Here is a 53139-nt window from a genome sequence, read left to right on the forward strand (position 1 = left end):
GGAACCTGTCGCCTGGGTGTCGTCGTGCCGCGGGAGCCCGCTAGACGGTGTCGCGTCGGGCCGGGCTGACTTTCCCCCCCTTATTTTCAGCCGTATCGACAGTGCCATGGGTGCGTGGGAGGGAGGCCGCATCCGCCGTTCCCCCGGTGCCCTGAATTCTCCAGTCGGCGGCATCGCCATCTTGCCGTAATGACGCAGTCATTACGATTCTGTTATACTCTAGCCTTCTCCAGTTTTTCAGGGAGGCCTCTATGCCTACCCCACACGCTGTCGCTCCAAAGCGCGAGGCGCTCAACATGCGAATCACGTCCGACGAGCGCAATCTGATCGACCGGGCCGCAGCTGCTCGGGGCCAGACGCGCACCGACTTCATTCTCGCGGCAGCGCGCGCCGCGGCTGAGGAAACGCTTGTCGAGACGGCGCTCGTCCGAGCGACACCCGAGGTCTTCGCCGAGTTCATGGCGCGCCTCGACGCTGCGCCTGCGCCGAACGAGCGCCTCAAACGCACCATGCGCACACCCGCACCCTGGGACGCTCCCAGCGGAGCGGCATGACGCTGCGCGCACCAGAGCCCCTCTATAGCCACCATGTGCTCAAAGCCTTCGAGTCGGGGGAACCGAGCCTCGATGAATGGCTGAGGCGTCGCGCGCTCAAGAACCAAGCGAGCGGCGCCACGCGTACCTTCGTCGTCTGCGACGATGCGGGAGTGATCGCCTACTACGCGCTCGCCTCGGGCGCTGTCGATGTCGACGCGGCGCCAGGCCGTTTCCGCCGCAACATGCCTGATCCTATCCCCGTGGTCGTGCTCGCACGGTTGGCCGTCGATCGGGCTTGGCAGGGTAAAGGCGTGGCTCGGGCACTGATGCGCGATGCCGGCGCGCGCATCGCGCAGGCAGCGGACGTAATAGGGATTCGCGGCGTCATCGCGCACGCGCTCAACCAGGACGCGCACCGCTTCTATCTCGCGCTGGGCTTCGAGGTCTCGCCGCTTGCACCGATGACCGTCACGATGACGCTGGCGGACCTGAAGGCCGCGCTCTGATCCAGCGCGACACAAGCCTCTTGGGGCTGTGGATGACCATTTGGCACCGTGATCCTTCAGAGGTCGCCCAGTTTGAGACGTTCGACGGTTGCAGCTAAGTCCTTGACAATTAAGCTAGAGCGAGTGTGGCGAGGAGAATCGGAAGCGCATCGCTACGGTAATCGTTACGAAACAGGTGCTCCAAAAATGAAAATATACGTGCTATCGATGCTGCTTTGTGTCGTAACCGCGACCTTCACGGTGACGGCAACAGCACAGGATTCGGCATCGGGTGAGGGTACAAGTTCTCCTTCGACCATGGTTAGTGGCGATTATGGCGACGGTATGCTTATCGGCGTGAACCCCGCCACCCAGGCTGTCACGGGCTATTATTCGGCAGATAACATCAATGGGCAGTTCAGCTGTATTTTCTATCTGACCGGCAAGCTGGGTAGATCTCCAATCCCTGTTTCGACCTATTTTCCAGAAACGCCTGAGGAGAAGATTAAAGGCAAGCTGTTCCTGGATGCACCCGATAAATTCAAGGTGCGCTTGTCAACCGAACACGGCGGCTGCTGGAACGTTATGCATTTTGCCGATGATGGTTATCCTGCCGAATTCACCTTGGTTGCGAGACACCATTGGTTGTCGATCGCAGTAGTCAAAAGCGATCGAGCCTACTTCTACGACACGCCCACGAGTCTGCAGCATCGTCGAGCTTACATTGTGCAGGGAGACGGTGTCGGTGTGCGTGCAGTGCAGCCGGGTTGGCTCCAAGTGGACTTCCTGCGAGATAACAAGATGACGTCGGGTTGGATCAGACAGTCTGAAGTATACCCAGTCGAATAATCAAGCCAACGCGACCGTTTAGGCACGAGGGGCGATCGGCGCACTCGACCGTGGGGCACGGTGCGTGCCAACAAGGGTCAGCCGACTGCCACTTGGATCGACATTGGAAGGTCCGCTCCATCCCGAGAAGCTGTCAATCAATCATCTCCCTTTCCGCCGAGCCGTCACGCAGGGTGGCTGATCGAAAGCCGGCGCGCTGCTATCGGGACCGGCAGGGCAAGCGCACGAATGAACTGGACAAGTTCAGCGGTCGCTTCGAGCGCAGCGTTGTGCCGGCGGAACTCGCTAATGCGGTCCCATCCGGTGAATCGTTTGGTATCCGCTGCAGTTCGGTTGCACCAGCGCAGTGGCTGTTATCGAGGCTCAGTTTCGAGCGTCGATGCGGACCAGTTGAACGCCGTCTTCATCTGGTCGACTTCTTCTGTCGGCGACCGACCGAATGCTCGCTTGAATTCCCGGCTGAATTGCGAAGGACTTTCGTAGCCGACCATCGCGGACGCGGCGGCTACCGTCAACCCGGTGCGGATCATCAACAAACGCGCCTGATGCAGTCGCGTTGCCTTTAGATATTGAATCGGCGTCGAGTGGGTCACAGCCTTGAAATGGCGGTGAAACGTCGGGACGCTCATGCCGCTTTCGTTGCTCAAGCTATCGACGTCGATATGCTTGTCGTAATCGCTGTGGATACGGCGTAGCGCTCGCGCAATCTGCGAGAAATGACCGGTCGTCGCGAGCGACGCACGCATTGCATCGCCTTGCTCGCCCGTCAGCACCAGGAAAAATATCTCTTGTACCGCGAGGGGCGCGACGATTCGCGCCTCCAACGGCGAGCCAAGCGCCTCCAGAAGACGAAGCAGGGTGTTCGAAAGTCGACCGTTTAATGGCGTGGAATAGATCCCTCGTGGCGTCACGGGTGCTTTCCGTCCGGGCGTATCCACGCTGAGCATCAGGTCTGCGATAAAGCTCGCATCAAGGCGAAGGGTGACGGCGAGAAATGGTTCCTTGGGTGTTGCTTCAGTTTCCGTAGAAAACGGCAATGGCACTGACAGCACAAGATAGTGATTCGTGTCGTAGAGAAAGACCTCATCTCCAAGGAACCCGCGCTTGCGGCCCTGGCAGACGAGAACGATGCTCGGCTCGTACAAAACAGGCGTGCGGCCGAGAGAACGATTTGCACGAACAAAGCTGACTCCATCCAGCATCGATGCCGTATATCCCTCGTTCGGCGCAAGCCGCTCGATCAGCCTGACGACTCGCCTCTGGCTCTCTGGCATCCTCCCCTCCCTCGCACGTTTGTCGCTGACGATCACCAATATATTAGATATGGGGCGCCGGTATGCTCGTTTGATACTAATAGGCAAGGGTTCGAGAACCGCAGCCATGGCTCGTCAGACATCTGGGATGTAAATTCACTTCCACGATTTCGAACCGATCTTCTGATGGCTCGGCAAATCGATTTTTGAGGAAACGAAAATGCAAGATATCAATGAGGTTGAAGGCAAAGTCGCGATCGTCACTGGCGCGGCTAGCGGCATTGGACGCGCAATCACTGACCTGCTCGTGGCACGTGGCGCACATGTGGTGGCGGAGGACATCGACCCCGCTGTCGAAGCGCTGGCAGGACCGAACGTCGTGCCGCTCGTCGCCGATATCTCCGTCGATGGCAGCGCGGAAAAAGCGGTGGCGCTAGCCATCGAACGGTTTTCGCGGCTGGATCTGCTCGTAAACAATGCGGGCATCATCATCAACAAGCTGGTGGTGGACATGTCGCGCGACGACTGGGAGCGCATTATGAATGTCAACGTGACAGGTGCCTTCCTGCATTCGCGCGAAGCCATAAAAGCGATGATCCCACAGCGTTCCGGTGCAATTATCAACGTGGCTTCTTATGCATCGTACTTTGCATTCCCTACGATTGCTGCTTATACCGCATCGAAAGGCGCACTTGCGCAGCTGACGCGAACGCTTTCCCTGGAGGCGATCGAATACGGCATCCGAGTCAATGCCGTTGGCTCTGGCGACGTACTCACCAACATCCTCAATAACGTGGCGCCTGACGGCAACGGCGTCGGGGCGTTAGCTACGCACGGAGAAGGCGCTCCGATCGGCCGAGCGGCCAACCCGGAAGAAATCGCGGAAGTTGTGCTATTTCTTGCCTCCGAGCGAGCCAGTTTCATGGTCGGATCAGTCGTGATGGCTGACGGCGGAATGAGCGTGAAGGTAGGCTCGTAGGTTTTGTCGCAGTAACGATTGCAGGACAATCAAGGTTAGATATGATAGGACTACTTATGTAACCAACGAGTAAAACTGCTCGGCTGGACCGGGCTCGCCGTTGTTTCTGATCGCCTTCTCAAAGTATCGGCGTGCCGCAACCTTATCCCGGTGGGCTCGCAGCAAAAAGTCGACGGTGTCGCCATTCTCTTCCACAGCACGGTACAGGTATCGCCACTGGCCGTTGATCTTGATGTAGGTTTCGTCCATCCTCCAGCTTCTTCCGACCGTGCGCTTGCGCTGTCGAAAGAGTTTCCCCAATATGGGCAACAATTTCAGCGCCCACCGGTGGACTGTTGAATGATCAACCAGCAGGCCCCGTTCAGACATCACTTCTTCGAGATTGCGCAAGCTCAGCGGGTACGCAACGTACCAGCGCACGCACAGCAGCATCACGTCCAACGGATAGTGCAGGCGCTTGAGGACCCGCCTGACAGCCGCATTTACCCCGTCCTTCATCGCTCCCATCGCCTCTGTATTCAAGTCCTCAGCTTAGCAGACCGCCTTATAGCGACAGAACCGTCCCGGATCGCATCGCGTGCAGTAGTGATGATCACGGGAGGCGCGTCCTCGCGCTGCCTCAGGCTGGCAAGCAGCGTCATGTCGTTCTGGTCCGGCAGACCAAGATCAAGCAGGACCAGTTCGTAGCGTATCGTGTTCGTGTCGTTCCGCTCATCATAGCGGAATGCCTCTGCAACAGATCCCGTTGAAGTACCGCCACCCGTGATCACGTCGCACAGCGTGGAGGAGACGCTGGCAACGATCCATTCATGGCCTCGCGACGTACTCATGTCCGCCCCAATCAGCAAGGGACCACGATGACGGGCGGCCAACGTTTCTGATATCCGCGTCGCCATTCACCTTCGCATTCTCTTTGTATGGGATGCGAAGCGATCGGTGAGAGGGGAAATTTTCGTGCTTTCGTCGTTGTTCGGCGACCCCGCCGGTGGGAACTGTCCGCCTAACTGCCGGCTTAGCGCCCGGGCACTTTCCCGGACAGGCGCTATCCATGAGCGTTGTATCCGCTGTAACGGAACGATCAGGGTAATTGCGCCCAGCAGGTCTTCAAGGGGGCCAAATACCGGTGCTGCGATGCCCGCGAGTTCGGGTGAGCGGTCCCCGGCGAGCAGAAGCACCTGTTCATTCCGGATCTGCTCTCCGAGCGCGGGGTCGCCAGTGTGCATATAGGCCTGCAATACCCGGCCTGCCGCGCCCCGGTCCAGCGGGAGCAGGTCTCCCGTTTCAATGCTGTCCCTGACCGCGTGCGGCGAGGCGATTCGATGAAGACATAGCCTGAATTCACCCTGGCGGACGTAAAACGCGGCGCTCTCCCCGGTCGCTCTGACCAGTTCGTGCAGCGCGGCGACGGTCCAGTGCGAAAGGGAAAACGACCGCATATAAGCTGCATGGAACCTTGCAACCGCAGGCCCCAGGACGTAACGCCCATCGGGTTGCTGCGCCACGGCGTGCGCGTGGATGAGAGAGGCGATCAGACGCAGTATCGTGCTCTTATGCAGGCCCGTGTTGTTAGCGATCTCTTTGAGCGACAGGCTGCCGTTACCGTTTGCCAGTGCGGAGAGTACGCATAGCGCACGATCGACAGCGGCGACGCCGGACGGTGGCGGATGGCTGATGGCTTGCATGGTGGTCGGGTTGCGTTCGGGCACGACGAGCGGACGGCTACGCCGTCACTGGGACCCGGATTGTGCGAGCAATCCCTCTACGACGCCGAACCCGAGTCGGTCGGCCGGATCGAGTACCCGGAGCTTCCCGACAAGTTGGCGAGCCTCCTCGCGCTCGTCGCGCCGCACACTGATGAACGCCAGCGCCTTGAGCGTAAAGAGCCAGAAGCGGGCCGGCCCAGGTATGGAGAAATCGGCGTCTGCGGGCTGAACCGCGTGCCAGTCACGATCGATTGACGCCTGCGCCGCAGCGACGGCGAGGCCCTTTCGGGCGACCTCGTTTGCTGGCCCCAGTTCGCCTCGGCTCGCGTGGAACTTGTAGAGCAGATAGTACGGAGGCAGGCAATTCGGAAACGTGAGCACCGCCGTCCATAGCGCGGCGCCCGCTCGCTCGGGTGCCATGCCGCGCGCCTCGTCAACGAGACGCTGCACGGCAGGCGGGACTTCGCCACCGAACAGTTCAGTGGACTCGACACCAGTGAACAGGTTCACCACACAGCCTCCGGTGCGATGAGACGTGCGACCGGCGTGCCGCCTTCGAGATGCGACGTGAAAATTTCTGCCACGTCGTCGGGTGTCACGCTGCGATAGAGCACCGCTTCGGGATAGACGACCACGTTGGCCCCCTGGTCGCAGGGGCCGAGGCAACCGGAATACGTGATCGCGACCGTTTCGTACGCGTTGCGCTTTTGCTGCTCGGCCCAGAAAGCCTGAATAAGGGCGACCGAGCCCTTGCCACCTCCACAAGAGCCGCGTGGATGCTGTGCAGGCCGGTTCTGGGTGCAAACGAAGACATGTCGTTGTGGTTTGCTCATTGCCGTTCCCTTAGCCAAATTTGAACAGGATGCCGTGCCCGCCGCGCGGGTATTCCCATTCGATGTTGTTGTGCTCCGCGCACAGGATGCGGCAACTGCCGCATTCGAGGCACCCATCCGTGATCAGCGTGACAGAGCCGTTGCCTTCAGCCTTGTAGCACGATGCCGGGCACACAAAGGTGCAGCTTTTCGCACCGCACTCGCTGGTACAGACATCCGCGTTCCTGATGCGGATATGCGGCCGCCCCGCGTCCACACGGTAGCGGTTCTGGAACAGTTTTTCCTCGACGTTGACAGCGACGGTGCTCATCGAAATGCCCTCCAGAGTTTGTATGCGTCGCCCATGAGGCCGGTGAGCGAGCGACCTTTGCGAAAGCTCGCGATGACCTCCTGCTTCTTGGTCGTTTTGTCGACGCCGTCGACGGTGATCATTGTCCGGGCGGCGTTCGCAACGAGGTCCGGGTAGGTCGTGAAGAACTGCGGATTGCGGTGCAGAATGCCCGGCATGTCGCGGTACTTGTGCAGATCCTTCATCACGAAGCTGTTATCCAGCGCGGCCTTGTACGGCGAAAGTGCGTTTGCACGGTAGCCTCGTCCGGCCGCTTTCGCGTCGATCACCGTTTCGGCGGCGAGTCGCCCGGTCGTCATCGCGAGATTGGAGCCCTCGCGATGTGCGGCGTTGACGAAGCCGCCCGAGTCGCCCACTATCATCCAGCCGTTGCCGTATACCTGCGGGATAGCATGGAAGCCGCCCTCGGGTATCAGATGCGCGCAATACTCTTTCATTTCCCCGCCGGCAATCAGCGGTGCGATGGAAGGGTGGCGTTTCATCTGTTCGAGCAGTACGTAGGGACTCGTCCGATTCGGATTCCTCTTGAAGTCGCTCAGCATGCAGCCGACGCCGATGGTCAGCGACTCCTTGTTCGTGTAGAGGAATCCCGTTCCCATCATCCCGTCGGTGATCCGGCCGACCATTTCGATCACGACGCCTTCTTCTTCGCCAATATTGAAACGCTGGCGGATCGTATCTTCGGGCATGAAGAGAATCTCCTTCACGGCCAGCGCGACGTTGTGGGCCTGGATTTCGCCGTGGAATCCGGCCTTGCGTGCAAGCGTGGAGTTCACGCCGTCTGCGAGGATCACCACGTCTGCGTAGACGTCGCCCTGCTCGCGATCGCATTGCACGCCGACCACCTGGTCGCCGTCCATGATCAGATGGTTGACCGTCGTCTCGCAGATCAGTAGCGCGCCGGCTTCCCGTACCTTGGCCGAGAACCACTTGTCGAACTGGGCACGGATGATCGTGTAGCGGTTGTACGGCGGCTTGTTGTAGTCATCGCTACGCATGTGTGTGCCCACGAACGACGTGTCATCGAGCATCCACATGCGCTGCTCGATGATGTGGCGCTCGAGCGGAGCATCGTCCCGAAAGTCGGGAATGATTTCTTCAAGCGCTTTCGCGTAAAGGATCGCACCTTGCACGTTCTTGCTGCCTGGATACTCGCCGCGTTCAACCTGGAGCACTTTCAGGCCAGCCCTGGCCATCACGTAAGCTGCGGCGTTACCGGACGGCCCGGCGCCGACGACGATTGCATCGAACTGCGAGGGTTTCTTCATCATGTTCTCCTCACGCGGCCTGTTTGCCGCGCAGCGCCAGGTGATCCGCGAACGCCTGCGTGAGCGCCGGCAGCACCTGTAGCGCATTGCCGACGATGCCGTAGTGCGCAAAATCGAAGATCGGCGCGTTCGCATCAGTGTTGATCGCGACGATCACGTCCGAGCTTTCCATGCCGACGCGGTGCTGGATTGCGCCGGATATGCCGGCCGCGATGTAGAGCTTCGGCCGAACGGTCTTGCCAGTCTGGCCGACCTGGCGCTCGGCATCGACCCAGCCCGCCTGCACGCATGGACGCGTAGCGCCAACTTCGCCGCCCAGCACGCGAGCTAGCTCGAACACCAGACGAAAGTTCTCCGGATTCTTCAAGCCCTTGCCGCCGCTGACGATTACATCGGCGTAGGGCAGGTTGATCCGGTTGCTGTTAGCGTCCGCGATGAAGTCGAGCAGCTTCGTGACGATATCCGTTTCGACCATGCCGAGTGTCTCCTGCACGATTTCGCCGCTGCGATCGGCCTGCGCGATCGGCATTGCCATCACACGTGGACGTACCGTGGCCATCTGCGGTCGATAGGCGAGCGTCATGATCGTGCACAGCAGCGAACCTCCGAAGGTCGGCCGCGTGGCTGCGAGCGCGCGGGACGCCGGGTCGATGTTCAGCTCTGTGCAGTCTGCAGTGAGGCCGGTGGCGAGCGTCGTGGCGACCGAGCCCGCGAGGTCGCGCCCCATCGAGGTCGCGCCGAGGAGCAGGATCTCGGGCTGATACCTGTTCACGAGATCGGTGAGCCCCTTCGTGAACGGCTCGTTGCGATAGCCGAACAGTGCCGGGTCGTGCATCACGTAGGCCTTGTCGGCACCGAAGCCGAACGCCTCGGCAGCGAAGCGTTCAAGCGGCTCGTCGGGGCCGCCCAGCACGGCGACCGCCACGTTGCCGCCAAGCTTGTCGGCGAGCTTGCGCGCCTCACCGAGCAGTTCCCACGATACGCTGTGCACGTGGCCGCGATCGTGCTCCAGGAAGACCCAGACACCTTTGTAGGATTTCAGGTGTTCGGGCAGTTCGAGGTTGCGGCCGCTGGCGCGCTTTGCGGGTGCACCCGGTTGTTTGTTGTTGGGGACGGCGGGCGAGTTCATGGGGTTTCCTTCATCAACAGATCTGCTTCCAGCGTCGGATGGCGGGTAAAGATCTTTTGCAGCAGATTCAGCGACACGTCGCGCAGGCTTGAGGTATCGAGTTCGAGCATTTCGGCTTTCTCGCTGCGAGGCGTCGGGCCGAATACCTTGCTGACCACGGTCGGCGAGCCTTTCAGCCCGATCTTGCTGATGTCCTCGATGCCGGCCTGTTCGCGGTTCCATTTGCGCACCGGAAAACCCGCCGCATGGATCATTGAGGGCAGTGATGCGAAACGCAGCTCGTTGGTGTTCTCGAGCATCGTTACAAGGCACGGCAGTGCGGTTTTCAGCACCTGCACACCGCCTTCAGCGCGGCGTTCGACGACGATCGTGCGCGCATCAAAATCAGGCTCGACGATCCGCGACACGTAGGTGAGCAGTTGCAGCCCCATGCGTTTCGCGATGCCGGGACCGACCTGCGCAGTGTCGCCGTCGATGGTCTGCTTGCCGGTGAACACGATGTCCACGGCCTGCTCCTTTGCGATCTGCCGGATCGCGGCGGCAAGCGCGTAGGAGGTCGCGAGTGTGTCGGCGCCGGCGAACGCGCGGTCGGTGACGAGCACCGCGTCGTCAGCGCCGTAACTGATGCACTTGCGCAGCGCATCTTCGGCCTGCGGCGGTCCCATGCAGAGCATCGTGACCTTGCCGCCGAAACAGTCCTTCAGCCGCAGCGCTTCCTCCAGCGAGAACAGGTCGTACGGGTTGACGATTGCCGGCACGCCCTGGCGCATGATGGTGTTGGTGACAGGATGAACGCGGATTTGCGCTGAATCCGGAACCTGCTTGATGCAGACGACGATGTGCATGGCGGCTCCAGATCAGGCGGCGTCGCGGGCCGGTAACGACGCGCGCAGGTTGTCGAGGGAGACGTGCTGCCTTCCGTTCACGTCCTGAAAGACCTTGAACACTTTTTCCTCGGCGGGCGTGGAGATGACGAAATCGTTGTACGCCTTTAACAGCAGCCCGTGATAGAGCGCAAACACCGCCGCCTCGTTGTCCTGCGGCAGCGCATCCTGTTGACGGATGTACTGGAAGAAGCGCTTGAGAATATGCAGGCGGCTCACGTTCACCACTTTCTGGTCGAAGCTAATGCGGAAAAACTGGAGAAAATCCTCGGCGGACGAGAGGCTCTCCAACTGCTTGATGAATCCTTGCATGTTGGCTACTCCCCAATGTACGAAGCGGACGATGACGGAAAGCGCGTGGTCTGCGCACAGGACTCGTCGCAGCATCCGCACTGGCTGGCTGCGGCGCCCGGGCCGGTATGCGCTGTCTGCTCAAGATGTGCCACGCGCTCGAGCAGGCAGGCGAGCGCCTTGCCGACCGGGTCGGGTATCAGATGGTGGTTCAGGTCGAAGCCATAGGGAGCAGGCCTCGCGGCTCGTGCGACGATGCGCCCTGGTATGCCGACCACGGTGACACCCTCGGGCACCGGGTCGATGACGACGGAGTTGGCTGCGATGCGGGCGTGGTGCCCGACCACAATGGGACCAAGTATCTTCGCTCCCGCGCCGACGACGACGTGGTCACCGAGCGTCGGATGCCGCTTGCCCGGATGCCAGCTCGTGCCGCCGAGCGTGACCCCGTGATAGAGCGTGACATCGTTGCCGATTTCTGCGGTTTCACCGATTACGACGCCCGCGCCGTGATCGATGAAGAAACGCTCGCCGATCATCGCACCCGGATGAATGTCGATGTGAGTGAACATGCGCGCGACATACGAAAGCCAGCGCGGCGCATAGCGCCAGCCGCGACGCCACAGCGCGTGGCCGATACGGTACGCCGTGATCGCGTGTATGCCCGGATAGATCGTCCACACTTCCAGTTGGCTTCGTGCAGCGGGATCACGTTCGTGCACGCAGCGAAGATCCCCCCGCAGCAGCGTCCACCACGAACGCTTCGATGCGTCCAGTGCATACTGCTGTGCGGACGACGCCGCGTCAGGCATGGCGCTTCGAAGGTCGCTCATGACACTTTCTCCAGCGCGCCGTTTGCTTCGGCCAGGAATCGGTACAGATCGCTCTCGCTCGGCGCCTGCTTGTACTGGATCGCGAAATGGCGGATGCGGTTGAGCAGCATCGGGACGAGCCGCTCGGCGACGCGCAGGCCGAGCGCATCGTAGGCCTGGCGCACACTCTGGGAGCCGGAGTGCTTGCCGAGGACTACTGAGCGCTGCCGGCCGAGTTCGGCGGGATCGAATCCTTCGTAGGTCGTCGGGTGCTTGGCGATACCGTCGGCGTGAATGCCCGATTCGTGTGTGAAAACACCTCCACCAACGATGCTCTTGTTGAGTGAGACGGTGCGGCCAGATGCCTGTTCAACCAGGCGCGAGATGCCCAGCAGCGCCGTGGTGTCGACTCCGGTGTCGCGGCCGAGCAGGTGACGCGTGCCCATGACGACTTCTTCGAGGGCGGCATTGCCAGCCCGCTCGCCGAGGCCGTTGACGGTCGTATTGGCGTGCGTGGCGCCCGCGCGCAGGGCGGCAAGTGTGTTGGCCGTGGCCAGTCCGAGATCGTCGTGCGCATGTATCTCGATCTCGAGATCGACCACACCGCGCAGCCGTGCGATAGCTTCGTAGGTGGAGAACGGGTCCAGCACGCCCAGCGTGTCGGCAAAGCGAATCCGTTGCGCGCCACATTGCTGGGCATGCTGTGCGACCACAGCCAGGAATGCCGGATCGGCACGGGAAGCGTCTTCCATCCCGAGCGAGACCTTGCGGCCGCTTTTTGCCGCGTCGGTGATCACGCGCGTGACCTGCCCGAGCACCCAGCTGCGCGGTTGTCGCAGCTTGTGCTGAAGGTGAATGTCCGAAACCGGAATCGACAGATGGACGATGTCCGGATTGCAGCGCAGGGCGGCGGCAAGGTCGTTGTCGGTGAGCCGTCCCCAGACCATCATGCCCGCATGAAGGTTCAGGTCGACAATTGCCTTGATGCAGGCGATTTCATCTTCGCCCATGGCAGGGATGCCGATTTCGAGTTCGGGTACTCCCGCGCGTGATAGCGCTGTGGCGATTGCGCATTTCTCTGCGATCGTGAATGCGACGCCGGCTGTCTGCTCGCCATCGCGCAGCGTGGTGTCATTGATGATCGGGTTGGACATCGGTGACCTCTCTGGTTGTTGCAGACTTGGATTGCAAGGGCTGTGCCAGGCAATATCACGGCGAAAACCCGCTTTAACCGTATGATTTCCGGCGGCGCGTGTCGTTTCCGAAGGGGTGGGCTGCCGGTTGTCCGTGTCGTAAATGTCCTGTTTCGAACAGGCGCGGTAGTGTTCGGCTGTTACGGGCAGCGCTGGGTCTGCCGCGCGTAACTGACTGTCATGGACAGAGAGGGAGAGGCCAGGGAGCCCGATATCGGTGGATACCGGATGACCGCTGCAGGATGAATGCTCGCGAGCCGGAAACGTCAGTGCTCGCGCGCGAGGTTGCGCGTATGTCTTGGCAGTTCGATGACCAGATCGATGTCTCGCAATTTCACACAGCAGGCAAGGCGCGACTGCGCCTGGAGTCCCCATGCATGGTCGAGCTGGTCGCTTTCGTCGTCCTCCGGCGGCGCGAGCGATGTGCCGCCTTCGCGTATGTACACGTGGCAGGTCGCGCAGGCCGCCACCATTTCACAGGCATGTTCGAGCGCGATACCCGAGCGCAGCAGGTTTTCGCACAGCGATGTGCCGCGCCTGGCTTCGACGACCTGTCCATCGGGGCACAGTTCGGGGTGGGGAAGTACCTGTACACGAGGCATGGTGTTGTTCGTCCTTCAGGCAAGGCTGTCGAGTTCACGGCCAGCTAGCGCGTTTCGGATCGATGCGTTCATGCGGCGCGCAGCAAATTCCTCAGTGGCCCGGGACAGGTCGGCGGCCGCCATTTTGAGCGGCTCGAGGGGTGCCCCGGTTTCGAGTGCATCGGCAACACGGAAGGTGGCCTGCCGGACGGTGGCCAGTTCTTCGGCCGATAGCAGTGCAGCATCGCTCGCGAGTGCGGCTCCGGTCGCATCCAGCAGACGCCGAGCGTCGACCTGCGCTTCGCGCAATGTACGCAGTTGCATGTCATCGAGCGAAGTTTCAATTGCCTCTTTCAGCATGTCAGCCACCTGCGCGTCGGTGAGACCGTACGACGGTTTGACTTCGATCTGCGCTTGAATCCCCGTCGTCTGCTCGCGGGCGGTAACGGCAAGCAGCCCGTCGGCATCGATCTGGAACGTGACGCGAATACGTGCGGCACCGGCGACCGCGGGCGGAATGCCGCGCAATTCGAACCGCGCGAGGGAGCGGCAGCCCGACACGGCTTCACGTTCACCCTGCACGACATGAATCGACATCGCGGTCTGTCCGTCCTTGAACGTCGTGAATTCCTGTGCTCGCGCCACGGGTAACGTGGAGTTGCGCGCAATGATCTTCTCGACGAGGCCGCCCATGGTTTCGAGGCCGAGCGATAGCGGGCACACGTCGAGCAGCAGCCATCCTTCGCCGTTGCCGTTGCCGACCAGCACGTCGGCCTGTTTGGCCGCGCCAAGCGCGACGACCTGGTCGGGATCGATGTCGGCGAGTGGATCTCGCCCGAAGAATTCGCGCACCGCTTCGCGTGCGAGCGGCATGCGGGTCGATCCGCCGACGAGGACCACACCGGTAATATCGGTCGTCCGCAGTTTCGCATCGCGTAGCGCACGACGGGTCGCGGCAATCGTGCGATCGATCAGCGGTTGGCAGAGTGCAGCGAATGCCGCGCGGGACAGGGTGCGTTGCCAGACCGTGCCATCCGCCAGTGTCATTGCGACACTGACCGTTTCCGACTGTGAAAGCGCCTCTTTCGCAGCGCGTGCGGCCATCAGCAGGCTGCGTTGTTCATGCGGCGCGAGCGATGCGAGACTGGCGACACCGTGTGCCTCACATAGCCATTGCGCGATCGCCTGATCAAAGTCGTCGCCCCCGAGAGCTGAATCGCCACCCGTCGCAAGGACTTCAAACACACCCTTCGAGAGGCGCAGGACCGAAATGTCGAAGGTTCCACCTCCCAGGTCGTAGACCGCGAAAGTGCCCTCGGCCGCGCGGTCCAGGCCGTAGGCCACCGCCGCCGCGGTTGGCTCGTTCATCAACCGCAGCACTGTCAGTCCGGATAGCCTTGCGGCGTCCTTTGTCGCCTGGCGTTGCGCATCGTCGAAGTATGCCGGTACGGTGATGACCACGCCCGCGAGTTCCCCACCGAGTGAGGCTTCGGCCCGAACACGCAGGGTGCGCAGGATTTCCGCCGACACTTCCACTGGGGAGCGCTCACCCGCAGCGGTCTCAAGGCTCACCATGCCGGGATGATCGATAAACCGGTACGGCAGGGTGTCGGCATTGGGCAGATCTGCAAGGCGTCGCCCCATGAAGCGCTTTACCGAGACGATCGTGTTCGCAGGATCGTCGGCCTGGTGTATCTGCGCGTTGCGTCCCGCTTGTACTTCGCCCGACGGAAGGTAACGCACGACGGACGGTAACAGGGTTTCGCCCACGGCATCCACCAGCACCCGGGCCGCAGCGCTCTGTACGGTGGCCACGAGCGAGTTGGTCGTGCCAAGGTCGATTCCGGCCGCGAGCCGGTGCTGGTGCGGGGCGGCGGCGCGGCCGGGTTCCGCGATCTGTAGCAGGGCCATGATCAGGATGTCCGGTTGGTGGTTCAGACAGCGAAACTCTCCCCGCATCCACAGCTGGCGGTCGCGTTCGGGTTGTGAAATCTGAATCCCTCGTTGAGTCCTTCGCGTACAAAGTCGAGTTCGGTGCCGTCGAGCATAGGCAGACTGCGCGGATCCACAACGATCATCACGCCATGGGCTTCGAAGCATTGGTCCTCCGCGGCGGGGGCATCGACGAACTCGAGCGCATAGGCGAAGCCAGAGCACCCGCTTGTCTTGACGGCGACGCGGAGTCCGACGCCGCTGCCGCGCTTTTGCAGGGACTTCTCGACGTGCCGAGCCGCAGCGGGGGTGAGTAAGATGGTCATGATCTGCCGCCTCACACGGAAAACGAGCTGCCGCAGCCGCAGGTACTCTGGGCGTTGGGGTTCTGGATGACGAAGCGCGAGCCTTCGAGGCCGTCTTCGTAGTCGACTCGCGCGCCGAGCAGGTACTGCTGGCTCATCGCATCGACCAGCAGCGTGACGCCGTCGGTGACGATTTGCATGTCGTCTTCGGCAATCTGGTCGTCGAACGAGAAACCGTACTGGAAGCCGGAGCACCCCCCGCCCGAGACATAGAGCCTGAGCTTGAGCAGCGGGTTGCCTTCTTCCTCGATCAGCGATGCGACCTTGGCAGCCGCGCCTGGGGTGAACTCCAGAAATGCCGGCGCCGGATTCTGGGCGGCGACGCCCGTATGTTGAAGCGATTCCATCGTGCTTATCCTCGTTCGGGTGAGTGCGTTCAGTTTGCGCCGGACGCGCAGGCCGGCTGTTCCGTGGTGAGGTCGGCGTCGTGCGAATCCGCTGCGCGCTGGCGCGATCGGAAGTCCGCGACCGCGGCCTTGATGGCGTCCTCTGCGAGGATCGAGCAATGGATCTTCACGGGCGGTAACGCGAGTTCCTCTGCAATCTGGGTATTCCTGATCGACATCGCTTCATCGAGCGTCTTGCCCTTGACCCATTCGGTCACGAGCGAACTCGATGCGATGGCCGAACCGCAACCGTACGTCTTGAACTTCGCGTCTTCGATTACGCCGTCCCGGTTCACGCGGATCTGGAGCTTCATGACGTCACCGCACGCCGGAGCCCCGACCATCCCGGTGCCGACCGCATCGTCGTCTTTCCCGAATGAGCCGACATTGCGGGGATTTTCGTAGTGGTCGAGAACCTTGTCGCTGTAAGCCATGACATGCTCCGCTGGACTACCAGAGTGAAATGAAAGGGCCGGGTGTTAGTGCTCGGCCCACTGGATGGAATGAAGATGGATGCCGGCCTGCGCCATGTCCCACAGCGGGCTCATGTTGCGCAGCCGGTTGACTACCTGGGTCACCTGGGCAATCGTGAAGTCGATTTCCTCCCCGGTTGTGAAACGACCGAGGGAGAAACGCAGCGACCCGTGTGCGAGCGCATCGTCGCGGCCCATCGCGCGCAGCACGTAGCTTGGTTCAAGGCTGGCGGACGTGCAGGCGGAACCAGACGACACGGCGACGTCCTTCACGCCCATCAGCAGCGATTCGCCTTCGACATACTGGAAGCTCACATTCAGGTAGTGCGGCGCGCCCCGGGCGAGGTCGCCGTTCAGGGTGACGGCCTCGATGGTCTGGAGTCCGATCCATAGCCGATCGCGCAGCGAGCGGATCCGTTTGTTGTCCGCGTGCATGCACTCGCGCGCAAGCCAGAACGCCTCACCCATGCCGGCGATCTGGTGTGTCGGCAGCGTGCCCGAGCGCATGCCGCGCTCGTGACCGCCCCCATGCATCTGCGCCTCGATCCGCACGCGAGGTCGACGCCGTACGTAGAGAGCGCCGATGCCCTTCGGTCCGTAGAGCTTGTGTGCCGAGAACGACATCAGGTCGACCGGCAGCGCGTCGAGATCGATCGGCACCTTGCCGGCCGCCTGGGCGGCATCGACGTGTAACAGCACGCCGCGCTCGCGGCACAGCGCCCCGAGCGCCGCGATGTCCTGCACGACACCAGTTTCGTTGTTCACGAGCATCACCGATGCGAGCACGGTGCCTGGCGTCAGCGCAGCCTCGAACACGGCCGGATCAACAAGGCCGTCCGGTTGTACCGGCAGCACGACGACCTCGAAGCCATCGCGCTCGAGTTCGCGCATCGTGTCGAGCACGGCCTTGTGCTCGGTCGCGACCGTCACCAGGCGGTTGCCGCGCGAGCGGTAGAAGCGCGCGGCACCCTTGAGCGCGAGATTGTTCGATTCGGTGGCGCCTGAAGTCCAGACGATTTCGCGAGGGTCGGCGTTCACGAGGCTCGCCACCTGCTCGCGCGCCAGTTCCACGGCTTCCTCAGCGGCCCAGCCGTAAGCGTGCGAGCGGCTTGCCGCGTTACCGAAGATCTGGGTCATATAGGGCAGCATGCGCCGCGCGACGCGCGGGTCCACCGGCGTGGTGGCGGCGTAGTCCAGGTAGACGGGCTGGATACGGCGTTCCTGATCGCGTGCGACATCCGGCATGGCGGGCTCCTCGGCGACGCATGAGAGACGGCCGACAATTTGCAACATCTGTGCCATGGCTTTTTTTTCGGCTGTATCGTTCCTTTCGGGCGACAGTTGTTTTTTTTGTACGTAACCTGTGCTGCACGGCGGAGCGGACTTGTTGCGTTTGTAGGCTTTGTCGCCACGAGCGCAAACTCAGACGAATGTTTGTCCGGCGTGGGCTGATTCTTGCTTTATTGTCTTTCATGCTGTTGTTGCGCAGTGGTGCCGCGATCGGGCCATCGCACGAGCGGAGGGATTCATGCAGAAGTCAGGTGCGAGCGAGGCCCGTCGTGAGCTCGACGCGGTCTACGAAGTCAGCAAGACACTCGTTTCGTCGCTGGATGTCGCACAGACGTTCCGGATGTCGTTGCAATATCTGTTGCACGCTCTCGACTGGACGCGTGCGTTTGTCGTACTGGCGCAGTCCGACGGGCAACTGCATGGACTTTGCAGCGCCGGCCTGTCGGGCGACGAGCATCGGCGGGTCCAGTTTCTGCCGGGAGAGGGGATCGTCGGGCGCGTCTACAGGAGCGGCATGCCCGTGATCGTGCCGGATGTGCGCGACGAACCCGCATTTCTCGACCGGACCGGCAGCGCCGGGGGCGACGCCAACGCTCACGTCGCGCTGCTCGCAACGCCAATCCGGCAGGAACGGAACACGCTCGGGGTTCTTGCCGTGTTTTGCGACAATCCGGGCGGCATGCGCAGGTTTGCTGGCGACCTGCACCTGATGAAGATCGTGTCGACGTTGATGGGCCAGGCGCTGCAGCTTCATCGCAGCGTGAGCGCCGCGCACGACCGGATGCAGGAAGAGGCGCGTCGCATGCAGAAGACGATCAAGCCATTTCAGGCGCTTGATCAGGTAGTGGGGGTGTCCGAGCCCATGCAGGAGATCTTCGCCCAGGTTCACCAGGTGGCCCCGGCGCGAACCACGGTGCTGCTGCGAGGCGAAAGCGGCACAGGCAAGGAAGTGATTGCCCGATCGATTCATCGGCACTCGCCGCGCAGCGAGCACGCGTTCGTCTCGGTGAATTGCGCGGCGCTAACAGAATCGCTGCTCGAGAGCGAACTCTTCGGACATGAAAAGGGGGCCTTCACAGGCGCCCAGGGGCAGCGCAAAGGCCGGTTCGAACTGGCGCACGGCGGCACGCTGTTCCTTGACGAGATCGGGGACATTTCGCCGTCGTTTCAGGCGAAGCTGCTGCGCGTGTTGCAGGAGCGGGAATTCGAGCGGGTGGGCGGCGCAACGCCCGTGAAGGTCGACGTACGACTGATTCTCGCGACCAATCGAAACCTCGAGCGGATGGTGAAGGAGGGGGAGTTCCGGGCCGACCTGTATTACCGGATCAACGTGGTCAGCATCCAGTTGCCGCCCTTGCGTGAGCGGCGCGAGGACATTCCGGCAATGGCGCAGTATTTCCTGGATCGGTTCAATCGCGACAATGGCCGCGCGCTGCGCTTCAGTCCCGATGCGATGCGCGTGCTGACCGGTTGTTACTGGCCCGGCAACGTTCGGGAACTGGAAAACTGCGTTGAGCGTACCGCGACGATGACACATCACGAGATCATCGACCGTCTTGCCTTTCTGTGCCAGGAGGACCGGTGTCTGACTCGCGTGCTGCATCACCTCGAACGTGAGGATGCGGTTCATCCCTTGCGTCTTTCCGACATTCCGATCCGCGAGATTCCTGCGTCGCATGGCGGGCACAACCACCCGGCTTCCGATGAAAGTGTCACGCCGTTCTCGATGCCCGGCGAACCGGTCGATGACGAACTTTCGGATGGCGCCTCAGACGGCAATCCGCTGGCCGACGACGGGGAGCACAAGCCGGAAGGCGAGCGCGAGCGGCTCATCTGGGCGATGGAGCGCTGCGGCTGGGTCCAGGCGAAGGCGGCGCGGCTGCTGCGGATCACGCCTCGGCAGATCGGCTACGCACTACACAAGTACGGCATCGAGGTTCGCCGCTTCTAGCCGGCTTACCGCCCGAGGCATGGATGCCGGGCGCTCTTGCGCGATGAGATCGAAGGCACCGGTGATCTGACGTGCGTCACCCGGTGCGCCGATTCCTTTTCGACGACAGGTTCCGCGCAGCGTGCGCGAGTTGTCGCAACCTGCGAAGCTTGCTGGCGACGGCTCGCTGACCACCGCAGCGATGCTCGATGTGAGCTTTGTCGGAACAGCGACAGACGAAGCGGTTCTTGTTGGATTTGAACCCTGTGCATCGCCGACAAAATATACAGGAAGGCCGTCAAACCGCTGTTGAAGCGGACTCTTTCCGTTTGGCATGGATCTGGCTTTAAGCCTTGCACGTGGCCACTGTCGGTTGCGAGGAGAGTTCCATGCAAGATAGCGCGAACGCAAGCCTGCTGCCCGCTGCCGCCTATGTCGGCATCGGGCAGATCAAGCCCCTTGGCGCGACGATCGAAGGACCCTCAGCCGGCGGCGGCTGCGGTACTCACGGCGGCGACGGCAAGGCGAGCTGTGGCTCGTCCGGTGGTCCCGACGACATGCCGGCTGACGTGTGGGAAAAGGTCAAGAACCACCCGTGCTATTCGGAAGAGGCGCATCACCACTACGCGCGTATGCATGTGGCCGTCGCGCCCGCCTGCAATATTCAGTGCAACTACTGCAATCGTAAGTACGACTGCTCGAACGAGTCGCGTCCGGGTGTGGTTTCACAGAAGCTTACCCCTGAGCAGGCCGTGAAAAAGGTAGTCGCTGTGGCAAGCGAGATCCCGCAAATGACCGTTCTGGGCGTTGCGGGTCCGGGCGACTCACTGGCGAACCCGAAAAAAACTTTCGACACGTTCCGCATGCTCCAGGAGCAGGCGCCCGACATCAAGCTATGTCTGTCGACCAATGGGCTTGCGTTGCCCGATCTGGTCGACGAGATCTGCAAATACAACATCGACCACGTGACGATCACGATCAACATGGTCGATCCTGCGGTCGGCGAGAAGATCTACCCGTGGATCTTTTGGGAACACAAGCGCGTGACCGGCTACGAAGCGGCCCGAATCCTGCACGAGCAGCAGATGAAGGGACTCGAGATGCTCACTGCCCGAGGCGTGCTCACCAAGATCAATTCCGTGCTGATTCCTGGTATCAACGACGAACATCTGATCGAGGTCAATCGCGAAGTAAAGAAGCGCGGGGCATTCCTGCACAACATCATGCCGCTCATTTCCGAGGCAGAGCACGGAACGTACTTCGGGCTAAACGGCCAGCGTGGCCCGAGCGCGCAGGAACTCAAGGCCGTGCAGGACGCCTGCATGGGCGGCGCAAACCTGATGCGTCACTGTCGCCAGTGTCGCGCCGACGCGGTCGGCCTGCTCGGTGAGGATCGCAGCGAAGAGTTCACGCTCGACAGGATCGAGCAGATGGAAGTGGTCTACGACCTCGACCGGCGCCGCGAATATCAGGACCGCGTGGAGGCGGAACGCGAAGCGCAGCATGCGGCGAAACAGGAAGCGCTCGCCGCTGCCCGGGCGATCGACATGACCGACGACCTGAAGGTACTGGTGGCGGTCGCAACGAAGGGCGGCGGGCGTGTCAACGAGCACTTCGGCCATGTCACCGAGTTCCAGATTTTCGAGGTGAGTGCGGTGCAGGCGCTTTTTGTCGGTCATCGCCGCGTGGATCTGTACTGCCAGGGCGGCTACGGCGACGACGAGCAGTTGCCGTCGGTTGTGCGCGCGATCAACGACTGTCACGCGGTGCTCGTTGCGAAGATCGGCGCGTGTCCGCGCGATGAGCTTTCGCAGGCCGGCATTGAGCCGGTGGATCAATACGTCGGCGAGTTCATCGAGAAGGCGGCACTCGCGTGGTTCAACGACTATCGCGGCCGCATTGCGAGTGGCTCGATCGTGCACGAGGACCGCGGTGACGCAGCGATCCGGCAGGGCGCGTTCACGGGCACTGCCGCGGGGGCGGCTGCCTGAGCGGTAGTCCGGGCGTCGCGCCCGGCGCGAGTCACAAGATCATCATTACAAGGAGTGTCCCCATGGCCCTGAAAATCATTGCCTCGACCTGTACCGGCTGCTCGGCGTGCGAGCCGGAGTGTCCGAACGTTGCCATCAGCGAGAAGGGTGGCATCTTCGTGATCGATCCAAAAAAATGTACGGAATGCGAAGGACACTTCGACGCGCCGCAATGCGTGGCCGTGTGCCCGGTGGACGGCTGCATCGTCCAGGCCTGAGCGGGCCTCGCCGCGCATACCACGCAGCGCAGGAAGGCGCGTTCACCCAACTGGAGAAAAACCGCATCATGCTGCCCAATCTCATTCTTACTCCCGCAGCCGAGAAGTTCATGCGCCGTATCGTACGGTTTTCGGGGTTGCCGGCTGGCGCCGGCGTCCGCCTCCTCGTGAGCCCGGGCGGCTGTTCGGGCTACAACGCCGAGTTCAGTGCACAGGCGCAGCCGCAGCCAGGCGAGCAGGCGGTGGAGGTCAACGGTCTGCGCCTGTTCCTGCCGGCCGAGAGCCGCCTGTTGCTCGAGGGCATCACGATCGACTTCGTCGACACGCCGACACAATCGGGGCTGACGTTTGCGAATCCGAACCAGGCACCGTGCGCGTGCAGCAGTGCGGGGGCGAGTGAGCCGGGTGTGGCACGCATCGACGTCGGCGCGATAGGTCGCGGCGGACGGCCGCTCGTTTCCTGAAGCCGGAGCGACAGCATGGATGTTCGCGAGCAGGGTGTGACGCCCGATGATGGTGCCGGCGATATTGCGGACGCGTTGGCGACGTTTGCCCGGTGCACCCTGGGCGGTGGTCTGCCAGCCCAGGCTGCCGCGCTGATCGACGCCGCGGGCCAGTTGCGTGATCGCCCTGATGAGGCGGTGGCGCTGCTTGAGCGTGCGCGTGCTGACGCGCCTGGGCACCCGGCGCCGCTGATCGCGCTGTACCGTTTTCATTTTTACGGACATCGGCTCGCGCAGGCGTGCAGTGCGGGAGAGGAAGCACTGGCGGTTGCGCGTCGCGCGCTCGGGGCAGGTTTCGGCGCCATCCCGCCGACAGGGGACGCCGTACGTTACGACGCGGCCGTGCGCTTTTATCTCTTCACGCTCAAGGGGCTCGCCTACCTGCAACTGCGACTCGGCGAGCGACAGGCGGCCCGCGCCCGCCTGGCCGAACTGCGCTGGCTCGATCCCGACGACGTGCTGGGCGGCGCGTTGCTCGCTCACGTGCTGGCCCGACACGAGGGCGACGACGAGGCGGACGACCCGTTCACCTCGTCTGCGCATCCTGCGCGCGGCTGGGCGGGGTTACCGTTATGAGCACCCTGAACCACGTTCGCGCGCCCGCGGGCGACATTCCTTCTCTCCACTGGCAGGGTGGTCAGGTCGACTGCTGCGTGTGTGCGCATGCGGCGCTACGCGCGCTGCCGGGCGCCGCCGGGTGCGAGCCAGGCCATGCGTGCGTGCAGGACGCGTACGCGCGCCGCATCGACCGCTTCTTCCGCTGGCATCCGGAGTTGGGCAATGCACATCTTGAACATCCGTACTTCGAAGTGCGGGCGATCGCGGCGCGCCATGCGGACGTATTCAGGCTTCCCGCGATGATTGACGATCCGGACGAGACCGTGCGCCTGCAATTGGCGCTGCGGTTACCACAAGCGCACCTCGTGAGACTCGCGGATGACCCGCACCGCGAAGTGCGGATTCGCGTTGCGCAACGGCTCGCCCCGGCCACGCTCGCGACCCTGCGTACGGACCCGGACTACGGCGTGCGCGAGTGGGTTGCCCGGCGTTTGCCGGTTGCGCTGCTGCCGCTGATGGCGAGTGATCCGGACTGGGTGGTGAGAGTCCGCGTGGCCGAGCGCATCGACATGCCCGCGTTGTTGCGCTTTGCGGGCGACGGGGAAGCCGAGGTGCGCCGGGTCGCTGCACAGCGCCTGCCGGCGTCGTTGCTGGTGCAGTTGATCGACGACCCGGACTGGCGCGTGCGGTGGGAGGTGGCATGCCGAGCGGATCCGCGGGTGTTGAGACCTTTGCTCGACGATGCCGACGCGGAAGTTCGTGCGATGGCGCGCGAGCGGCTGTGGCCGTCCAGACCCGTATCGTCGCCGGACGATACGGCCCGACCGTTCGAAGGAGCCGGACATGGGTGACATCAACCGCGATGACGACGCGATCGAGATTGCGTTTCCCCCTCGCTTCAGCTTCGGCGAGCGGGTGATCGCGCGCTCGGTGATCCGCAACGACGGCACGTATAACGGCAAGGATATCGGCGAGGTGCTGGTGAACAAGGGCGATATCGGTTACGTAACCAGTATCAACACCTTCCTTCAGCAGTTCTATATCTATGCGGTTGATTTCGTCGTGACCGGTCACCGGGTCGGCATGCGGGCGAAGGAACTGTGCACGCTCGACAACCTGCCCGACGACGTGCTGGCGCGGCTTGGCGAGCGTGCCGTCAGGCTGCGTGCGATCGGCACCAGTGAAGCCGCGAACGAAGGCGATGCCGCCTGCAGCACACCGGCAGGCAAAGAAACGGAGCGTCGTGCGCAATGAACATCGGGCCGCTCCAGCCAGCTTATTCGTGGGGGTTGCGCGTCGTTGCGCTGGACGATCTGTCCAACGACGGCAGCTATCCCGGCCGCAAGGATGGCGAGTGCCTCGTGACGGCAGGCGCGTTGGGTGAAATTGTCAATGTGGGACAGGTGGTGGAGACCGGCGAGCCTGTGTACCTGGTGGAATTCGGCCGGCAGGTAGTCGGTTGCACCGAGGACGAGATCGCGCCAGCGCCGGCCGGTCTGCTGCCGGAAGACGGGGTGGGCGCGTGACGATGTGGCCGGACCGGACCGTGAGCATCGGTGAACCGGGCAACCGGAAAGAGGCGTCCGGGCCGGGTGGAGGATGCGCCACAGGGACACCGGTAGCCGATTTCATGCTGCACCAGATCGAGCGCGCGCTGCGCAGCCGGCTGCGCTATCGCTATGTGCAGCCGCGTGTGGTGCGCGAGCCGGATGGTTATCGCGTCGAGAGCCCGTGTTGCTCGCGCAACGTCGAGCCGCACGGTGGGGTCATCGATATCGCGTGGCTCGCGCGGGACATGAATGACATGTGGCGTCTGCATGCACGCGACCATGTGGCGGGTCGCTGGGTAGAGCAGTGCGCGAGTCTGGACCTGCCGATGCTGCTGGATCTCCTGTGCGTGGATGCCGCGCGCGTGTTCTGGCCTTGAAGGGCGAATCCTGGAGCCTGTAATGATCTATCTCGACCACAACGCAACGACGCCGCCCGCACCGGGTGTTGTGCAGGCCATGCTGTCGGTGCTGACCGATGTCTGGGGCAATGCTTCCTCGCAGCATCCGCGTGGACAGCAGGCGAAGCGGGCGCTCGCGGCCGCTCGCGCAACGGTGTCTCGCCGACTGGGCTGCAAGCCCGCCGAGGTGATTTTCACGAGCGGCGCGACCGAAGCGAATCATCTAGCCGTGCTCGGCCTGCATGCGGCCGCCGGCTGCGAACGCAGGCGGATTGTGTTCAGCGCGATCGAGCATGCGGGCCATCTCGCACTCGCAAGGGCGCTTGAGACGCAAGGCGTTCCAGTGGACTTCATCGGCGTGAACCCGGACGGCACACTCGATCTGGACAGTGCGGCCCGGCTGATCGGCACGGACGTCGCACTCGTGTCGCTGATGGCAGTGAACAACGAGACGGGCGTGCGCATGCCGGTCGACGAAGTGCGTGCACTCGCGCATGCTGCCGGCGCCCGGTTGCATGTCGATGCGACCCAGTTCATCGGCAAGGTGCCGTTCGATTTCGCACGGTTCGGTGCCGACGCAGTTTCGCTCTCCGCCCACAAGCTGCGAGGGCCCAAGGGCATCGGCGCGTTGTTGCTGCGCCAGGGGAGCACGCTGGTGCCGCAAATGCAGGGCAGCCAGGAGCGGCGACGGCGCGGCGGCACGGAAAACCTGCCTGCGATTGTGGGGTTTGCGGCAGCGCTTGACCGGCTTGGCGAAATCGAAACTGAGGCTAGCCGGGTTGCACAGTTGCGCGACACGCTCGAACGCGAACTGCAACGCGCGTTGCCGGACATGCATGTGTTCTCCGCATGCGCGCCGCGTGTCGCGGGCACCAGCTATCTGAGATTTGGCCTTTTGCCTGCGGACGTGGTCTTGCAGCGCATGGAACAACTGGGCGTGTCGGCGTCGTCCGGCGCGGCTTGCTCTTCGGGCGGCAGCGAGCCTTCGCACGTGCTCGCCGCGATGGGCGTGCCGCGCGACGAGGCGCTGGCAGCCGTGCGGCTGTCGCTCGGCGAAACCACCACAGCGCGTGACATCGACTACCTGATGGCCGCACTGCCGCCGTTGCTTGCGCCGCTGCTCGGAACTTGCGCCGCTCACGCAGCATAACCCCCCACGAACCCTGGAGTGTCCGTCGTGAAAGTCATGATCCGCAAGGATAGCAAGGGCGTGCTGAGCGCTTATGTACCGAAGAAGGACCTGGAGGAACCTATCGTTGCGATGGCGTCGCCCCGTATGTGGGGCGGTCTCGTGACCCTTGGAAATGGCTGGCAGCTTGAATTGCCCGAGATGGCGGACGACACCGCGCTGCCCATCACCGTGGAGGCGCGGCGGATTGCCGCTGCGGAGGAGTGACATGAGTCTGAGCGAGGAACAGGTACGAGCCATCGCCGACGCGATTCGCACGGCTCCCACACTGCTGGACGCGGCGGCACGTTGGCGGGAGCGTTTTCCCGGCGTGCGGACCATGCGCATCAGTGCATCCGAGATGCATGACGAAACGCCCGCATTGCAGTTTGGCGAGCGCCGTGTCTATTACGCGAGGCTGGACGGGATGTGCGTGTCAGTCACGGGGCAGGCGGATGAGGCTGAAATGCTGATCTTCACGGAAGGCGGGGCCAATGATGGAGACCGATGAAATTGCGTTGAGCGAGCCAGAGTGTGGGGCGCGCGAGATCGAACTCGTGAATGCCGTGCTGCAATCGTCGCGCTGGAGCAGCGGGCCGATGCTCGAATCGTTCGAGACCGCGTTCGCCGGCTGGAGCGGGCGGGCGCACGCGATCGCGGTCGCGAGCGGCACCCTCGGGGCGTGGATCGCGCTGCGCGCGCTGGGTATCGGTGAGACCGACGAGGTGATCTGCGCATCGCATACATGGCATCAGGTCGCACAGGCGATCACGCTGGCGGGCGCCACGCCGGTATTCGCCGACATCGACTACTGGAGCGGGTGCCTGAACGTCGAGAAGGTCCGTCAGAAGATCAGTGCGCGCACGCGCGCGATCCTCGCTGGCAACACTAACGGGCATCCGGCCGCCTGGGGGCCGCTGCGCGAGCTTGCCGCGGAACACGGCCTGCGGCTGATCGAGGACAGCACCGAGGCGCTCGGTTCGCGCTACAGGGGGCGTAGCGTCGGCACGTTCGGCGATGTGTCGCTATTCGACTTCTCGACGCCTTCGGCTTTATGTGCTGGCGAAGGTGGGATGCTTGTCACGGATGACGAAGGCCTCGCGCACGAGTTGCGCTACCTGCGTCAACGGCGGGTTGCGGACCGCGAATCGGTTTCGGTCGGATCCCGGGTGCCGTTGCAGGCGGGCATGAGCGAGCTGACCGCGGCGCTCGGGCTCGCGCAACTGGCGGGGCTCGACGAACGTCTTGCTCGGCGCAAGCAGGTGGAGGCCTGGTATCACGAGCAGATGCAGAGCTTCGAGGGCATCAAGCCGCCGTATCTGGCTGAAGACGTCGAGGAAGTGCACTGGATGCTCTACGTCGTGCATCTTGGCAAGCGTTTCACGCAGAGCGCTCGTGCGCAGATGATCGACGATATGAAGTCGTGCGGTATCGAGACGGCAGCTTACAGCCAACCGCTGCACGAACAGTTCCATTACATGAGCGCAGGCGACGCGATCGGACGCAAGCGCGGTCTGCTGCCCGACACCGAGCGCATTGGCGACCGCGCACTCGCGCTGCCGCTGCACAGCCAGCTCGATGCCGACCAGGTGAAATACATCGTCAAGACGTTGAAAGACACGGCGACGAATGTCGGTGCGGGCGCCGCCATCTATCTCTGAGGTATACGACCCATGAGCCTTTGTCCTGTTTCCGTCGACACCATCGCCAGCCAGATCGGGGCAGGCAACGTGATCCCGTACCTCGGCCCGGGTATGCTCGCGCTTTGTCCGGATGCACGTGTGCCGGAGACACCGGATGCGCTTGCGCAGATCATGACGGCTCGGGTTTCCGTGCCGCACAAGATCCGCAACCGGCTCACGCAGGCCGCGCAGTTTATCGAGAACTTCAAGCACCGCAAGTCGGTGGTGAGCATCATGAACGAGGCGTTCGCGTCGGCACCCACACCGTCTGCACTGCACCGGGCCCTGGCCGCGAGTGGCGCGGGACTGTACGTCGACTGCTGGTACGACGACACGTTCGCGACTGCGCTGGCTAACGCGCGTCCGCCCGGCTGCTGGGTGCAGGTACAGGGGCTGTCGCAATCCGAGCACTTCGGTCAATGGTTCGGCGCTTACGACGCGAGCGGCGCGCCACTTGCCGATGTACCTGCGGCAGGCGCGCTGCTCTACAGGCCGATTGGCGCCCGCGCCCCTGCCGCCAACTATCTTGTGTCGGACAGCGATTATGTAGAAGTGCTGACCGAAATTGATATCCAGACGCCGATTCCGGCTGCCGTGCAGGCGTGGCGAACGGGACGCAGCTTCCTTTTTCTCGGCTGCCGCTTCGATGACCAGCTCGCGCGCAGCTTCGCGCGCCAGATCATGAAACGCTCCTCTGACACCCACTGGGCAGTGCTGCCCGACGAGCCCACCCGCATGGAGGCGCGTTTTCTGGACGAACAGCGGATCACCCGCATTGCCATGCCGCTTGCGGCATTCGCCGACGAACTCGTGAGCGCGCTGCAACCCGCCTTGGCCGCCTGAGCCAGTTCCCGATTTGACCCACTACGACACTGCGCAAGAACCATCATGACGACACTCACCGTACTGCCCTCGGGCAAAACCTATGACGTAGCGACAGGCACCAGCCTGCTGAAAGCTCTGCTCGAAGCAGGAGAGGCCATCGCCCACAAATGCGACGGCAAGGCCGACTGCGGCTCGTGCCATCTGTTCGTCCAGGAAGGGCGCAAGACCCTTTCGAAGATTCAGCGCGTGGAAAACGAGAAGCTCGACACCATCGTCGGGGTGGGCTCGAAGTCGCGCCTGGCTTGCCAGGCAGTCCTCGGCGAGGAGCCCGTTACCGTCGAGCTGCTCGGTTTCGTCTGACACGGAGGCATCATGGCCGCCAACGAAGTCCCGGCGCTCGAGGTCGTTATCGTCGGCGCAGGGCTGTGCGGCCTCGCGCTGGCGCGCACGCTGCATGGCGAGGGCTTGCCGTTCGTGCTCGTCGAGGCGCGCGAGCGCATGGGCGGCCGGGTTTTGACGCGGCGTTGCGAGGTAACGGGCCAGGCGCTGGATCTCGGCCCGACATGGTTCTGGCCCGACATGGAGCCGCGAATTGCGGCTTTACTTGCGGAGCTCGGGCTGGAGAGCGTGCCGCAATACGACCCTGGAGATGCGCTCTGGCTGACGGACCCGAACCGCGAGCCTGAGCGGCGTGACGAGCCTGGCGGTATCCATGCCGGCGCCCGCCGCATCGTGGGCGGCGCTGGGCGTCTGGTAGAGGCGTTGGCGGCTGCGGTGCCGCGGGAGCACATCCTGACTGGCCACGCGCTTCGCATGGTCCGCGATTGTGGCGCGTGGTTCGAATTGCAGGTGGTGCACGGCGAACGCGTTTCCACGTTGCGTGCCCGGCGGGTCGTGCTCGCGCTGCCGCCGCGCCTCGTTCACGAGCGTGTCGCGTTCGATCCACCATTGCCGACGCCGTTGGCCGATCTGCTCGCGGCGACGCCCACCTGGATGGCGGCGGCCGCGAAGTCGCTGACGACGTATGACCGGCCGTTCTGGCGGAGCGCAGGCCACTCGGGCAGCGCGTTCGTGCGGCATCTTCAGGCGACGCTGGGCGAGGTGTTTGATGCGAGCGATGGAGCCACCGATGCGGGTGCGCTAGGCGGCTTTCTTGCGCTCAACGCATCGCAGCGCAGGAATTTCGAGCGCGGCCTGCCGCTGCTGATCGAAAGCCAGCTGGCCCAATTGTACGGGGTAGAGGCGCAGGGCGGTCAGGCGTATCGATTCGACTGGGCCGGCGAAGCCTGGACCTGCAGCGATGCGGATCGGGAAAGCCTGCCTGCGTGGCCGCAGGCCGACCCGGCGCTGCGTGGCGGCTGGCTGGGCGGCCGGTTGTACCTTGGGGGCAGCGAGACGGCGGGCCACGGAGCGGGCCACATGGAGGGCGCGCTGGACGCTGCGGCGCGCATCGCGCGGGCGCTGGTTCCGCCTGGCGGTCAGCGCGCGACGGCAGGCATGCCGGTCACGATGCAAGAAGCCGTGGCAAGTTTCCTCGTCACGGTGTCCGGTTGCCGCAAATCGGCACCGGCGCATTACCGGCAGCACGTCACGCGCCTGATGTCGAGCCAGTCTACCGGGCAACTGACCCAGCATGCCCTTCTGGCTACGGTCGAGCAGGTCTACAGCGAAGCGCTGGCAGCGATCGACGCTTTGATGCCGGTGCTCAACTCGGGCGATGCCGGACCGGTGCATCTCGGTCAGCATGGATTGACGCCGAAGCTGCTCGCTGCGTTTCAGGGCTGGAACCGCGAACTGCTGGACCGGGCGCTGGAATTCAACGCAGCGTCGTGCGCATTGTCGAATTTCCCGGAAGAGCATCAGCCCGACGCCGAACTGCGGCGCGTGATCGCACTGGATCTGGCGGCCGCCTGGCGCGAGTTCGCACTGACGTTGAACGAGCGTCTTGTCGATGCAGCGACACACACGGGTTTCATGCAGGAGTCGGCATGAGCGGTGTCAGTGCGATTGAAGACAGCGCGCGCCTTGCGATCGTCGAGCAGTCGGGGATTGTAGTGGTCACGCTGATCGAAGGACTGGCACGCGCCGAGCTGCTGCGTTCGCGGCTTACACGCCAGGAGGTGCATCGGCAACTGACGCGGCTGGCCGACGGGGCTGATGGGTTGAGTTTCCGGATTCGCGCCGCGATGCCAGAAATTGACTGGGACGGCTGGAGATGGATGCGTGCGCAACTGAAATCGCAGGCTGGCACAGCAATGGACGACGCGCTTTGGTTTGCCTGCGAGTCGCTCGTGCCAGCGCCGCTGCTGTGGTTGCGTGTGCATCGGCAGAGTCAGGGCGCGCTGTTTCAGATGGCGCCATGAACGACCGGCTGATCCCGCACTGTAACGCTCGCCGTCCGATTCACGATGCCGGTGCCGGAAAGGCAGGCACCAGGCAAGCACCGGAGTCCGGCTGTCCAGCCTGAAAGAATGATGCGTATTTCTCTTCACCGGATCTTGTGTCGCTTCATCGCTACGGGGGCAACGCTCCAGTCCTTGTTGCCCGGTTGATGACGTGGCTTCGGCCCCTGAGTCTGGATATGGCAATGCCGTCATGCCCCGACTTGCAACCCGGTTCACCGCTATCGCGCCTTGCAGACATGACCCAACGCCCGTTCGCTTCCCCCCGCTGTAAGGCTTTGCTGTTGCCCATGCCCCGAGCCAGACTCGATCGTATGTCGCTCGAGTATCACCTGATGCTGGAAGCGTTGCGCACCGGTCACGGTGATGGCCGCATGGCATCGAGGCTGGTCGAGATCCTGTTTCTTGCCGAGTTTCTCCACGAAGCGGGATACGGAGACGGGGATCCAGAACGATTCGAGCAGATCGAAGCGGCACTGGCAAGGTGCAGTCAACGCGGCAACACGACGGGGGACTGGCACATCACGGACGACGATGACCATGTACGCGTGGCGCAATTGCTAACGGTGCACGATCAGCAGCTTGCATGTGCCCCGCTTCAGGCGGTCGCGTTTGCGACCGGGCGCCTGTGGCAGCTGGTTGCGAAGACGGCAGTTACGGGCGCCCTGATACAAAAGGCGGCGTAGACGCCGTCGCAGGCGCGGCGGCGCTGGCAGTTGCAGTGATGTGGAGAGCGGTTGGCACCGAAATCATACGGCGCAGTGGCGAGCTGGCCGGGGAACTGTCTGGCTGTGTTCGCGTGCGATTCAGAAGTCGTTGCACTTGCCCCATGGGTGACTGCCGGCGACGACGCAGGCCTTGATGCCGGCGCGTGCAAGTGCATCCAGATCGCGGTAGAGCGTTGCCTCATGTACCAGCGTTCCGGATTTCATCGTGACGCCGACATAGCGCGCGGCCCTGTCTATCTCGCACCGGTAATCGCCACCGGGGTCATCGGTGCGACGGACATTGCCGTCCCAGTCGATGAAATATCCCGTTGCCCTTTCGTCGGCGTGGCTCATGCCGCTACTCGTGTGTCGAGCACCGCCTTCAGGTTAAGCGTCATGTTGCCTCTTGTCGCGTCGGCATATGGACAGATGCCTTTCGCGCGCTCCATCAGGCTGTCAGCGGTGGGCTGATCGAGGGTGCCGGCCATGAACGCCGTCAGGCTGAGTGCCATCCGGTACGCCCCTTCGAAGTTCACGTACATCGACAGCGTCGACTCCATGTAGCAGCCGCGCAGCGGCAGCCTGTCCTGCCTCGCGATATGCCGTAGCGAATGTTCGAAGCATGCGGAGAACGCAGCGGCAAAGAGCTGCTCGGGATTGATGCCACCTTCCTTGCCCCCCATTTCCCGTGGCAGGGCGAGTTTGAGCTTGAGGCCACCGTCGTCGCTCTGCACCTGACCGGCCCGTCCGCCCTGGGTCAGCATGGTGGTTTTGTAGACGAGATCCATGTCGCTTCTCCTGTTGACCGCAGTGGGCGATTGAGCGCCTTGCTCCAGTTTCATTCCCGAAGGTGGTTGCGCAAACTTACCGCAGCAGTTTGCTGCGTTCGGCCGCCGAATAGTTGCTCAAATGTCCTTCACGTGCGGCCTGACGGCGAGCGGAAGCGATGATGGACTTGCTGCGTCCGGGCGGAACCGGTGCGCTGACCTGCTTGTCGAGGGCAGTGCTGCCGCAATGCGGGCACACGGGGGCCGCACCGCCGCGCACCAGCGTTTCGAATTGCTGTCCGCAGGCCCGGCATCGGTAGTCGTATAAAGGCATAGTGAGAATCTCTCCCAGATCAGGTGGAGGATGCCGCGCAGTCTTCTGCCGCCGCCGCCGCCGCGCAGCCTTCGAGCGGTCGTGCAGCATTGCTGGCTGGCGCATGTGCGCCGAGCCCGACCCATGCATGCACGCGCGCGGCGTCGAAGCCCACCATGCGCGTATTGGCGAATTCCATCAGCGGTCTGCGGATCAGCAGCGGGTCGGCGAGCAGTCGTGCGAGCGCATCGGCGGCATCGAACGATTCGGGCACGAGCCGCCCAGATTTGACGTCCGGCGCGGCACGGTTGAACCATTCACGAACGGGAAGCGGTTCGAGAAAAGCAAACAGCGTTTTGGGTGTCCAGGGCCAGCGCAGCAGATTGCGAGCCTCCAGCGTGTGGCCCGCAGCGACGAGCAGCGCTTTCTGTTTCGCGTTGCCAGCGCAACCGGGTTTTTCGTAGAACGTAATGTGAGCCATGAAAGGGCCTTTAGCGTGGGCGCAGCAGTTCCAGGCACTCGAACGTGGCTGCCATGTCGAGTGCTGTGAAATCGTCCTCGGTGCGGATGAGCGGATCGGCGCCGAGGACGCATCTGCCAGTGGTTGTCATGCAGCTTTCTCTCTTGCAATATGGGCCTCGATTTCTCCACGTAGTGGATCGGCGTGTTGCCGCCGAGGCGCGCCAGGAGACGCTTTCGTCTCGACACCTAGCCGGCGGGATACGCGGAGTAGTTCAAAACCGCGTTCCGCCGCCATGTCGAGTGCGTTTCGTCCGTCAGGCGCATAGAGACCCTCGCTTGCGCCATGAGCGAGCAGGAGTTGCATAAGTTCGACGCGGCCGCTGGCCGCGGCCTGCATCAGGCAGGTAATGTCGTCGTCGTTCGCGTGGTCGATCTCGGCGCCTTCGTTGATCAGTCGCAGGATCGGCGCGGGTGCTCCGCCAAGACACGCATACCAGAGCGCGTGATTGCCGCTGTCGTCGAGCGCGTCGATGCGCACGCCGTGGGCGATCAGCGCCTCTACCAGACCGTCATCGCCGTGCAGCGCCGCCAGCATCAGCGGCGTCCTACCTTCGATGCCGCGCGAATGGGCGTTGGGGAAATCGTGGTTCGAGAGCCATGTCGCGAGCGCCGCAGATACGCTGCCCCGCGGTTTCGCGTCGGAGGAAGGCGTGCTGCGGAGGTCCCGGCTTTCGCACACGCCGGGGACGGTATCGGTGTGCAGTGTCATGATCACGCTGCGGCTCCGAAAATGGGCATTGTGGGGGCGCGGGGGAGCGGCAACGACGCGATCCCCGGCGTGGGCACGGAAAATTGTCAAACGGGACGGTTTTCGTTGGGGTTGCGCACCGGTCCCATCAGTTCGAGGCCTTCGCTGTAGGTGATCGTGTCGAACGTCACATCGAACCGGATTGCTGCATCGGCGACCGCGTCGAGCTTGCCGGCCGTGTCCTTCTTCTTCAGATCGTTCTTCTCGAGGTAGAGCAGTTCGAGCATTTCGTTATAGACCGTCGATTCGAGAATCGGCAGCACGTAGAACATCGCGCCCCTGTACGGTACCTGGTAGCGTTTGCTCAGGTCGATGTTGTCGCAGAACAGAAAGTATTTTCCGCCGGCGCTTAGCGTGTCGCCTAGCACGTCGGCAACATCCTTCAGATATTCGAAACTCAGCAGCCAGCCGGCGAAAAACGGCAGATGTTTCTCGCCGATCGAGGCAACGGCCATGACCTGATCACACGTCAGTTCGGGTGGGCGCGCCTCGTCGGCGAGCTTTGGTGCGAAGCGCAACGCCAGTTCGCCGCGGAATCCGACCCGGCCGAACTGGTTCGTGAGTCCCTTGAGAACCGGATTGAGCAGCCGGCCTTCATGTTCGAGGCGGGCGAATGCGGTGTCGTCGAGTTCCTTGCGGGCAAGCGTAGCGGTCATGACGGAGTCCTTTGCATCTTAAAAGTTGGGGCGGGCGGAAAATATCCAGAGTCGTTGGGTAAAAAGGCGCGAATCGCGAGTCAGGTTCCGGTGTTTCGCATCCAGTCTGCAATCCTGAAGAATGCGCGCATCAGTTCGTCGCGTAGCGCTGGGGCGGTGCCGGTTTCGTCGAGCGCCGCACGCATGCAGGAGAGCCACGCATCACGCTCGGCCGCTCCGATCGGGAATGCCGCGTGGCGCATGCGCAGTCGCGGATGTCCGCGCTCGTCCGAATAGCGCTTTGGGCCGCCGAGCCATTCGCACAGGTAGCGGACCAGCACCGTCTTTACCGGCGCGAGGTCAGGGGCGTGCATCGCGCGAATGCCGCGTGCGTCGGACCGTGTGTCCATATGCCGGTAGAACGCGTCGACGATGCGCGTCACCGCCGGCTCTCCGCCAATGGCATCGAAATGGGTCGAGGTGCGTCGCACGTCGACGGCAGGAGTCGTGAGCGGGTTCATGGCGTCGTTCAGTGCAACAAACGTACCAACTACAAAATAGCCGGATCCGACCTGTATGCGTGGGTCAGGCCGCGCGGCGGCGGTGTTGTTTGCGACGAAACGCGCACGGTTTGTCGGGAAGACGACAACCGCGGTTCCCACCCGGTATGAGCGCAGGGGGCGCTGCAAACGCGTGACAGGTCCGGTTTATCGGGGATTCCGAAGATTCGCTGCGAATTGGCATGAAAGCTGCACTGGAGCAGTCCGCGCGGACACACTCCGGCCGATGCGTGACTCGACAGAAGAAGACCATACGGACACCGCAGGCTGAGGACATGGTCGCGGCTTGGCAGCCCTGAAGCTCAACCCTGATTTTTAACCCAGCTTTCAACCTTTCCAGAACTGGAGAACGTCAATGTCTCAACTTCGTCAGATCGCCTTTTACGGCAAAGGCGGGATCGGCAAGTCCACCACGTCGCAGAACACGCTCGCGGCGCTCACCGACCTCGGGCAGAAGATCCTGATCGTCGGCTGTGACCCGAAGGCCGACTCGACCCGCTTGATCCTGCACGCGAAGGCGCAGGACACCATTCTCTCGCTTGCCGCAGAAGCCGGCTCGGTAGAAGACCTCGAACTCGAGGACGTGATGAAGATCGGCTACAAGGACATCCGTTGCGTCGAGTCGGGTGGTCCGGAACCGGGCGTCGGCTGCGCGGGCCGTGGTGTCATCACGTCGATCAACTTCCTCGAGGAGAACGGCGCCTACGACGGCGTCGACTACGTCTCTTACGACGTGCTCGGCGACGTGGTGTGCGGCGGTTTCGCCATGCCGATCCGCGAGAACAAGGCGCAGGAAATCTACATCGTGATGTCCGGCGAGATGATGGCGATGTACGCGGCGAACAACATCTCGAAAGGCATTCTGAAGTATGCGAACAGCGGCGGCGTGCGTCTTGGCGGTCTCGTGTGCAACGAGCGCCAGACCGACAAGGAGCTCGAACTCGCGGAGGCGCTCGCGGGCATGCTCGGCTCGAAGCTGATCCATTTCGTGCCGCGCGACAACATCGTGCAGCACGCGGAGCTGCGTCGCATGACGGTGATCGAGTTCGCGCCGGATTCGAACCAGGCGAACGAGTATCGCCAGCTTGCGAGCAAGATCCACAACAACGCGGGCAACGGCACGATTCCGACGCCTATCACGATGGACCAGCTCGAAGACCTGCTGATGGAGCACGGCATCATGAAGGCCATCGACGAATCGCAGGTCGGCAAGAGTGCGGCTGAACTGACCGCCTGAACCAATGCCGAGACGTCGGTCCGGTGCACAGATGGCGCACCGGGCCGGCCTTCGGCGAAGCCCATTCCTCACATACGGAGCAATCCATGACCGCCACGGTTGAAGAGCGCAAGGCCGCGAACAAGGCCCTGATCGACGAAGTGCTGAAGGCCTATCCCGAAAAAATGGCCAAGCGGCGCGCCAAGCATTTGGGCACCTTCGAGGAAGGCAAGCCCGACTGTGGCGTGAAATCCAATATCAAGTCGCTGCCCGGAGTGATGACGATTCGTGGCTGTGCGTATGCCGGCTCGAAGGGAGTCGTCTGGGGCCCAATCAAGGACATGATCCACATCAGCCACGGTCCGGTCGGCTGCGGCCAGTACTCGTGGGCGGCGCGCCGGAACTACTACATCGGCACGACCGGCATCGACACGTTCGTCACGATGCAGTTTACGTCGGATTTCCAGGAAAAGGACATTGTGTTCGGCGGCGACAAGAAACTCGACAGGATCATCGACGAGATTCAGGAACTGTTCCCGCTGAACAAGGGCATCTCGATCCAGAGCGAGTGTCCGATCGGCCTGATTGGCGACGACATCGAGGCCGTGTCGAAGAAGAAGAGCACGCAGTACAACGGCCATACGATCGTGCCGGTGCGCTGCGAAGGCTTTCGCGGCGTGAGCCAGTCGCTGGGGCACCACCTCGCGAACGACGCGATCCGCGACTGGGTGTTCGACAAGGCGGATCCGGAAAAGCGCCCCGAATTCGAGTCGACACCGTACGACGTTGCGATCATCGGCGACTACAACATCGGTGGTGATGCGTGGTCAAGTCGCATCCTGCTCGAGGAGATCGGCCTGCGCGTGATCGCGCAGTGGTCGGGCGACGGCTCGATCGCCGAGCTGGAGAACACGCCGAAGGCGAAGCTGAACGTGCTGCATTGCTACCGCTCGATGAACTATATCAGCCGGCACATGGAAGAGAAGTATGGCATTCCGTGGGTCGAATACAACTTCTTTGGCCCGACAATGATCGAGAAGAGCCTGCGGGAGATCGCGAGCCACTTCGACGATACGATCAAGGCGAATGCCGAGAAGGTTATTCAGAAGTACCGTCCGCTGGTAGACGCAGTGATCGCGAAGTTCAAGCCGCGCCTGGAGGGCAAGAAGGTCATGCTGTTTGTGGGTGGGCTACGCCCGCGCCACGTGATCGGCGCCTACGAGGATCTCGGCATGGACGTCGTCGGCACTGGCTACGAATTCGGCCACAACGACGACTATCAGCGCACGACGCACTACGTGAAGAATGGCACGTTGATCTACGACGACGTGACCGGCTACGAATTCGAGAAGTTTGTCGAGCAGGTTCAGCCGGACCTTGTCGGCTCGGGCATCAAGGAGAAATACGTATTCCAGAAGATGGGCGTGCCGTTCCGCCAGATGCACAGCTGGGACTATTCCGGCCCTTATCACGGCTACGACGGTTTTGCGATCTTCGCGCGCGACATGGACATGGCGATCTCGAGCCCAGTATGGAGTCTCGCGAAGGCGCCGTGGAAAAACGCCGCATAAAAACCCCCTTTTCCAGGCGCAAGCGGTCGGCGGCCTGCGAGGCTGCCGCTTCGGTCGCCGACCCCATCGATATCGATTCAGGAGTTTCGCCATGCCACAATCTGCCGACAAGATTCTCGATCACGAACTGCTGTTCCGCGAGCCGGAATACCAGGAAATCTTTCGCACGAAAAAAGAGCACTTCGAATTCAACCATCCGGACGAAACCGTCAAACAGGTGGTTGAATGGACGAAGACCGAAGATTACAGGCAGAAGAATTTTGCCCGCGATGCGCTGACGGTCAATCCGGCTAAAGCATGCCAGCCACTGGGTGCGGTATACGTGGCGAACGGCTTTCACAAGACGCTCAGTTTCGTGCACGGTTCGCAGGGCTGTGTCGCGTACTACCGTTCGCATTTCTCGCGGCACTTCAAGGAGCCCACCTCGTGTGTCAGTTCGTCGATGACCGAGGATGCCGCAGTGTTCGGAGGGCTGAATAACATGATTGACGGGCTCGCGAACGCATACAACCTGTACAAGCCGGAGATGATCGCGGTGTCGACCACCTGCATGGCGGAGGTGATCGGGGACGATCTCGATGCGTTCATCAAGAACAGCAAGCAGAAGGGCAGTGTGCCGGAAGAATACGACGTTCCGTTCGCGCACACGCCAGCGTTCGTCGGCAGTCACGTGACCGGTTACGACAACGCACTGCTCGGGATTCTCAAGCATTTCTGGGACGGCAAGGCAGGCACGACGCAGCCGTTGGTGCGCGTGCCGGACGACAGCGTGAACTTCATTGGCGGCTTCGACGGCTTCGTGGTCGGCAACATGAAGGAAATCCGGCGGATCTTTGAACTGTTCGGAGTGAAGGTCAATGTGATCTGCGATCCGTCCGAGACGTGGAACACGCCGACCGACGGTGAATTTCGCATGTATGAAGGCGGCACGACGAAGGAGGAGGTCGAGCAGGCGTTGCACGCGAAGGCGACGTTCGTGTTTCAGGAATACTGCTGCGAGAAGACCAGCAAGTTCATCGCGGAGCACGGGCAGGAGGTCGTAGTGCTGAACGCGCCGGTCGGCGTCGCGGGAACCGATCGCTTCCTGATGGAAATCTCGCGCGTGACTGGCAAGCCGATTCCCGCTGCGCTCGAAAAGGAGCGTGGCCAGCTCGTCGACGCGATGGCGGACAGCCAGGCGCACCTGCATGGCAAGCGCTTCGCCCTGTACGGCGATCCGGACCAGATGCTCGGCTACACGCAGTTCCTGCTTGAGCTTGGCACAGAACCGGCGCATGTGCTCGCGACCAATGGCAACGACGCCTGGGCGGCGAAGGTTCAGGCGCTCTTCGATGCGTCACCTTACGGTGCGGGCTGCAAGGTCTATCCGAAGCGAGACCTGTGGCACATGCGTTCATTGCTCTTCACGGAACCGGTGGATTTCCTGATCGGCAATACGTACGGCAAGTACCTGGAACGGGACACGAAAACACCGCTGATCCGAATGGTGTTCCCGATCTTCGACCGTCACCACTATCACCGCTATCCGACGTGGGGCTACGACGGCGCGCTGCGCACGCTCGTGATGCTGCTCGACGAGTTCTTCGAGACCCTCGACGCGAACACGATCGTAGCCGCGAAGACGGACTACAGCTACGACATCATCCGTTGATTGGAGCGCGGTCATGGCAGATCCGGTACTGATCAGGTTCACGCAGGACGGCCGCAGGGTCGACGTGATCGACGGCTGGGTCTGCCTGGCCGGCGTACGCGAGGCGGACCAACTGGTGCCGCTGCCCGAACACCCGAACCGGCAGGCGATCGCGCGCCAGGTGCCGGGAGCGACGCACGTGGCGGGGCGCTTGCCACTCACGCACGCAGAGGCGGCAATCGCATTGGGAGCGCTCTGCGCCGCGCAGCGCCAGTTCGACGCAAGTCCGGCCGGCATAGCCCAGCGTATTCGAAAGGCTGTCTGGGCGAAGGTCGCTGCCGAGGGCGTCGAATAGCATGCGTGGCTCGTGCTGGAGCGGGCAGTGGGGTAGCGTCGCGACGCGACAGCTGATGTCCGGGAGCGCGCTTCGCGGCGGGTTGCCGGCGGACGCTGATGCGGGATCCACTGGCACTTTAATGCATCGGCGGACTGGGGGCGACTCGTGATCTACGTGGTGGAACTACCTGTGGGTGGCAAGCCCAAAGCCTGGTTTGCGTACGATGAGGCGGACTTCGCGCGCAAGGTCGCAGCTTCGGACCCGCTCCGGCCGGAGGAAATATACGATTCGGTGACACCCCGTGAACTCCTCGAATTCAGCGGACAAGCGCCGGATGTCGGCGCGCGGACGCAATACCCGTCGATTTGCGCAATCGGAGATGCGCATGGCTGGGACACGCCGCTCTACCGCGCGGACTATCTGCTCGGCCGTGGCGTTTGCCAGCATGAGCCAGTGACGCTGCTCGACGCGTCGTTGGCGGCGCTCAATGCGCGCGGACACTGTCTTGTCTACTTGAACGATCGAGCAGCCATCAGTGCATTCGAGGGGGCAGATGCACGTCTTGCGGGCAAGTCGCACTGGTCTGCGCGGCGTGCGCTGTACGAGCAACTGGTGGCGCTTGAAGTTCTCGCGGATGACAACTGATGCGTGGCGGGGAGAACGGGGTGTGCGCCGTTACCCGGCCGGTGTCCCGACCGCGCGAGCGCGGCGCAGGATGACGACGGCGGCCGTCAGCCGCTGTCGCGTTTGCTTCGTCCAGCCGTGTCGCAATCCGTTCAAATCCTCCAAACGGCGTTCCGATGTCGACGTTCGGCGACGGGTCGATCCGCGAGGACGCCGCCTGGCGTGCAGCACAGCCGTGGTACAGAACTTGCCAGTCGTGATGAAACCCGTATCGTCAGGAGCCTGCCATGTCCGCCTCGCTCAAGGCCAAGATTGCCGAAGTGTTTGATGAACCCGGTTGCGACAAGAACCAGGGAAAAAACGAGAAGGAGCGCAAAAAGGGTTGCACCAAGCAGTTGTCGCCCGGCGCGGCGGCGGGCGGCTGTGCGTTCGATGGCGCGAAGATCGCATTGCAGCCGATCGTCGACGCCGCGCATCTCGTGCATGGGCCGATCGCGTGCGAGGGAAACTCATGGGACAACCGTCACGCCGCGTCGTCGGGCTCGACGCTTTACCGTACCGGCTTCACTACCGACATCAACGAGCTCGACGTGGTCTACGGCGGCGAGAAGCGGCTGTTCCGGAGCGTGCGGGAGATCATTGAGAAGTACGACCCACCCGCCGTATTTGTCTACCAGACCTGCGTGACCGCGCTGATCGGCGACGACATCGAGGCAGTCTGCAAGCGCGCGTCAGAGAAGTTCGGCAAACCGGTGATTCCGGTGAACTCACCTGGCTTCGCGGGGCCGAAGAACCTCGGCAACAAGCTCGGCGGCGAGGCGATTCTCGATTACGTGATCGGCACGCGCGAGCCGGAATATACGACGCCGTACGACATCAACATCATTGGCGAGTACAACCTGTCGGGCGAGCTGTGGCAGACGAAGCCGCTGCTCGACGCGCTCGGTATCCGCGTCCTTTCGTGCATTTCCGGCGACGGACGCTACAACGAGATCGCGAGCTCGCATCGCGCGAAAGTCAACATGATGGTGTGCTCGAAGTCGATGATCAACATCGCGACGAAAATGCAGCAGCGCTACGGCATTCCGTACTTCGAAGGTTCGTTTTACGGAATTGGCGACATGAGCGACACGCTGCGCCAGATCGCGAAGCTGCTGGTGCAGCAGGGTGCGCCCAAGGACCTGATCGGGCGTACCGAGTGCCTGATACAAGCCGAGGAAGCACGGGCCTGGGCGCGGATTGCCCGCTTTCGCGATCGGCTCGAAGGCAAGCGCGTGCTGCTGATCACCGGTGGCGTGAAGTCATGGTCGGTGGTCGCCGCGCTTCAGGAGGCCGGTCTCGAGATCGTCGGCACGAGCGTCAAGAAGAGCACGAAGGAAGACAAGGAGAAGATCAAGGAGATCATGGGCGACGACGCGCACATGATCGACGACATGACGCCGCGTGAGATGTACAGCATGCTTCGCGACGCGAAGGCGGACATCATGCTCTCTGGCGGTCGCTCACAGTTCGTTGCACTGAAGGCGCGCATGCCGTGGCTCGACATCAACCAGGAGCGCCATCATCCCTACGGCGGCTACGAGGGCATTGTCGAACTGGTGCGTGAAATCGATCGCGCGATCTACAACCCGGTGTGGCAGCAGGTGCGCATTCCGGCACCGTGGGGTGAAGACGGGCAGACGCCCGGAGCTTTCGCATCTGCCTCGCCGGTTGTGCAGGCCGCGGCGCCGGTTGCAGGCGTGCATGCGTGGGCGATGGGCCTCGAGCCGGGCGTGGCGGCCTGAACGCGACGGAGAGCGAACATCATGGCCATCGTCGTCGAATCGAAGAAAGCCTGTGCGGTCAATCCGCTGAAGATGAGTCAGCCGCTCGGTGCGAGCTTTGCGTTCATGGGGCTCGACGCCTGCATGCCGGTGATGCACGGCTCGCAGGGGTGCACGTCGTTCGGCCTCGTGCTGCTGGTGCGCCATTTCAAGGAGGCGATTCCGTTACAGACCACGGCGATGAACGAGGTCACGACCATCCTTGGCGGATACGAGAACATCGAAACAGCGCTGCTGAACATCCGCAAGCGGGCAGCGCCGAAGATCATCGCAATCTGCTCGACGGGACTCACCGAAACCAAGGGCGACGACGTGGAGGGCTATCTCGCCATGGTTCGCAAGCGCAAGCCCGAGCTCGACGACACAGAACTCGTGTACGTGTCCACGCCCGACTATGTCGGCGGGTTCGAGGACGGCTACAGCCACGCCGTTACCGCTGTGGTGAACGCGATGGTCAAGCCGCTGCCGAGCGTCGCGCGGCAGGTCACGTTGCTGCCAGGCAGCCATCTTTCGCCTGGCGATATCGACGAGCTGCGCGAGATCGTCGGTATGTTCGGGCTCGATGCGATTGTCCTGCCGGACCTGTCCGGTTCGCTCGACGGCCACATCGCACCGGACTGGCGGGGTACGACGCTCGGTGGCACGACGCTGGAGCAGATTCGTGCAGCCGGCGCGTCGGCTTTCACGATCGGGGTGGGCGAGCAGACGCGCGAGGGAGCGCAGGCGTTGCAGGCGATTGCCGGCACGCCGTTCGAAATATTCGAGAGGCTCACCGGGCTCGAACCCAACGACCGGCTGTTGCAGCGCCTCGCGCAATTGTCTGGCCGGCCTGTGCCCGCGAAGTACCGCCGGCAGCGCAGCCAGTTGCTCGACGCAATGCTCGACAGCCACTTCTACACCGGTGGCATCAAGGTGGCGCTCGGCGCCGAACCCGACCTGCTGCTCGCGCTCGGCGCGCTGCTGCACGAAATGGGCGCTGAGTTGAAAGTCTGCGTCAGCACGACCGCTTCATCATCGCACGCGCTGCTGCCGGCGACCGAGGTCGTGCTGGGCGACCTGGAAGACATGGAACGAGCCGCGGGCGACTGTGATCTGCTGATCACGCATTCGCACGGCCGGCAGATGGCGGAGCGACTGGGCAAGCCGCTAATGCGCGTCGGCTTCCCCGTGTTCGATCGCGTAGGCAACGCACACCGCTGCCAGGTCGGCTACCGCGGCACGATGAACCTGATCTTCGAAATCGCGAACCTGATGATCGAGCAGATCGCCCATCACCGTCCGGGCGACTGGCCGTTGCCGCAATCGTCGGTCGATCTGGCAGCGCGCGATCCGTCGCGCGAAGTGAAGATTCCGGTCGTCACGGCCATGCCCGAACCCAACCAGGAGCACACAGCATGAAGATCGCTTTCGCGACCCAGGACCGGCAGCACGTCGACGCCCACTTTGGCTGGGCGAAGAGCATCGTGATCTACAACGTCACGCCCGGCGGGTATGAGTTTGTTGAGGCATTCGACTTCGGCGGCAAGCTCGAGGAAGACGGCGACGAGGACAAGCTTGCGCCGAAGCTTGAAGCCGTAAAGGACTGCGCGATCCTGTACGTTGCCGCGATTGGTGGTTCAGGTGCCGCGCGCGTGGTGGCGCTGAAGATTCATCCGATCAAGGTGCCGCAGCCGGAACCCATCGAAGAGATTCTCGCCAGGCTGCTGGGCGTGCTCAAGGGCACACCGCCTCCATGGCTGCGCAAGGCGCTCGCGAAGGACGGCGAACGCACATACGATTTCGAAGACGACGAGGTATCTCATGGCTGAAGCCATCACCGAGCACACGGCCGCGGACGCGGCCAGCGACGAGGCGCTGCTTGCAACGCCGTTCATCCAGCAACTTGTCAGGCAGATGCGCGCGCAGGATACCCACGGCACGTGGGAAGGCAGGACAGACCTGCAGTTGCTCAAGCCGTACATCCTGACGCCGGAGGAGCGTCGCGCGATTCCGATCATGGGCGACCCGGACCCCGAGACCCTGTGGCATCTGGAGCTGTTCTACAACGCCATCGCGGTGGCGATCGAGCGCGAGACCGGGCAGATGGTGTCGCCCATGATGAAGATGAGCCACGAGGGATTCGGCCGCATGGTGCTGATCGCGGGGAGGCTCGTCGTCGTCAACAAGCAACTGCGCGACGTGCACCGCTTCGGCTTTCCTTCGCTTGCGAAACTGGCTGCGGCCGGAAGCGGGTTCCTGGCCGATGCCGTCGGGATGATCCGGGCCTATCCGGCCGTTGCGCAGTACGGCGCCTGAGCAGGGAGCACACGATGACCGATGCTGTCGAACTGAAGGCGCGTTTGAAGAAGCTCAACGCGCAGGCCACGCAGGCGAAGATGGATCTGCACGACCTGTCCGAGGAACTGCCGACGAACTGGGAGCAGATTCTCACCGTCGCGCAGCGTTGCCACGATGCGCACGCCGCGTTGATGGAAGCGCGCAAGGCCGCCGCCGCGGCTTGCGCGTAACCCCGCTCGCAGGAGGCAAAGATGAGCGATACCTTCAGCGTGAAGCTGCCGAGCGGTGAGACCTGGACGCCGACTTTCGTGTCCACACTCGACGAGCAGAAGTGCATTGGCTGCGGCCGGTGCTTCAAGGTCTGCCCGAGGGGTGTGCTGGAGCTCGTGGGGCTCGACGAGGAGGGCGCGCACGTCGCGCTCGACGGCGAGGACGAAGACGACGAATACGAAAAGAAAGTCATGACCATCGCCCACCGGGAACTGTGCATCGGTTGTACCGCCTGCGCGAAGATCTGTCCGAAGAAGTGCTACACGCATTCGGCGGCGCATGTCTGAGCATGCCGTCATGGATTTTCACGCCACGTTGATGCGCCATGCGGTGAATCCAGGAGACCCCACCGTACTGGCCCTAGCGGGTGTATTGTCGGGCGCCTTCGATCAATACGGAGCGCTCGTGCTGCCGATCCGGGGACTCGATGCGAGCAAGACCCGCTGGCTGCTCTCGCACTGGTTCCCAGGAAGCGATGCCGTGTTGCCGTTCGCACGGGAGGGGATGGACGGTATGTCGCGGCGCGGGTCGCGTTACGACGAGGTGGAAGATCTGGTGACGCTGTTCAAGGACCACGCCGATCCCGGTGCCGGTACGGCCGAGGAGACTGAATGCATTGCCCATGCGCTGGCCGGCGCGTGCCTGGGCGCCAATCATCTGTGGCAGGACCTGCAACTGCCTTCGCGACGCGAACTCTCTGCTTTGCTCGGCTACTGGTTTCCACGGCTTGCCGCCAAAAATACCCATGACATGAAGTGGAAAAAGTTCTTTTACAAGCAATTGTGCGAACGGGAAGGACTGCTTGTCTGCAAGGCGCCGAGCTGTGGCGTGTGCTCGGACTACGCGCACTGTTTCGGGCCGGAGTAGGCCGGCTCGGTGATCCAGGCGTAGTCCTTGCTTCGTTCTGGTTGCCGTTATGTATTTCGGTATATAACCGACAAACTGGACACGATATCCGACACGCCATGGACCCAACATCTGAAGGCGCGCCGCGGGCGCGCTGGACACCTTGTACGCGCGCCTGTTACCGGACATTGCACTGGCCTGTGGCGCATGCGTCCCGCGATCGGCCTGTGCAGGGCATGCGAGCCGTCTGCGCGCCACTGCCGGCGCCGTCGCACCGCCTGCTTGCGATCTGTGCGGAAGCCGGTCTGCGCGAGCTGGTGCGGCAGCACATGAGGCGCATGCGTACGACGCCGCTCTTCGCGCATGCGGGCGATTGCTTCGACTGTGTGACCGAGCGCGTGGCGGACTATGTTGTCGAGGCCTGCGGAGGGCCGCTCTACTACAGTCAGCGCCATGCGCATCTGCAGGCGGGGGCGGGGCTCCCGCTGCTGCTCGACGAGGAAGGGCGGGAACTATGGCTGGTGCAACTGTGGCATGCGTTCGACGACGTGAACTTTCCGCCCGCGCTACGCGCGGACTTCTGGGGTTGGGCCGAACCGCTGTCCGTGCAGTTGCTTGCACCGCGCGCGCGTCATGAGGCGCTTAGCCGTTATACGTATGACACGGTACGCAGCTGGTTCACGACGTCGACGTCACGGGCGCGTTCGCTGGACGATGAAGCATCATGGCAGCGCTGACTGGAGCAGGCCGCCCGGAATGCGGGCGCACGGCTGTGAACCACGCCGCCCCGATCACGGCCACGGAAGCGGACGTTGAGCGACTGCGGGCGCACGTCGCCAGTCTGGCGCATGAGTTGCAATGGATCGAACGGACGTTGCTCGACAGCGGCACGATCGACGCGTTGCTGCGCGGGCGGCGTTTCGTCTACGTCGGTGGCCGGCCCCGGAGCAACGCGGTGTTGCGCGAGTGGCTGGCGCGCGCCGGAGGCGTGTTCGTGCATCACGTCGCGCTGATCGACGTGGATCCCGGCGACCGGGCGACCCGGTTTGCCGCGCTGTTGCCGCGCACGGATGCGGTGCTGTGCCCGCTCGACACCATCGACCCCGGGTCCCTCGCCGCGCTGCGCAACATCTGTGCACGCCACGGCGTCCCGTGGGTGGCGCTGCGCACGTCGAACCTGGCGAGCTTTGTCGCCGGGCTGGCGCGGGCGGATCATCGGAGGCAACGGCTTGCAGCGCTGCCGCCATTCGCACACGGGTGCCGCAGGCTGCGCTGAGTGTGCCTGCGGATTGTCTGGTTCCGGCGTTTCACCGGAGCCAAACGACGACTTGAATCGGTGAAGCCACAAAATGTCGGAATTACTACAACGCTATGGTGTGTTTCTGAACGTCGAGAACCCCGACAACGACGCACGCGACGCGCTCCGGCAGACTGTTCGGACCGGCGTCGAGGCGGAGCAGATGGGGTTCCACGACGTCTGGGTGGCCGAGCACCACTACAGTCCGTTCGCGATCGGCAGCGCGCTGACCGTGCTGCTTTCACACATCGCGGCGCTGACGTCGACGATCCGGCTCGGCAGCGGCGCATCGTTGCTCGCACTGAACGACCCGCTGCGCGTTGCGGAAGATATCGCTGCACTCGACCTGCTGAGCGGCGGGCGCATCGAGTTCGGTGTCGCGCGCGGTGGGCCGTTTCCGGAGCAGTATCGTCCCTCGGGGATCCAGTCCGCGGATGTCGCGCGCGAACGCATGCATGAGGCGCTCGATTTGATCCGGCGGCTATGGAGCGAGCCGCAAACACATTTCGACGGACGCTTCTTCCGGTATGAAGATGTCGCAGTCTATCCGCGTCCGTTGCAGCGCCCGATGCCAGTCTGGCTCGCGAGCCTTGCTGGGGACTCACTGCGCATTGCTGCGGAGCACGGCTATGGCCTGATGGCGACGCCTTCTTCGGATCTCGGTCAAATTGCGGAGCAGGTGGCCGACGAGCGTACGCGGCGCGGCGCCTTTCCGTTTGCGATCGCGCGTTTTTTTCATTGCGATAACGATAGCCGTCGCGCGATCGAGCACGGTGTCGCGGCAGTGCGCGCGTATCCCCGTCTGATGGGCGTGCGGTTCCCGCCGGGCAAGCTGCCACCTATGTTCTCGCCGGACGCAACGGAAGCGGTGATCCTCGCGAACGCGATCATCGGCGATCCAGGGCAGTGTGTGGCGCGCGCGAAAGAGCTGGGCGAACGGCTCGGCCCGCACCGGCTGCTGCTCAAGCCCGCCACACACGATGCCCACGAGGCGCGCGCCTCGCTCGCACGGTTCGCTTGTGCGGCGGGACTGATCTGATCCGACGGGCGTACTCCTGCGGCAGCACCGGCCCACGAATGGCCCACATCTTGCAACAGGTGATGTGAAGCCTGATTCACAACGTGGAGTGTCGGTAATGTCGGATTCCCTTCATCGGATGGACTGGTCGCCGTTCTGGTTGTCGCTGCGCGTCGCGGGTGTCGCGACAGTGTTTGCACTCGTCGCCGGGATTGCCCTCGGCTGGTTGTTCGCGCGCCGGCGCTTCCCCGGCAGCGCCGTCGTCGAAGCTGTCTGCATGCTGCCGCTCGTGTTGCCGCCGACCGTGATCGGCTATGCGTTGCTGGTCGCGGCCGGGCGGCGAAGCGTTGTCGGCGGTTGGCTCTACCGGCAGGCCGGCTACACGATCGTCTTCAACTGGCACGGCGCTGTGCTCGCGTCGGCGATCGTCGCGTTGCCGCTCGTGCTGAAGTCCGCGAACGCGGCGTTCGCGGGCGTGGACCGTTCGCTCGAGGCCGCAGCGCGGACGCTGCGACAGTCGCAGTGGTCGGTGTTCGTGCGCGTCACGCTGCCGCTCGCGTGGCCCGGTATCCTTGCCGGCACGCTGCTCGCGTTTGCACGCGCGATGGGTGAGTTCGGTGCGACGCTGATGGTGGCGGGCGACATCCCGCATCAGACGCAGACGCTGTCGATGTCGATCTACGACGCGATGCAGGACGGCCGCGATCAGGCTGCGTTGTTGCTGGTGTTCGTCACGTCGATCCTGTCCATCGCAGTGCTCGTGCTGTCTGGCCGCTTTCTTTCCCTTCGCTGACTTCGTGGAGCCCTTTCGTGAAACGTCTTCTCGCCTCCCTGTTCGTCGGTCTGGTCGCGGCAGCGCCGTGTGTCGCGTTCGCGCAGCAGCTGACCGTTTCTGCCGCAGCCAGCCTGACCGACGCGTTCAAGGAGGTGGGCGCGAAGTTCGAGGCGACACACCCGGATGTATCGGTACGCTTCAACTTCGGTGCGTCGGGCATGCTGTTGCAGCAGATCCGTCAAGGCGCGCCGGTCGACGTGTTCGCGAGCGCCGATGAGCAGACTGTCACGCGCGGCGTCGATGCCGGGCTGTTCGACGAATCCACGCGCCGCGATTTCGCGACGAACGCGCTGGTGCTGATCGTGCCGGCCGCACAGGGTTCGCCGGTGAAGAGCGTGATGGACCTGTCGAATCCGGCGGTGCGGCGGATCGCCATCGGCAAGGTGTCGACCGTGCCGGTAGGCCGCTACACGCAACAGGCGCTCGAAAAGGCGATGCTGTGGGATGCGCTTGCGCCGAAGTTTGCGCAGGCAGACAGCGTGCGTCAGGTACTGGATTACGTCTCCCGGGGGGAAGCCGACGCGGGCTTCGTCTATCGCACCGACGCCGCGCTGATGCCAGGCAAGGTCGAGATCGTGCAGGCGGTTGGTGGACACGATCCGGTGACCTACCCGGTCATCGCGGTCAGCGCAAGCCGCGAAAAGGCGCTCGCGAAGGCGTTCCTGGACTATCTGCTGACGCCTTCTGCGCAGGATATCCTGAAGCGCTACGGCTTCTCGCAGTCCTGACGCCGCCGCACGATGATTGACATCGATCTCGAGGCGACCATCTCTGATGGCGCGCGACATTTCGCGCTCGGAATGCGTTTCGTATCCGACGCGACGGTGATCGCGCTCTACGGACCTTCGGGCGGCGGAAAGTCGATGACCCTCCAGGCGATCGCGGGGCTGCTCAGACCGCAGCGTGGACATGTCAGGATCGGCGACCGCGTGCTGTTCGATTCTGTGCAGCAGATTGATCTGCCGCCCGAGCAACGCGGCATCGGCTATCTGTTCCAGCACTACGCGCTGTTTCCACACCTGAGCGTGCGGGAGAACGTCGCGTTCGGGTTGACGAACTGGCGGCGCCGAAGGCTTGCACCAGACGACACTCATCGTGTCGACGAATTGCTGGAGATGTTCGGGCTCGCCGCGCTGGCGGCGAGCCGCCCGGCGACGTTATCAGGCGGTCAGCAACAACGCGTCGCGCTGGCGCGCTCGCTCGCGTGTCGTCCTGGCCTGCTGCTGCTCGACGAGCCGTTCGCCGCACTGAACCCGCTGTTGCGCGAGGATCTGCGCAGGCAGCTTGCCTGTGTGTTTGCGCGCTGGAATTTGCCAGTCGTCATGATCACGCATGACGTCGAGGATGTTCTCGCGTTGGCGCAGGTCGCGTTTGTCGTGGAGCGCGGTAGCGTGACCCGCGAAGTCGACGTTCGGCGAGACCAGCCCCGCTCGGTGACGACCTGCGCCTTGTTGCCGGAACGTACGGTGGAGCCGCTCACCGCGAACGCGTATCGAGTGCGCGAACTGCTCCACGTGCAGGCGGAATGTTGACATGCGCCGGAACGCGTCCGTCGCCGCCGGAGCGACGTTGCTCGGGTCCGAGCTGAAGCTGGCCGGTCGTCTCGATGCGCGCTTCTTCGCGTTGATGGAGGCGATCGACCACACTGGCTCAATCAATCGCGCGGCCCGAACAGCAGGCTACAGCTACAAGGGCGCGTGGCTGTTGCTGGAAAGCGCGGCCAATCTTGCCAGCCAGCCGCTGATCGAAACAGGAACGGGCGGCAAGGGCGGCGGCGGCACGCGCCTTACGCCGGCGGCATTCACGCTGCTCGACGCGTGGCGTCGGCTGGAGGCCGCAAACCAGGCTTTCCTGCACGAGCAGGAGGCGTGGCTCAACCAGTTGCCGGCGGTGGCCGGCCTTCTCAGGAGAATCGCAATGAAAACGACCGCGCGTAACCAGTTCGCCGGAACAATTGACGCTGTTATACCGGGGCCGGTTACTACCCAGGTGTCGGTGACGATACCGGGTGGCCAGCAAGTGGTCGCGACCATCACGACGGCCGCTGCCGGACGGCTGAAGCTTGAGCCCGGGAAGGAGGCGATCCTGCTGATCAAGTCATCGGCGATCGTGCTCGTGATCGACTTCGCCGGCTATACGCTGTCGGCGCGTAACCAGTTTTCCGGAACGATCTCGCGGGTCGAACGCGGTGCGGTTTCTTCGCTGGTTGTGCTGACGCTGCCGGGCGGCACCAGCCTGACGGCGAACGTCACCAACGACGCTGTCGATGCGCTGTCGCTGGCAGTCGGTATGCAGGCGACAGCGGTATTCAAGGCATATTCTGTGATGGTGGCCACCACGGCGTGACCTTAGGCGGCCTTTCGGCGATTACGCCAAAGCAGCCCAGCCAGTGATGGCAGCAAAGGCCGCCGGATGACCCTTCGTCCCGTTCAGTCGAATGGGCGGTTGCAGTTAACGTAGACGACATCTGTACGTCGGCGAACCATCGATCTGAACGGCGCATTCTGAACGGCGCATTCTGGGCGGTGTCGGAATTCGGCGCCGATCTGTCAAAATCAGTCTGTAAGACTGCGCCGTGCACCGGCGCGAACTGGATGCACGGTCATACATTGCATAGGGATGCGATCGTCATTGCACGACGTCGCGTCGCAGCATCACGCGCTTCATGGCAAGACGCATGAGCACCAGGGCAAGCGACGTCACGACCATGATGCACGTGGAGTAAGCGGCGGCCTGCGAGACGAAGCCGTTTTCATCGAGCTGCATGACAGCGACTGAAGCAAGATTCAGCGCAGGCGTAACAAGAAAGACGACAGCGGACAGTGTCACCATCGAGCGCATGAACAGAAAGAAAAACACGCTCACAGCAGTTGCGGCGACGAAGGGCAGCACGGCATCGTGGAGTGCATGGCGCAGGCCGCCTCCCAGGCAATCCACGACTTCCTCGAGCGCAGCCGGCACCGCACGCAAGCCCGTGCTCATCGTGAGAAAGCCCTGTGTGTGATAGTGATAGAAGTTGCAGAGCACGATCACGGTGGCGCTGCCATAGAGCCATGTCCCCAGCGGACCGCTATTGAATGCGAGAATATAAGCGAGACCCACGACCATTCCCGGCACGGCGGCGGGCAGCACGGCCACGGTGTAAATCAGCCGCGACACCGCGCCCGGCATGCGGCGCGCGCCATAGCTCAGCGAGAACAACAGCAGCACGCCCAGTGCGGCCGCCGCGAGCGAGATTTCCAGCGACGTGACGATTGCGCCATATCCGCCGGACAATTCGCCTCCGTAGTTGGCGAGCGTCAGTTCGAGACGGTACGGCCACAAGCGCACAAAACTCGCAAAGACCACGGTCGCGACGGACGCCACGATCGGCAGCAGCGCGAGCAGGCAGCCGACGCCGAGCAGCCCGTCACGCAGGCGATTCGCGCGAGGCGTCACCGGCACGCGGCTTTCCGATGCACCGCCGAACTGCCGTTGCGAAGCCATGCGCTCGATATACACCGAGGCGAGCGAAGGCAGCAGCAAGACCATGCCGACCGCAGCGCCCATGCCGAAGTTCATCTGCCCGGACACCTGGTTGTAGATCTCCGTGGCGAGCACGTGATAGTTCCCGCCGATCACCACCGCATTGCCGAAGTCGGTGATCGTCACGGTGAACACGACGAAGGCCGCCGACAGCAGGCCAAAGCGCGCATTCGGCAACGTGAGTGCGAAGAATTGCTGCCAGCGTCGCGCGCCGAGCACATCGGCGGCGTCGTAATAGCGGGCGTCCGATTGCGCGAGCGCCGCACCGATAATGAGCACCGCCTGCGGCAACGCGTAGATCACATCGGCGATCAGGAGTCCCCAGAAACCGTAGATTTCGACGTCCCAGCCGGTCCACTTGTGCACGAGGCCATTGCGTCCGAGCAGGAACAGCATGCCGAGGCCTTGCATCAGCGAAGGCGCGAGCATCGGGAGCAGCAGCGTCGCGCGGATCATGTTCGGCGCAGGCAGGCGCGAGCGCTGCAAGGTGAACGCGATCATGAAGCCGAGCACGATGCTCACGAGCGTCGTCGCGGCGCTCAGCACGAGGCTGTGCCATGCCGCCTCCAGCATGCCGGGCGTGCGCCAGAGCGCGACATAGTTGCTCACGCCCAGTCTCGCGTCGCCATTCAGCAGGCTATGCCACGCGATAACCGCAAGCGGATAGAGGAAGAACAGCGCGAGACAGGCGAGCGGCACCGCGACCATCGCGACGCGCAGCACGGCGCCCATCGTGCGGCCCGGGCGCTCGACGCGCGGGCGA

The 53139-nt window shown here is 63.1% G+C and carries 67 protein-coding genes and 1 pseudogene (1 of these 68 only partly in view); 41 read left to right on the plus strand and 27 right to left on the minus strand.

Annotation, left to right across the window (positions count from 1 at the left end; translation table 11 throughout):
- Positions 1–251: 251 nt before the first annotated feature.
- The 3 genes from BHE01S_RS30585 (at position 252) to BHE01S_RS30595 (ending at position 1870) form a co-directional block, all read left to right on the plus strand.
- A complete protein-coding gene (locus tag BHE01S_RS30585; RefSeq protein WP_042270665.1) occupies positions 252–554 on the plus strand; it encodes a type II toxin-antitoxin system TacA family antitoxin in 303 nt (100 codons plus the stop codon).
- Positions 551–1042 carry a GNAT family N-acetyltransferase gene (locus BHE01S_RS30590; protein WP_042270667.1) on the plus strand — a complete coding sequence of 164 codons (492 nt, stop codon included), beginning with the start codon at positions 551–553 and terminating at the stop codon, positions 1040–1042. Before BHE01S_RS30585 ends, BHE01S_RS30590 begins: the two co-directional genes overlap by 4 nt.
- 186 nt (positions 1043–1228) lie before the next feature.
- The gene (locus BHE01S_RS30595; protein WP_157025745.1) at positions 1229–1870 is read left to right on the plus strand and encodes a hypothetical protein; all 642 of its coding nucleotides are present in this window, start codon (positions 1229–1231) and stop codon (positions 1868–1870) included.
- A gap of 353 nt (positions 1871–2223) precedes the next feature.
- On the opposite strand, the gene BHE01S_RS30600 is transcribed toward BHE01S_RS30595, so the two are convergent.
- Positions 2224–3144, minus strand: coding sequence for an AraC family transcriptional regulator (locus BHE01S_RS30600; RefSeq protein WP_042270796.1), 921 nt, complete (start codon positions 3142–3144; stop codon positions 2224–2226).
- Between the two features lie 199 nt (positions 3145–3343).
- Between BHE01S_RS30600 and BHE01S_RS30605 the strand changes: the two genes are divergently transcribed.
- Complete coding sequence (locus tag BHE01S_RS30605) at positions 3344–4102, plus strand: SDR family NAD(P)-dependent oxidoreductase (protein ID WP_042270672.1); 759 nt, start codon at positions 3344–3346, stop codon at positions 4100–4102.
- A 90-nt stretch (positions 4103–4192) separates the two neighbouring features.
- On the opposite strand, the pseudogene BHE01S_RS30610 reads toward BHE01S_RS30605, so the two are convergent.
- The 18 genes and pseudogenes from BHE01S_RS30610 to BHE01S_RS30695 all read right to left on the minus strand — a co-directional run.
- Positions 4193–4600: pseudogene (locus BHE01S_RS30610) on the minus strand (IS6 family transposase); the annotation flags it as partial.
- Between the two features lie 20 nt (positions 4601–4620).
- Complete coding sequence (locus BHE01S_RS38710; RefSeq protein ID WP_084069420.1) at positions 4621–4932, minus strand: response regulator; 312 nt, start codon at positions 4930–4932, stop codon at positions 4621–4623.
- Between the two features lie 66 nt (positions 4933–4998).
- A complete protein-coding gene (locus tag BHE01S_RS30620) occupies positions 4999–5784 on the minus strand; it encodes an IclR family transcriptional regulator (protein WP_042270676.1) in 786 nt (261 codons plus the stop codon).
- Between the two features lie 45 nt (positions 5785–5829).
- Positions 5830–6315, minus strand: a complete 486-nt coding sequence (locus BHE01S_RS30625; RefSeq protein ID WP_042270800.1) for a hypothetical protein — start codon at positions 6313–6315, stop codon at positions 5830–5832.
- Positions 6312–6638 (minus strand): (2Fe-2S) ferredoxin domain-containing protein, encoded by a 327-nt coding sequence (locus BHE01S_RS30630; RefSeq protein WP_042270679.1) that lies wholly within the window; start codon positions 6636–6638, stop codon positions 6312–6314. The genes BHE01S_RS30625 and BHE01S_RS30630 overlap by 4 nt, the downstream gene beginning before the upstream one ends.
- A 10-nt stretch (positions 6639–6648) precedes the next feature.
- On the minus strand, positions 6649–6948 hold the full coding sequence (locus BHE01S_RS30635) for a ferredoxin family protein (protein ID WP_042270682.1): 300 nt from the start codon (positions 6946–6948) through the stop codon (positions 6649–6651).
- Entirely contained in the window at positions 6945–8255 is a 1311-nt protein-coding gene (locus BHE01S_RS30640) for an FAD-dependent monooxygenase (protein ID WP_042270801.1), read from the minus strand. Before BHE01S_RS30640 ends, BHE01S_RS30635 begins: the two co-directional genes overlap by 4 nt.
- A 10-nt stretch (positions 8256–8265) precedes the next feature.
- Positions 8266–9384, minus strand: a complete 1119-nt coding sequence (locus BHE01S_RS30645) for an electron transfer flavoprotein subunit alpha/FixB family protein (RefSeq protein ID WP_042270686.1) — start codon at positions 9382–9384, stop codon at positions 8266–8268.
- A complete protein-coding gene (locus BHE01S_RS30650) occupies positions 9381–10229 on the minus strand; it encodes an electron transfer flavoprotein subunit beta/FixA family protein (RefSeq protein ID WP_042270689.1) in 849 nt (282 codons plus the stop codon). Before BHE01S_RS30650 ends, BHE01S_RS30645 begins: the two co-directional genes overlap by 4 nt.
- Before the next feature lie 12 nt (positions 10230–10241).
- Entirely contained in the window at positions 10242–10580 is a 339-nt protein-coding gene (gene nifW, locus BHE01S_RS30655) for a nitrogenase stabilizing/protective protein NifW (protein WP_042270691.1), read from the minus strand.
- A gap of 5 nt (positions 10581–10585) precedes the next feature.
- Positions 10586–11371: a serine O-acetyltransferase gene (gene cysE / locus BHE01S_RS30660; protein WP_157025750.1), complete on the minus strand. Its 786-nt coding sequence runs from the start codon at positions 11369–11371 to the stop codon at positions 10586–10588.
- A 17-nt stretch (positions 11372–11388) separates the two neighbouring features.
- A complete protein-coding gene (gene nifV, locus BHE01S_RS30665; RefSeq protein ID WP_042270692.1) occupies positions 11389–12525 on the minus strand; it encodes a homocitrate synthase in 1137 nt (378 codons plus the stop codon).
- Positions 12526–12830: 305 nt separating this feature from the next.
- A complete protein-coding gene (fdx, locus tag BHE01S_RS30670; RefSeq protein WP_042270694.1) occupies positions 12831–13166 on the minus strand; it encodes an ISC system 2Fe-2S type ferredoxin in 336 nt (111 codons plus the stop codon).
- A 15-nt stretch (positions 13167–13181) separates the two neighbouring features.
- Positions 13182–15056 carry a Fe-S protein assembly chaperone HscA gene (hscA, locus tag BHE01S_RS30675; protein ID WP_042270696.1) on the minus strand — a complete coding sequence of 625 codons (1875 nt, stop codon included), beginning with the start codon at positions 15054–15056 and terminating at the stop codon, positions 13182–13184.
- A gap of 23 nt (positions 15057–15079) precedes the next feature.
- Complete coding sequence (gene iscA, locus BHE01S_RS30680; RefSeq protein WP_042270805.1) at positions 15080–15403, minus strand: iron-sulfur cluster assembly protein IscA; 324 nt, start codon at positions 15401–15403, stop codon at positions 15080–15082.
- Between the two features lie 11 nt (positions 15404–15414).
- The gene (gene erpA / locus BHE01S_RS30685; RefSeq protein WP_042270698.1) at positions 15415–15789 is read right to left on the minus strand and encodes an iron-sulfur cluster insertion protein ErpA; all 375 of its coding nucleotides are present in this window, start codon (positions 15787–15789) and stop codon (positions 15415–15417) included.
- A 29-nt stretch (positions 15790–15818) separates the two neighbouring features.
- On the minus strand, positions 15819–16262 hold the full coding sequence (iscU, locus tag BHE01S_RS30690) for a Fe-S cluster assembly scaffold IscU (RefSeq protein ID WP_042270700.1): 444 nt from the start codon (positions 16260–16262) through the stop codon (positions 15819–15821).
- Positions 16263–16307: 45 nt separating this feature from the next.
- A complete protein-coding gene (locus tag BHE01S_RS30695; RefSeq protein ID WP_042270702.1) occupies positions 16308–17546 on the minus strand; it encodes an IscS subfamily cysteine desulfurase in 1239 nt (412 codons plus the stop codon).
- Positions 17547–17829: 283 nt separating this feature from the next.
- Between BHE01S_RS30695 and nifA the strand changes: the two genes are divergently transcribed.
- The 18 genes from nifA to BHE01S_RS30780 all read left to right on the plus strand — a co-directional run bounded on the left by nifA (position 17830) and on the right by BHE01S_RS30780 (position 31541).
- Positions 17830–19542: a nif-specific transcriptional activator NifA gene (gene nifA / locus BHE01S_RS30700; RefSeq protein ID WP_042270706.1), complete on the plus strand. Its 1713-nt coding sequence runs from the start codon at positions 17830–17832 to the stop codon at positions 19540–19542.
- A 368-nt stretch (positions 19543–19910) separates the two neighbouring features.
- On the plus strand, positions 19911–21512 hold the full coding sequence (gene nifB, locus BHE01S_RS30705) for a nitrogenase cofactor biosynthesis protein NifB (protein ID WP_042270708.1): 1602 nt from the start codon (positions 19911–19913) through the stop codon (positions 21510–21512).
- A gap of 62 nt (positions 21513–21574) precedes the next feature.
- A complete protein-coding gene (locus BHE01S_RS37310) occupies positions 21575–21769 on the plus strand; it encodes a 4Fe-4S binding protein (protein ID WP_084069398.1) in 195 nt (64 codons plus the stop codon).
- 68 nt (positions 21770–21837) lie between these two features.
- On the plus strand, positions 21838–22233 hold the full coding sequence (locus BHE01S_RS30710; protein ID WP_042270807.1) for a HesB/IscA family protein: 396 nt from the start codon (positions 21838–21840) through the stop codon (positions 22231–22233).
- A gap of 15 nt (positions 22234–22248) precedes the next feature.
- Positions 22249–22848 carry a hypothetical protein gene (locus BHE01S_RS30715; protein ID WP_042270710.1) on the plus strand — a complete coding sequence of 200 codons (600 nt, stop codon included), beginning with the start codon at positions 22249–22251 and terminating at the stop codon, positions 22846–22848.
- On the plus strand, positions 22845–23681 hold the full coding sequence (locus tag BHE01S_RS30720) for a 4Fe4S-binding leucine-rich repeat protein (protein WP_042270712.1): 837 nt from the start codon (positions 22845–22847) through the stop codon (positions 23679–23681). Before BHE01S_RS30715 ends, BHE01S_RS30720 begins: the two co-directional genes overlap by 4 nt.
- Positions 23674–24084 carry a nitrogen fixation protein NifZ gene (locus BHE01S_RS30725; RefSeq protein ID WP_042270714.1) on the plus strand — a complete coding sequence of 137 codons (411 nt, stop codon included), beginning with the start codon at positions 23674–23676 and terminating at the stop codon, positions 24082–24084. Before BHE01S_RS30720 ends, BHE01S_RS30725 begins: the two co-directional genes overlap by 8 nt.
- Positions 24081–24356 (plus strand): nitrogen fixation protein NifZ, encoded by a 276-nt coding sequence (locus BHE01S_RS30730; RefSeq protein WP_042270716.1) that lies wholly within the window; start codon positions 24081–24083, stop codon positions 24354–24356. The genes BHE01S_RS30725 and BHE01S_RS30730 overlap by 4 nt, the downstream gene beginning before the upstream one ends.
- 20 nt (positions 24357–24376) lie before the next feature.
- Positions 24377–24757, plus strand: coding sequence for a DUF3024 domain-containing protein (locus BHE01S_RS30735; RefSeq protein WP_407669572.1), 381 nt, complete (start codon positions 24377–24379; stop codon positions 24755–24757).
- Between the two features lie 22 nt (positions 24758–24779).
- Positions 24780–25928, plus strand: a complete 1149-nt coding sequence (locus BHE01S_RS30740) for a cysteine desulfurase family protein (RefSeq protein WP_042270720.1) — start codon at positions 24780–24782, stop codon at positions 25926–25928.
- Positions 25929–25955: 27 nt separating this feature from the next.
- The gene (gene nifT / locus BHE01S_RS30745) at positions 25956–26174 is read left to right on the plus strand and encodes a putative nitrogen fixation protein NifT (protein WP_042270809.1); all 219 of its coding nucleotides are present in this window, start codon (positions 25956–25958) and stop codon (positions 26172–26174) included.
- Position 26175: 1 nt separating this feature from the next.
- The gene (locus tag BHE01S_RS30750) at positions 26176–26457 is read left to right on the plus strand and encodes a hypothetical protein (RefSeq protein ID WP_042270722.1); all 282 of its coding nucleotides are present in this window, start codon (positions 26176–26178) and stop codon (positions 26455–26457) included.
- Positions 26444–27607, plus strand: coding sequence for a DegT/DnrJ/EryC1/StrS family aminotransferase (locus BHE01S_RS30755; protein ID WP_042270724.1), 1164 nt, complete (start codon positions 26444–26446; stop codon positions 27605–27607). Before BHE01S_RS30750 ends, BHE01S_RS30755 begins: the two co-directional genes overlap by 14 nt.
- 12 nt (positions 27608–27619) lie before the next feature.
- Positions 27620–28471, plus strand: coding sequence for an SIR2 family NAD-dependent protein deacylase (locus tag BHE01S_RS30760; RefSeq protein WP_042270727.1), 852 nt, complete (start codon positions 27620–27622; stop codon positions 28469–28471).
- Positions 28472–28516: 45 nt separating this feature from the next.
- Positions 28517–28813: a 2Fe-2S iron-sulfur cluster-binding protein gene (locus BHE01S_RS30765; RefSeq protein ID WP_042270729.1), complete on the plus strand. Its 297-nt coding sequence runs from the start codon at positions 28517–28519 to the stop codon at positions 28811–28813.
- Positions 28814–28825: 12 nt separating this feature from the next.
- Positions 28826–30445, plus strand: a complete 1620-nt coding sequence (locus tag BHE01S_RS30770) for a flavin monoamine oxidase family protein (RefSeq protein WP_042270730.1) — start codon at positions 28826–28828, stop codon at positions 30443–30445.
- Positions 30442–30816: a hypothetical protein gene (locus BHE01S_RS30775; protein ID WP_042270732.1), complete on the plus strand. Its 375-nt coding sequence runs from the start codon at positions 30442–30444 to the stop codon at positions 30814–30816. Before BHE01S_RS30770 ends, BHE01S_RS30775 begins: the two co-directional genes overlap by 4 nt.
- Before the next feature lie 353 nt (positions 30817–31169).
- Positions 31170–31541 (plus strand): Fis family transcriptional regulator, encoded by a 372-nt coding sequence (locus BHE01S_RS30780; protein ID WP_245639908.1) that lies wholly within the window; start codon positions 31170–31172, stop codon positions 31539–31541.
- Between the two features lie 120 nt (positions 31542–31661).
- Here BHE01S_RS30780 and BHE01S_RS30785 read toward each other — a convergent pair whose 3' ends face one another.
- From BHE01S_RS30785 to BHE01S_RS30810, 7 genes are all read right to left on the minus strand, one after another.
- Positions 31662–31916 (minus strand): hypothetical protein, encoded by a 255-nt coding sequence (locus tag BHE01S_RS30785; RefSeq protein WP_042270736.1) that lies wholly within the window; start codon positions 31914–31916, stop codon positions 31662–31664.
- A complete protein-coding gene (locus tag BHE01S_RS30790; protein ID WP_042270738.1) occupies positions 31913–32350 on the minus strand; it encodes an Ohr family peroxiredoxin in 438 nt (145 codons plus the stop codon). Before BHE01S_RS30790 ends, BHE01S_RS30785 begins: the two co-directional genes overlap by 4 nt.
- A 76-nt stretch (positions 32351–32426) precedes the next feature.
- Positions 32427–32663, minus strand: a complete 237-nt coding sequence (locus tag BHE01S_RS37315) for an FmdB family zinc ribbon protein (protein ID WP_084069401.1) — start codon at positions 32661–32663, stop codon at positions 32427–32429.
- A 19-nt stretch (positions 32664–32682) separates the two neighbouring features.
- Positions 32683–33123 carry a thioredoxin domain-containing protein gene (locus BHE01S_RS30795; protein ID WP_042270740.1) on the minus strand — a complete coding sequence of 147 codons (441 nt, stop codon included), beginning with the start codon at positions 33121–33123 and terminating at the stop codon, positions 32683–32685.
- A gap of 126 nt (positions 33124–33249) precedes the next feature.
- Positions 33250–33873, minus strand: coding sequence for an ankyrin repeat domain-containing protein (locus tag BHE01S_RS30800; protein ID WP_084069403.1), 624 nt, complete (start codon positions 33871–33873; stop codon positions 33250–33252).
- A gap of 86 nt (positions 33874–33959) precedes the next feature.
- Positions 33960–34568, minus strand: a complete 609-nt coding sequence (locus tag BHE01S_RS30805; RefSeq protein ID WP_042270742.1) for a hypothetical protein — start codon at positions 34566–34568, stop codon at positions 33960–33962.
- Positions 34569–34648: 80 nt separating this feature from the next.
- Positions 34649–35236, minus strand: a complete 588-nt coding sequence (locus BHE01S_RS30810) for a group II truncated hemoglobin (RefSeq protein ID WP_407669573.1) — start codon at positions 35234–35236, stop codon at positions 34649–34651.
- Between the two features lie 226 nt (positions 35237–35462).
- Here BHE01S_RS30810 and nifH point away from each other — a divergent pair, with 226 nt between their 5' ends.
- From nifH to BHE01S_RS36320, 19 genes are all read left to right on the plus strand, one after another.
- Complete coding sequence (gene nifH, locus BHE01S_RS30815) at positions 35463–36344, plus strand: nitrogenase iron protein (protein ID WP_042270746.1); 882 nt, start codon at positions 35463–35465, stop codon at positions 36342–36344.
- An 86-nt stretch (positions 36345–36430) separates the two neighbouring features.
- The gene (gene nifD, locus BHE01S_RS30820; RefSeq protein ID WP_042270748.1) at positions 36431–37894 is read left to right on the plus strand and encodes a nitrogenase molybdenum-iron protein alpha chain; all 1464 of its coding nucleotides are present in this window, start codon (positions 36431–36433) and stop codon (positions 37892–37894) included.
- Between the two features lie 91 nt (positions 37895–37985).
- The gene (gene nifK, locus BHE01S_RS30825; RefSeq protein ID WP_042270749.1) at positions 37986–39545 is read left to right on the plus strand and encodes a nitrogenase molybdenum-iron protein subunit beta; all 1560 of its coding nucleotides are present in this window, start codon (positions 37986–37988) and stop codon (positions 39543–39545) included.
- 13 nt (positions 39546–39558) lie between these two features.
- A complete protein-coding gene (locus BHE01S_RS30830; protein WP_042270751.1) occupies positions 39559–39879 on the plus strand; it encodes a hypothetical protein in 321 nt (106 codons plus the stop codon).
- Positions 39880–40026: 147 nt separating this feature from the next.
- Positions 40027–40506: a hypothetical protein gene (locus tag BHE01S_RS30835; protein WP_042270753.1), complete on the plus strand. Its 480-nt coding sequence runs from the start codon at positions 40027–40029 to the stop codon at positions 40504–40506.
- A gap of 266 nt (positions 40507–40772) precedes the next feature.
- Positions 40773–42269 (plus strand): nitrogenase iron-molybdenum cofactor biosynthesis protein NifE, encoded by a 1497-nt coding sequence (gene nifE / locus BHE01S_RS30840; RefSeq protein ID WP_042270756.1) that lies wholly within the window; start codon positions 40773–40775, stop codon positions 42267–42269.
- Positions 42270–42290: 21 nt separating this feature from the next.
- Entirely contained in the window at positions 42291–43706 is a 1416-nt protein-coding gene (gene nifN / locus BHE01S_RS30845) for a nitrogenase iron-molybdenum cofactor biosynthesis protein NifN (protein ID WP_042270759.1), read from the plus strand.
- Positions 43703–44116 carry a nitrogen fixation protein NifX gene (nifX, locus tag BHE01S_RS30850; protein ID WP_042270761.1) on the plus strand — a complete coding sequence of 138 codons (414 nt, stop codon included), beginning with the start codon at positions 43703–43705 and terminating at the stop codon, positions 44114–44116. The genes nifN and nifX overlap by 4 nt, the downstream gene beginning before the upstream one ends.
- Positions 44109–44603: a NifX-associated nitrogen fixation protein gene (locus BHE01S_RS30855; RefSeq protein WP_042270762.1), complete on the plus strand. Its 495-nt coding sequence runs from the start codon at positions 44109–44111 to the stop codon at positions 44601–44603. The genes nifX and BHE01S_RS30855 overlap by 8 nt, the downstream gene beginning before the upstream one ends.
- A gap of 14 nt (positions 44604–44617) precedes the next feature.
- The gene (locus BHE01S_RS30860) at positions 44618–44815 is read left to right on the plus strand and encodes a CCE_0567 family metalloprotein (RefSeq protein ID WP_042270764.1); all 198 of its coding nucleotides are present in this window, start codon (positions 44618–44620) and stop codon (positions 44813–44815) included.
- Positions 44816–44836: 21 nt separating this feature from the next.
- Positions 44837–45142: a ferredoxin III, nif-specific gene (fdxB, locus tag BHE01S_RS30865; protein WP_042270768.1), complete on the plus strand. Its 306-nt coding sequence runs from the start codon at positions 44837–44839 to the stop codon at positions 45140–45142.
- A gap of 10 nt (positions 45143–45152) precedes the next feature.
- Positions 45153–45722, plus strand: coding sequence for a nitrogen fixation protein NifQ (locus tag BHE01S_RS30870; protein ID WP_042270771.1), 570 nt, complete (start codon positions 45153–45155; stop codon positions 45720–45722).
- A gap of 317 nt (positions 45723–46039) precedes the next feature.
- Positions 46040–46438, plus strand: coding sequence for a globin family protein (locus BHE01S_RS39715; RefSeq protein ID WP_322787348.1), 399 nt, complete (start codon positions 46040–46042; stop codon positions 46436–46438).
- Entirely contained in the window at positions 46426–46977 is a 552-nt protein-coding gene (locus tag BHE01S_RS30880; protein ID WP_052406194.1) for a DUF2325 domain-containing protein, read from the plus strand. Before BHE01S_RS39715 ends, BHE01S_RS30880 begins: the two co-directional genes overlap by 13 nt.
- Before the next feature lie 73 nt (positions 46978–47050).
- Complete coding sequence (locus BHE01S_RS30885; RefSeq protein ID WP_042270773.1) at positions 47051–48037, plus strand: LLM class flavin-dependent oxidoreductase; 987 nt, start codon at positions 47051–47053, stop codon at positions 48035–48037.
- A 97-nt stretch (positions 48038–48134) separates the two neighbouring features.
- Positions 48135–48809, plus strand: a complete 675-nt coding sequence (gene modB, locus BHE01S_RS30890) for a molybdate ABC transporter permease subunit (RefSeq protein WP_042270775.1) — start codon at positions 48135–48137, stop codon at positions 48807–48809.
- 17 nt (positions 48810–48826) lie between these two features.
- Entirely contained in the window at positions 48827–49579 is a 753-nt protein-coding gene (gene modA / locus BHE01S_RS30895) for a molybdate ABC transporter substrate-binding protein (RefSeq protein WP_084069405.1), read from the plus strand.
- A gap of 12 nt (positions 49580–49591) precedes the next feature.
- Entirely contained in the window at positions 49592–50383 is a 792-nt protein-coding gene (locus tag BHE01S_RS30900; RefSeq protein ID WP_042270777.1) for an ABC transporter ATP-binding protein, read from the plus strand.
- A 1-nt stretch (position 50384) separates the two neighbouring features.
- A complete protein-coding gene (locus BHE01S_RS36320) occupies positions 50385–51197 on the plus strand; it encodes a TOBE domain-containing protein (RefSeq protein ID WP_042270779.1) in 813 nt (270 codons plus the stop codon).
- 282 nt (positions 51198–51479) lie between these two features.
- Here the strand turns inward: BHE01S_RS36320 and BHE01S_RS30910 are convergent, their stop codons facing one another.
- On the minus strand, positions 51480–53139 hold the 3' portion of the coding sequence (locus tag BHE01S_RS30910; protein WP_084069422.1) for an ABC transporter permease subunit. 26 nt of this gene lie beyond the right edge of the window; only the last 1660 of its 1686 coding nucleotides appear in the window; the start codon falls outside the window, past its right edge; its stop codon occupies positions 51480–51482.

It is taken from the genome of Paraburkholderia heleia NBRC 101817 (genome assembly GCF_000739775.1).
GTDB classification, from domain to species: Bacteria; Pseudomonadota; Gammaproteobacteria; order Burkholderiales; family Burkholderiaceae; genus Paraburkholderia; species Paraburkholderia heleia.

Bases quoted from the DNA above. Each gene is read 5' to 3' on its own strand.
- BHE01S_RS30585 (WP_042270665.1), top strand. From the start codon at position 252: ATGCCTACCCCACACGCTGTCGCTCCAAAGCGCGAGGCGCTCAACATG.
- BHE01S_RS30590 (WP_042270667.1), top strand. From the start codon at position 551: ATGACGCTGCGCGCACCAGAGCCCCTCTATAGCCACCATGTGCTCAAA.
- BHE01S_RS30595 (WP_157025745.1), top strand. From the start codon at position 1,229: ATGAAAATATACGTGCTATCGATGCTGCTTTGTGTCGTAACCGCGACC.
- BHE01S_RS30600 (WP_042270796.1), bottom strand. From the start codon at position 3,144: ATGCCAGAGAGCCAGAGGCGAGTCGTCAGGCTGATCGAGCGGCTTGCG.
- BHE01S_RS30605 (WP_042270672.1), top strand. From the start codon at position 3,344: ATGCAAGATATCAATGAGGTTGAAGGCAAAGTCGCGATCGTCACTGGC.
- BHE01S_RS38710 (WP_084069420.1), bottom strand. From the start codon at position 4,932: ATGAGTACGTCGCGAGGCCATGAATGGATCGTTGCCAGCGTCTCCTCC.
- BHE01S_RS30620 (WP_042270676.1), bottom strand. From the start codon at position 5,784: ATGCAAGCCATCAGCCATCCGCCACCGTCCGGCGTCGCCGCTGTCGAT.
- BHE01S_RS30630 (WP_042270679.1), bottom strand. From the start codon at position 6,638: ATGAGCAAACCACAACGACATGTCTTCGTTTGCACCCAGAACCGGCCT.
- BHE01S_RS30635 (WP_042270682.1), bottom strand. From the start codon at position 6,948: ATGAGCACCGTCGCTGTCAACGTCGAGGAAAAACTGTTCCAGAACCGC.
- BHE01S_RS30640 (WP_042270801.1), bottom strand. From the start codon at position 8,255: ATGAAGAAACCCTCGCAGTTCGATGCAATCGTCGTCGGCGCCGGGCCG.
- BHE01S_RS30645 (WP_042270686.1), bottom strand. From the start codon at position 9,384: ATGAACTCGCCCGCCGTCCCCAACAACAAACAACCGGGTGCACCCGCA.
- BHE01S_RS30650 (WP_042270689.1), bottom strand. From the start codon at position 10,229: ATGCACATCGTCGTCTGCATCAAGCAGGTTCCGGATTCAGCGCAAATC.
- nifW (WP_042270691.1), bottom strand. From the start codon at position 10,580: ATGCAAGGATTCATCAAGCAGTTGGAGAGCCTCTCGTCCGCCGAGGAT.
- cysE (WP_157025750.1), bottom strand. From the start codon at position 11,371: ATGCCTGACGCGGCGTCGTCCGCACAGCAGTATGCACTGGACGCATCG.
- nifV (WP_042270692.1), bottom strand. From the start codon at position 12,525: ATGTCCAACCCGATCATCAATGACACCACGCTGCGCGATGGCGAGCAG.
- fdx (WP_042270694.1), bottom strand. From the start codon at position 13,166: ATGCCTCGTGTACAGGTACTTCCCCACCCCGAACTGTGCCCCGATGGA.
- hscA (WP_042270696.1), bottom strand. From the start codon at position 15,056: ATGGCCCTGCTACAGATCGCGGAACCCGGCCGCGCCGCCGCCCCGCAC.
- iscA (WP_042270805.1), bottom strand. From the start codon at position 15,403: ATGACCATCTTACTCACCCCCGCTGCGGCTCGGCACGTCGAGAAGTCC.
- erpA (WP_042270698.1), bottom strand. From the start codon at position 15,789: ATGGAATCGCTTCAACATACGGGCGTCGCCGCCCAGAATCCGGCGCCG.
- iscU (WP_042270700.1), bottom strand. From the start codon at position 16,262: ATGGCTTACAGCGACAAGGTTCTCGACCACTACGAAAATCCCCGCAAT.
- BHE01S_RS30695 (WP_042270702.1), bottom strand. From the start codon at position 17,546: ATGCCGGATGTCGCACGCGATCAGGAACGCCGTATCCAGCCCGTCTAC.
- nifA (WP_042270706.1), top strand. From the start codon at position 17,830: ATGCAGAAGTCAGGTGCGAGCGAGGCCCGTCGTGAGCTCGACGCGGTC.
- nifB (WP_042270708.1), top strand. From the start codon at position 19,911: ATGCAAGATAGCGCGAACGCAAGCCTGCTGCCCGCTGCCGCCTATGTC.
- BHE01S_RS37310 (WP_084069398.1), top strand. From the start codon at position 21,575: ATGGCCCTGAAAATCATTGCCTCGACCTGTACCGGCTGCTCGGCGTGC.
- BHE01S_RS30710 (WP_042270807.1), top strand. From the start codon at position 21,838: ATGCTGCCCAATCTCATTCTTACTCCCGCAGCCGAGAAGTTCATGCGC.
- BHE01S_RS30715 (WP_042270710.1), top strand. From the start codon at position 22,249: ATGGATGTTCGCGAGCAGGGTGTGACGCCCGATGATGGTGCCGGCGAT.
- BHE01S_RS30720 (WP_042270712.1), top strand. From the start codon at position 22,845: ATGAGCACCCTGAACCACGTTCGCGCGCCCGCGGGCGACATTCCTTCT.
- BHE01S_RS30725 (WP_042270714.1), top strand. From the start codon at position 23,674: ATGGGTGACATCAACCGCGATGACGACGCGATCGAGATTGCGTTTCCC.
- BHE01S_RS30730 (WP_042270716.1), top strand. From the start codon at position 24,081: ATGAACATCGGGCCGCTCCAGCCAGCTTATTCGTGGGGGTTGCGCGTC.
- BHE01S_RS30740 (WP_042270720.1), top strand. From the start codon at position 24,780: ATGATCTATCTCGACCACAACGCAACGACGCCGCCCGCACCGGGTGTT.
- BHE01S_RS30750 (WP_042270722.1), top strand. From the start codon at position 26,176: ATGAGTCTGAGCGAGGAACAGGTACGAGCCATCGCCGACGCGATTCGC.
- BHE01S_RS30755 (WP_042270724.1), top strand. From the start codon at position 26,444: ATGGAGACCGATGAAATTGCGTTGAGCGAGCCAGAGTGTGGGGCGCGC.
- BHE01S_RS30760 (WP_042270727.1), top strand. From the start codon at position 27,620: ATGAGCCTTTGTCCTGTTTCCGTCGACACCATCGCCAGCCAGATCGGG.
- BHE01S_RS30765 (WP_042270729.1), top strand. From the start codon at position 28,517: ATGACGACACTCACCGTACTGCCCTCGGGCAAAACCTATGACGTAGCG.
- BHE01S_RS30770 (WP_042270730.1), top strand. From the start codon at position 28,826: ATGGCCGCCAACGAAGTCCCGGCGCTCGAGGTCGTTATCGTCGGCGCA.
- BHE01S_RS30775 (WP_042270732.1), top strand. From the start codon at position 30,442: ATGAGCGGTGTCAGTGCGATTGAAGACAGCGCGCGCCTTGCGATCGTC.
- BHE01S_RS30780 (WP_245639908.1), top strand. From the start codon at position 31,170: ATGTCGCTCGAGTATCACCTGATGCTGGAAGCGTTGCGCACCGGTCAC.
- BHE01S_RS30785 (WP_042270736.1), bottom strand. From the start codon at position 31,916: ATGAGCCACGCCGACGAAAGGGCAACGGGATATTTCATCGACTGGGAC.
- BHE01S_RS30790 (WP_042270738.1), bottom strand. From the start codon at position 32,350: ATGGATCTCGTCTACAAAACCACCATGCTGACCCAGGGCGGACGGGCC.
- BHE01S_RS37315 (WP_084069401.1), bottom strand. From the start codon at position 32,663: ATGCCTTTATACGACTACCGATGCCGGGCCTGCGGACAGCAATTCGAA.
- BHE01S_RS30795 (WP_042270740.1), bottom strand. From the start codon at position 33,123: ATGGCTCACATTACGTTCTACGAAAAACCCGGTTGCGCTGGCAACGCG.
- BHE01S_RS30800 (WP_084069403.1), bottom strand. From the start codon at position 33,873: ATGACACTGCACACCGATACCGTCCCCGGCGTGTGCGAAAGCCGGGAC.
- BHE01S_RS30805 (WP_042270742.1), bottom strand. From the start codon at position 34,568: ATGACCGCTACGCTTGCCCGCAAGGAACTCGACGACACCGCATTCGCC.
- nifH (WP_042270746.1), top strand. From the start codon at position 35,463: ATGTCTCAACTTCGTCAGATCGCCTTTTACGGCAAAGGCGGGATCGGC.
- nifD (WP_042270748.1), top strand. From the start codon at position 36,431: ATGACCGCCACGGTTGAAGAGCGCAAGGCCGCGAACAAGGCCCTGATC.
- nifK (WP_042270749.1), top strand. From the start codon at position 37,986: ATGCCACAATCTGCCGACAAGATTCTCGATCACGAACTGCTGTTCCGC.
- BHE01S_RS30830 (WP_042270751.1), top strand. From the start codon at position 39,559: ATGGCAGATCCGGTACTGATCAGGTTCACGCAGGACGGCCGCAGGGTC.
- nifE (WP_042270756.1), top strand. From the start codon at position 40,773: ATGTCCGCCTCGCTCAAGGCCAAGATTGCCGAAGTGTTTGATGAACCC.
- nifN (WP_042270759.1), top strand. From the start codon at position 42,291: ATGGCCATCGTCGTCGAATCGAAGAAAGCCTGTGCGGTCAATCCGCTG.
- nifX (WP_042270761.1), top strand. From the start codon at position 43,703: ATGAAGATCGCTTTCGCGACCCAGGACCGGCAGCACGTCGACGCCCAC.
- BHE01S_RS30855 (WP_042270762.1), top strand. From the start codon at position 44,109: ATGGCTGAAGCCATCACCGAGCACACGGCCGCGGACGCGGCCAGCGAC.
- BHE01S_RS30860 (WP_042270764.1), top strand. From the start codon at position 44,618: ATGACCGATGCTGTCGAACTGAAGGCGCGTTTGAAGAAGCTCAACGCG.
- fdxB (WP_042270768.1), top strand. From the start codon at position 44,837: ATGAGCGATACCTTCAGCGTGAAGCTGCCGAGCGGTGAGACCTGGACG.
- BHE01S_RS30870 (WP_042270771.1), top strand. From the start codon at position 45,153: ATGGATTTTCACGCCACGTTGATGCGCCATGCGGTGAATCCAGGAGAC.
- BHE01S_RS39715 (WP_322787348.1), top strand. From the start codon at position 46,040: ATGCGTACGACGCCGCTCTTCGCGCATGCGGGCGATTGCTTCGACTGT.
- BHE01S_RS30880 (WP_052406194.1), top strand. From the start codon at position 46,426: ATGGCAGCGCTGACTGGAGCAGGCCGCCCGGAATGCGGGCGCACGGCT.
- BHE01S_RS30885 (WP_042270773.1), top strand. From the start codon at position 47,051: ATGTCGGAATTACTACAACGCTATGGTGTGTTTCTGAACGTCGAGAAC.
- modB (WP_042270775.1), top strand. From the start codon at position 48,135: ATGTCGGATTCCCTTCATCGGATGGACTGGTCGCCGTTCTGGTTGTCG.
- BHE01S_RS30900 (WP_042270777.1), top strand. From the start codon at position 49,592: ATGATTGACATCGATCTCGAGGCGACCATCTCTGATGGCGCGCGACAT.
- BHE01S_RS36320 (WP_042270779.1), top strand. From the start codon at position 50,385: ATGCGCCGGAACGCGTCCGTCGCCGCCGGAGCGACGTTGCTCGGGTCC.